45 protein-coding genes and 1 pseudogene (2 of these 46 only partly in view) are annotated in these 57,671 nt (G+C 57.9%); 18 read left to right on the top strand and 28 right to left on the bottom strand.

All coding sequences use genetic code 11. The features are described from left to right. The 6 genes from LJU29_RS15375 to LJU29_RS15350 all read right to left on the bottom strand — a co-directional run. Positions 1-1,480: the 5' portion of a mannitol dehydrogenase family protein gene (locus tag LJU29_RS15375; protein ID WP_054994950.1), read on the bottom strand. Its footprint begins 2 nt before the window's first position; only the first 1,480 of its 1,482 coding nucleotides appear in the window; its start codon is at positions 1,478-1,480; only part of the stop codon is in view: it crosses the left edge, with 1 base visible at position 1. A 17-nt stretch (positions 1,481-1,497) separates the two neighbouring features. Then, on the bottom strand, positions 1,498-2,604 hold the full coding sequence (locus LJU29_RS15370) for an ABC transporter ATP-binding protein (protein ID WP_219171544.1): 1,107 nt from the start codon (positions 2,602-2,604) through the stop codon (positions 1,498-1,500). A 30-nt stretch (positions 2,605-2,634) separates the two neighbouring features. Then, a complete protein-coding gene (locus LJU29_RS15365; RefSeq protein ID WP_002553633.1) occupies positions 2,635-3,468 on the bottom strand; it encodes a carbohydrate ABC transporter permease in 834 nt (277 codons plus the stop codon). Between the two features lie 10 nt (positions 3,469-3,478). Next, the gene (locus LJU29_RS15360; protein WP_002553634.1) at positions 3,479-4,411 is read right to left on the bottom strand and encodes a carbohydrate ABC transporter permease; all 933 of its coding nucleotides are present in this window, start codon (positions 4,409-4,411) and stop codon (positions 3,479-3,481) included. 87 nt (positions 4,412-4,498) lie between these two features. After that, positions 4,499-5,830: an ABC transporter substrate-binding protein gene (locus LJU29_RS15355; protein WP_257110891.1), complete on the bottom strand. Its 1,332-nt coding sequence runs from the start codon at positions 5,828-5,830 to the stop codon at positions 4,499-4,501. Positions 5,831-6,070: 240 nt separating this feature from the next. Continuing rightward, positions 6,071-6,976, bottom strand: coding sequence for an AraC family transcriptional regulator (locus LJU29_RS15350; protein ID WP_002553636.1), 906 nt, complete (start codon positions 6,974-6,976; stop codon positions 6,071-6,073). A gap of 129 nt (positions 6,977-7,105) precedes the next feature. On the opposite strand from LJU29_RS15350, the gene cobF reads away from it, so the two are divergent. Then, positions 7,106-7,864: a precorrin-6A synthase (deacetylating) gene (gene cobF, locus LJU29_RS15345; RefSeq protein ID WP_257110890.1), complete on the top strand. Its 759-nt coding sequence runs from the start codon at positions 7,106-7,108 to the stop codon at positions 7,862-7,864. Here the strand turns inward: cobF and LJU29_RS15340 are convergent. Together LJU29_RS15340 and LJU29_RS15335 are read right to left on the bottom strand one after the other, a co-directional pair. Continuing rightward, positions 7,861-9,195: a glycosyltransferase gene (locus LJU29_RS15340; protein WP_257110889.1), complete on the bottom strand. Its 1,335-nt coding sequence runs from the start codon at positions 9,193-9,195 to the stop codon at positions 7,861-7,863. The genes cobF and LJU29_RS15340 overlap by 4 nt on opposite strands. Next, the gene (locus LJU29_RS15335; protein WP_002553639.1) at positions 9,188-9,547 is read right to left on the bottom strand and encodes a response regulator; all 360 of its coding nucleotides are present in this window, start codon (positions 9,545-9,547) and stop codon (positions 9,188-9,190) included. The genes LJU29_RS15340 and LJU29_RS15335 overlap by 8 nt, the downstream gene beginning before the upstream one ends. A 333-nt stretch (positions 9,548-9,880) precedes the next feature. On the opposite strand from LJU29_RS15335, the gene LJU29_RS15330 reads away from it, so the two are divergent. From LJU29_RS15330 to LJU29_RS15310, 5 genes are all read left to right on the top strand, one after another. Continuing rightward, a complete protein-coding gene (locus tag LJU29_RS15330; RefSeq protein ID WP_010202746.1) occupies positions 9,881-13,393 on the top strand; it encodes a response regulator in 3,513 nt (1,170 codons plus the stop codon). Between the two features lie 49 nt (positions 13,394-13,442). Next, positions 13,443-14,264 carry a CheR family methyltransferase gene (locus LJU29_RS15325; protein WP_005730077.1) on the top strand — a complete coding sequence of 274 codons (822 nt, stop codon included), beginning with the start codon at positions 13,443-13,445 and terminating at the stop codon, positions 14,262-14,264. Then, a complete protein-coding gene (locus tag LJU29_RS15320) occupies positions 14,261-14,875 on the top strand; it encodes a chemotaxis protein CheB (protein ID WP_257110888.1) in 615 nt (204 codons plus the stop codon). The genes LJU29_RS15325 and LJU29_RS15320 overlap by 4 nt, the downstream gene beginning before the upstream one ends. Then, positions 14,869-16,050, top strand: coding sequence for a hybrid sensor histidine kinase/response regulator (locus tag LJU29_RS15315; protein WP_002553643.1), 1,182 nt, complete (start codon positions 14,869-14,871; stop codon positions 16,048-16,050). Before LJU29_RS15320 ends, LJU29_RS15315 begins: the two co-directional genes overlap by 7 nt. Positions 16,051-16,194: 144 nt before the next feature. Further along, the gene (locus LJU29_RS15310) at positions 16,195-16,572 is read left to right on the top strand and encodes a response regulator (protein WP_002553644.1); all 378 of its coding nucleotides are present in this window, start codon (positions 16,195-16,197) and stop codon (positions 16,570-16,572) included. 69 nt (positions 16,573-16,641) lie between these two features. Here LJU29_RS15310 and LJU29_RS15305 read toward each other — a convergent pair whose 3' ends face one another. Continuing rightward, the gene (locus LJU29_RS15305) at positions 16,642-18,672 is read right to left on the bottom strand and encodes a hybrid sensor histidine kinase/response regulator (RefSeq protein WP_004665050.1); all 2,031 of its coding nucleotides are present in this window, start codon (positions 18,670-18,672) and stop codon (positions 16,642-16,644) included. Continuing rightward, on the bottom strand, positions 18,669-20,153 hold the full coding sequence (locus tag LJU29_RS15300; protein ID WP_257110887.1) for an ATPase domain-containing protein: 1,485 nt from the start codon (positions 20,151-20,153) through the stop codon (positions 18,669-18,671). Before LJU29_RS15300 ends, LJU29_RS15305 begins: the two co-directional genes overlap by 4 nt. A 220-nt stretch (positions 20,154-20,373) precedes the next feature. On the opposite strand from LJU29_RS15300, the gene LJU29_RS15295 reads away from it, so the two are divergent. Both LJU29_RS15295 and nudC read left to right on the top strand, forming a co-directional pair. Next, positions 20,374-21,186, top strand: coding sequence for a crotonase/enoyl-CoA hydratase family protein (locus LJU29_RS15295; RefSeq protein ID WP_005757255.1), 813 nt, complete (start codon positions 20,374-20,376; stop codon positions 21,184-21,186). Positions 21,187-21,225: 39 nt separating this feature from the next. After that, on the top strand, positions 21,226-22,062 hold the full coding sequence (gene nudC, locus LJU29_RS15290) for an NAD(+) diphosphatase (protein ID WP_002553648.1): 837 nt from the start codon (positions 21,226-21,228) through the stop codon (positions 22,060-22,062). Here the strand turns inward: nudC and LJU29_RS15285 are convergent. The 6 genes from LJU29_RS15285 to LJU29_RS15260 form a co-directional block, all read right to left on the bottom strand. After that, positions 22,030-22,809: a TSUP family transporter gene (locus LJU29_RS15285; protein ID WP_005757257.1), complete on the bottom strand. Its 780-nt coding sequence runs from the start codon at positions 22,807-22,809 to the stop codon at positions 22,030-22,032. The two genes, nudC and LJU29_RS15285, sit on opposite strands and share 33 nt — an antisense overlap. Positions 22,810-22,901: 92 nt before the next feature. Continuing rightward, positions 22,902-24,050, bottom strand: coding sequence for a Gfo/Idh/MocA family protein (locus tag LJU29_RS15280; protein WP_257110886.1), 1,149 nt, complete (start codon positions 24,048-24,050; stop codon positions 22,902-22,904). Positions 24,051-24,152: 102 nt separating this feature from the next. Beyond that, a complete protein-coding gene (locus LJU29_RS15275) occupies positions 24,153-24,920 on the bottom strand; it encodes an SDR family oxidoreductase (protein WP_057423716.1) in 768 nt (255 codons plus the stop codon). A 27-nt stretch (positions 24,921-24,947) separates the two neighbouring features. After that, complete coding sequence (locus LJU29_RS15270; RefSeq protein ID WP_054995431.1) at positions 24,948-26,015, bottom strand: phosphotransferase family protein; 1,068 nt, start codon at positions 26,013-26,015, stop codon at positions 24,948-24,950. A 213-nt stretch (positions 26,016-26,228) separates the two neighbouring features. Continuing rightward, on the bottom strand, positions 26,229-26,546 hold the full coding sequence (locus LJU29_RS15265) for an SCP2 sterol-binding domain-containing protein (RefSeq protein ID WP_002553652.1): 318 nt from the start codon (positions 26,544-26,546) through the stop codon (positions 26,229-26,231). Positions 26,547-26,601: 55 nt separating this feature from the next. Next, positions 26,602-27,312 carry a histidine phosphatase family protein gene (locus tag LJU29_RS15260; protein ID WP_005757263.1) on the bottom strand — a complete coding sequence of 237 codons (711 nt, stop codon included), beginning with the start codon at positions 27,310-27,312 and terminating at the stop codon, positions 26,602-26,604. Between the two features lie 205 nt (positions 27,313-27,517). On the opposite strand from LJU29_RS15260, the gene sohB reads away from it, so the two are divergent. Further along, the gene (gene sohB, locus LJU29_RS15255; RefSeq protein WP_005757264.1) at positions 27,518-28,540 is read left to right on the top strand and encodes a protease SohB; all 1,023 of its coding nucleotides are present in this window, start codon (positions 27,518-27,520) and stop codon (positions 28,538-28,540) included. A 312-nt stretch (positions 28,541-28,852) separates the two neighbouring features. On the opposite strand, the gene LJU29_RS15250 is transcribed toward sohB, so the two are convergent. Continuing rightward, complete coding sequence (locus tag LJU29_RS15250) at positions 28,853-29,347, bottom strand: DUF934 domain-containing protein (RefSeq protein ID WP_002553657.1); 495 nt, start codon at positions 29,345-29,347, stop codon at positions 28,853-28,855. Further along, on the bottom strand, positions 29,331-30,989 hold the full coding sequence (locus tag LJU29_RS15245; RefSeq protein ID WP_257112752.1) for a nitrite/sulfite reductase: 1,659 nt from the start codon (positions 30,987-30,989) through the stop codon (positions 29,331-29,333). The genes LJU29_RS15250 and LJU29_RS15245 overlap by 17 nt, the downstream gene beginning before the upstream one ends. Before the next feature lie 555 nt (positions 30,990-31,544). On the opposite strand from LJU29_RS15245, the gene LJU29_RS15240 reads away from it, so the two are divergent. Then, entirely contained in the window at positions 31,545-32,645 is a 1,101-nt protein-coding gene (locus tag LJU29_RS15240) for an ABC transporter substrate-binding protein (RefSeq protein WP_057424122.1), read from the top strand. A 12-nt stretch (positions 32,646-32,657) separates the two neighbouring features. Here the strand turns inward: LJU29_RS15240 and metH are convergent, their stop codons facing one another. Beyond that, the gene (gene metH, locus LJU29_RS15235; RefSeq protein ID WP_257110885.1) at positions 32,658-36,377 is read right to left on the bottom strand and encodes a methionine synthase; all 3,720 of its coding nucleotides are present in this window, start codon (positions 36,375-36,377) and stop codon (positions 32,658-32,660) included. Positions 36,378-36,709: 332 nt separating this feature from the next. Here metH and LJU29_RS15230 point away from each other — a divergent pair, with 332 nt between their 5' ends. The 3 genes from LJU29_RS15230 to nfuA all read left to right on the top strand — a co-directional run bounded on the left by LJU29_RS15230 (position 36,710) and on the right by nfuA (position 40,710). Further along, positions 36,710-38,842: a fatty acid cis/trans isomerase gene (locus tag LJU29_RS15230; protein WP_257112751.1), complete on the top strand. Its 2,133-nt coding sequence runs from the start codon at positions 36,710-36,712 to the stop codon at positions 38,840-38,842. Positions 38,843-39,023: 181 nt separating this feature from the next. Beyond that, positions 39,024-40,046: an acyltransferase family protein gene (locus tag LJU29_RS15225; protein WP_005757277.1), complete on the top strand. Its 1,023-nt coding sequence runs from the start codon at positions 39,024-39,026 to the stop codon at positions 40,044-40,046. Between the two features lie 70 nt (positions 40,047-40,116). Further along, positions 40,117-40,710, top strand: coding sequence for a Fe-S biogenesis protein NfuA (gene nfuA / locus LJU29_RS15220; protein WP_002553665.1), 594 nt, complete (start codon positions 40,117-40,119; stop codon positions 40,708-40,710). A 67-nt stretch (positions 40,711-40,777) separates the two neighbouring features. Here the strand turns inward: nfuA and LJU29_RS15215 are convergent, their stop codons facing one another. From LJU29_RS15215 to LJU29_RS15200, 4 genes are read right to left on the bottom strand one after another with little or no spacing between them, the layout of a single operon-like run. Then, positions 40,778-42,727: an acetyl/propionyl/methylcrotonyl-CoA carboxylase subunit alpha gene (locus tag LJU29_RS15215; RefSeq protein WP_257110884.1), complete on the bottom strand. Its 1,950-nt coding sequence runs from the start codon at positions 42,725-42,727 to the stop codon at positions 40,778-40,780. Next, on the bottom strand, positions 42,724-43,584 hold the full coding sequence (locus LJU29_RS15210; protein ID WP_054996285.1) for a gamma-carboxygeranoyl-CoA hydratase: 861 nt from the start codon (positions 43,582-43,584) through the stop codon (positions 42,724-42,726). The genes LJU29_RS15215 and LJU29_RS15210 overlap by 4 nt, the downstream gene beginning before the upstream one ends. Before the next feature lie 14 nt (positions 43,585-43,598). After that, positions 43,599-45,206, bottom strand: coding sequence for a carboxyl transferase domain-containing protein (locus tag LJU29_RS15205; RefSeq protein WP_257110883.1), 1,608 nt, complete (start codon positions 45,204-45,206; stop codon positions 43,599-43,601). Positions 45,207-45,219: 13 nt separating this feature from the next. Then, positions 45,220-46,383: an isovaleryl-CoA dehydrogenase gene (locus LJU29_RS15200; RefSeq protein WP_005757286.1), complete on the bottom strand. Its 1,164-nt coding sequence runs from the start codon at positions 46,381-46,383 to the stop codon at positions 45,220-45,222. Positions 46,384-46,565: 182 nt separating this feature from the next. Between LJU29_RS15200 and LJU29_RS15195 the strand changes: the two are divergent. After that, positions 46,566-46,823 (top strand): annotated as a pseudogene (locus LJU29_RS15195) (hypothetical protein). Positions 46,824-47,106: 283 nt separating this feature from the next. Here LJU29_RS15195 and LJU29_RS15190 read toward each other — a convergent pair. The 3 genes from LJU29_RS15190 to LJU29_RS15180 form a co-directional block, all read right to left on the bottom strand. Next, positions 47,107-48,006, bottom strand: a complete 900-nt coding sequence (locus LJU29_RS15190) for a hydroxymethylglutaryl-CoA lyase (protein ID WP_005777544.1) — start codon at positions 48,004-48,006, stop codon at positions 47,107-47,109. Positions 48,007-48,024: 18 nt separating this feature from the next. Continuing rightward, positions 48,025-48,417, bottom strand: a complete 393-nt coding sequence (locus tag LJU29_RS15185) for a MerR family transcriptional regulator (RefSeq protein WP_005743596.1) — start codon at positions 48,415-48,417, stop codon at positions 48,025-48,027. A 165-nt stretch (positions 48,418-48,582) separates the two neighbouring features. Further along, a complete protein-coding gene (locus LJU29_RS15180) occupies positions 48,583-49,512 on the bottom strand; it encodes a LysR family transcriptional regulator (protein WP_257110882.1) in 930 nt (309 codons plus the stop codon). A 183-nt stretch (positions 49,513-49,695) separates the two neighbouring features. Between LJU29_RS15180 and LJU29_RS15175 the strand changes: the two genes are divergently transcribed. Then, complete coding sequence (locus LJU29_RS15175) at positions 49,696-50,925, top strand: acyl-CoA dehydrogenase (protein ID WP_011168689.1); 1,230 nt, start codon at positions 49,696-49,698, stop codon at positions 50,923-50,925. Between the two features lie 26 nt (positions 50,926-50,951). Here the strand turns inward: LJU29_RS15175 and LJU29_RS15170 are convergent, their stop codons facing one another. Both LJU29_RS15170 and xthA read right to left on the bottom strand, forming a co-directional pair. Next, complete coding sequence (locus LJU29_RS15170) at positions 50,952-52,277, bottom strand: substrate-binding domain-containing protein (protein ID WP_257110881.1); 1,326 nt, start codon at positions 52,275-52,277, stop codon at positions 50,952-50,954. 132 nt (positions 52,278-52,409) lie between these two features. Beyond that, entirely contained in the window at positions 52,410-53,222 is an 813-nt protein-coding gene (gene xthA / locus LJU29_RS15165) for an exodeoxyribonuclease III (RefSeq protein ID WP_004658827.1), read from the bottom strand. 191 nt (positions 53,223-53,413) lie between these two features. Here xthA and LJU29_RS15160 point away from each other — a divergent pair, with 191 nt between their 5' ends. The 3 genes in view from LJU29_RS15160 to LJU29_RS15150 are tightly spaced (at most 59 nt apart) and all read left to right on the top strand, a layout consistent with a single transcriptional unit that may run on beyond the window. Then, entirely contained in the window at positions 53,414-54,085 is a 672-nt protein-coding gene (locus tag LJU29_RS15160; protein WP_002553676.1) for a GNAT family N-acetyltransferase, read from the top strand. Positions 54,086-54,144: 59 nt separating this feature from the next. Next, complete coding sequence (locus tag LJU29_RS15155) at positions 54,145-55,869, top strand: autotransporter assembly complex protein TamA (protein ID WP_257110880.1); 1,725 nt, start codon at positions 54,145-54,147, stop codon at positions 55,867-55,869. A 5-nt stretch (positions 55,870-55,874) separates the two neighbouring features. After that, positions 55,875-57,671: the 5' portion of a translocation/assembly module TamB domain-containing protein gene (locus tag LJU29_RS15150; RefSeq protein ID WP_257110879.1), read on the top strand. 1,884 nt of this gene lie beyond the right edge of the window; only the first 1,797 of its 3,681 coding nucleotides appear in the window; the start codon lies at positions 55,875-55,877; the stop codon falls past the right edge of the window.

Raw genomic sequence — 57,671 nt, 5'->3', positions numbered from 1 at the left:
AAAGGCGGTTGGCCAGAAGTTTTTTCAGCGTGCCACTGACGCCCAGCGTGCGCAGGTCATTGAGGTTCTGCTCGAACGCTGCGACAAACTCGGCTGATTTCGGAATGGCAACGCCAAATATTTCCTCAACCTGCAACAGCCGCTGGGTAATCAGCTCGTCGTCGGCCACCAGTGCCTGACAGAACTCGGCGCGCGGGTCGGGAATTTTGTAGGTCGTGCCGTTCTCGTCGACACCCTTCAGATACAGCGCCCACGCGGCAACGACCAGCGAGGCGCGCTCGAAATTGCCCTGATCGACGATCAGACGATTGATCGTCGGAATGGTGAATTTGGGGAATTTGGACGAACCGTCCGAACAAACCCGCTCCAGCTGATCGGCGATTGCCTGGTTGGAAAAGCGCTCGATCAGCGTGTCTTTATAGCCTTCTAGGTCGATGCCCGGCACCGACGCCAGCTGCGGCGTGACGTCCAGGTCCATGTAAGCACGGATGTAGCGCACGAACAGCGGGTCATTCATGGTTTCGTGGACAAAACGATAACCCTTGAGGAAGCCCAGATAGGTCAGGGCAAGGTGGCTGCCGTTGAGCAGCTTGATCTTCATTTCCTCATAGGGCGTTACATCATCGGTGAACTGCACGCCGACCTTTTCCCAGGCTGGGCGACCGTTGACGAACTTGTCTTCCAGCACCCATTGCACGAACGGTTCGCAGACCACCGGCCAGGCGTCGTCGATGTGCTTCTCGTCCGCCAGCTTCAGCCGGTGAGCAGCGCTGGTCATGGGGGTGATGCGGTCGACCATCGCGTTGGGGAAGCGGACGTTGTCTTTGATCCAGTCGTGCAGGTCGGCATCGCGCAAAGTGGCAAATGCCAGCAGCGCCTTGCGAGTGACTGCGCCATTGTGCGGCAGGTTATCGCAGGACATCAGGGTAAAGGCTGGCGTACCTTCGGAACGGCGGCGCGCCAGTGCAGCGCAGAGGAAACCGAATACCGTCTTTGGCTGGTCCGGGTTTGCCAGATCATGCTGGATCTGTGGCAGATGCGCCATGAACTGGCCATTGCTGTCGTCGATGCAATAGCCGCCTTCGGTGATGGTCAGCGAGACGATGCGGATGTCCGGGCTGGACAGCTTGTCGATCAACGCCTGAGTGCTGTCTTCGGCCAGCAGCATGCCGCTGATCGAGGCAATGACGCGGGTTTCGGTATCTGGCGTGTCGCCCAGTTCGTAGAGCGTGTACAGATAGTCCTGCTGCGCCAGTGCGTCACGTACGGCTTTGTCTTCAGGGCGCAGACCGACGCCGCATATACTCCATTCAGAGCCTTCGCCGCTGTTCATCAGTGCATCGGTGTAAAACGCCTGATGCGCCCGATGGAAGCCGCCAACGCCGATATGGGCAATGCCCTGGCGAGTGCTGTCGACGGTGTAGGCGGGCAGGGCAATGTCGGTGTCCAGTCGGGACAGATTGTTTTTGGTCAGTTTCATGAAGGGCTCTCCGGAACTCAGGCGGCGACAGTCTGCAAGGCTTTGGCAATCACCAGACCTTGAGCGTCGAACAGGTGGCATTGGGCACTGTCCAGGTGCAGGTTCAGCGTCTCGCCGTACTGGCTGGCCAGGTCGCCACGAATACGCATGGTCAGCGCCTCGCCCGAGCGGGTGCGCACATGGCAATAGGTATCGCTGCCGAGGCGTTCGCTGACATCGGCGATAACCTGCAACTGGCAATCGCTGTTCTGGGCAAGATTCAGGTGTTCCGGGCGAATGCCCAGCGTTACCGGTGCTCCGACACTCAACCCTGCGCCGTTGACCGGCAGGCTGATGCGGGTTCCGGCATCCAGTTCGACTTCACAGCTGGCGTTGTCCACTCGACTGATCTTGCCCTTGAGGAAGCCCATTTTCGGCGTGCCGAGAAAGCCTGCGACAAACAGATTGGCAGGGTGGTGATAAAGCTCCAGCGGCGAGCCGACCTGCTCGACCTTGCCGCCGTTGAGCACGACCACCTTGTCGGCCAGGGTCATTGCCTCAACCTGGTCGTGGGTCACATAGATCATCGTGGCTTGCAGCTCTTTGTGCAGGCGCGACAGCTCCAGGCGGGTTTGCACGCGCAACGCGGCGTCGAGGTTGGACAATGGTTCATCGAAGAGAAAAATCTTCGGATTGCGCACGATGGCCCGGCCAATCGCAACACGCTGTCGTTGTCCACCGGACAACTGCTTGGGTTTGCGTTCCAGCAACGGCCCGAGCTCCAGAATACGCGCGGCTTCATCGACCTTCTTCTTGATCTCGGCCTTGTCGCCACCCGCCAGGTCCAGCGCGAATGACAGGTTCTTGCCTACCGTCATGTGCGGGTAAAGCGCGTAGGTCTGGAACACCATCGCCAGATCGCGTTTGGCCGGCGTGACTTGGGTAATGTCGCGGCCATCGAGTTCGATGGTCCCCGAGGTGACTTCCTCAAGCCCGGCGATGAGCCGCAGCAGGGTGGATTTGCCACAGCCCGAAGGCCCGACAAAGACCACGAACTCGCGGTCATTCACGTCCAGATCGATACCCTTGATGATTTGATGACCATCAAAGCCTTTTTGCAGGTTGCGGATGCTCAGGTTAGCCATGTTGGATTCCTTCTTGTTCTTTGAGGCGGGCTATTTGACAGCGCCGAACGACAGGCCGCGAACCAGCTGTTTCTGACTGATCCAGCCGAAAATCAGGATGGGCGCACATGCCAGGGTCGAGACCGCCGACAGCTTGGCCCAGAACAGCCCTTCGGGGCTGGAGTAGGAGGCGATCAGTGCCGTCAACGGTGCCGCTGCGGACGAGGTCAGGTTCAGTGACCAGAACGCTTCGTTCCAGCACAGGATCAGCGATAGCAGTGCTGTAGAGGCCAGCCCGCCCTTGCAGATCGGCATCAGCACGCGAAAGATCTCCTGGCGGGTGCTGGCTCCGTCCAGCCGTGAGGCCTCAAGGATCTCACCGGGAATATCCTTGAAATAGGTGTAGATCATCCAGACCACGATCGGCAGGTTGATCAGCGTGTAGATGATGATCAGCGCCAGCCTGGAATCCAGCAGGCCAAAGGTCTTGGCCAGCAGGTAGATCGGCATCAGCACGCCCACTGGCGGCAGCATCTTGGTCGAGAGCATCCACAGCAGGGTGCTTTTGGTGCGTTTGGTTTCGAAGAACGCCATGGAATACGCCGCAGGAATGGCGATCAGCATGGCCAGGGCGGTGGCGCTGAAGGAAATCAGCACCGAGTTCCAGGCAAAGTGGAAGTAATCGCTGCGCTCCTGAATGTGCAGGTAGTTTTCCAGCGTTGGGGTAAAGAACAATTGCGGCGGCGTCGCAAATGCGTCGATCTCGGTCTTGAAGCTGGTCAGCACCATCCAGAAGATCGGGAAGAACACCAGCGCAGCGATCAGCCAGGACAGGCTCCCGAGTAGCAGGCTTTGCAGGCGGCGTGATTGTTTGAGGGTCATCATGGCAAGGTCCTCATGACTTGTCGGTGAGGTTTTTGCCGATCATCCGGATCAGGATGATCGCCGCGATGTTGGCGATTACTACGGCGATCAGTCCGCCCGCCGAGGCCATACCGACGTCGAACTGCAGCAGCGCCTGGATGTAGATCAGGTATGCCAGGTTGGTCGAGGCAAAACCGGGGCCGCCATTGGTGGTGGTGAATATTTCAGCGAACACCGAGAGCAGGAAGATCGTCTCGATCATGACCACCACGGCAATCGGACGTGCCAGGTGCGGCAGGGTCAGGTGCCAGAAGATCGCGATGGGGCCGGCTCCATCCAGACGCGCCGCCTCTTTCTGTTCCTGGTCCAGCGACTGCATGGCGGTCATCAGGATCAGAATCGCGAACGGCAGCCATTGCCAGGACACGATGATGATGATTGACAGCATCGGGTAATGGGCAAACCAGTCGATGGGCTGCGCACCGAAGAACTTCCACACCGCCGCGAGTACGCCGGACACCGGATGGAAGATCAGGTTTTTCCAGATCAGCGCGCTGACCGTGGGCATGATGAAGAAGGGCGAGATCAGCAGAACGCGGACGATGCCGCGGCCGAAAAACTCACTGGCTTCGAGCAGCGCCGAAATCAGCACGCCGAGGATTACACTGATCGCCAGCACGCTGCCGACCAGCAGCAAGGTGTTACCGGCACCGGGCAGAAAGCCGCTGTCGGTGACGAAATACTGGAAGTTCTCCAGCCCGACGAACTCGTTTTCGCCAGGTGACAGCAGGTTGTAGCGGATCAGCGAGAAATAAATGGTCATGCCCAGCGGCACGATCATCCACACCAGCAGAAGCGCCACTGAAGGACTGACCAGAAACCAGCCCGGCTTGAATCGACGGCTTTTGAGCGGTTGCTGTTCGCCGGACAGGTCCGTGCGTTCAGGGGAGGCTGAGGTATTCATGGGGAGCTCCGAACCGGATTGCACCAGAGTTGTTGCGCAGGTGAGCGGCAGGGTGAAAGCGTACGCCTTCACCCTGGTACAGTACGGTTACTCTTTCTTATCTTTCAGGTAACCCGCTCGTTTCATGTCACGTACAGTCGCTGTTTGCGCATTCTGCAAGGCTTGATCCACAGTGGACTGGCCTATGAGTGCTGCGGAGAACTGCTGACCGACGCTGGTCCCGATGGCCTGAAACTCAGGAATGGTGACCAGTTGAATACCTACGTAAGGCACTGTTTTGAGCGATGGCGATTTGGGATCGGCCTTCTTCAGCGACTCAAGCGTGATGTTGGCGAATGGTGCGGCTTTCTTGTACTCATCGGTGTAGGTCGAGGCACGGGTGCCTGGCGGCACGTTGGACACACCGTCGGTATCGGCAACCAGTTTGGCGTACTCTTTCGAGGTGGCCCACTGGGTGAACTCGGTAGCATCCTTGGTGTTCTTGGCGCTGGTCGGGATCGCAAGCGACCACGAATACAGCCACGACGAGCCCTTGTCGGTTACTTCATGCGGGGCGTAGGTGAAGCCGACGCTGTCGGCCACTTTGCTCTGCTTCTTGTCGGTCACGAACGAACCGGCAACGCTGGCGTCGACCCAGATGGCGCACTTGCCGCTATTGAACAGCGCAAGGTTTTCGTTGAAGCCATTGCTGGAGGCGCCCGGAGGGCCGGACTGCTTCATGGTGTTGACGTAGAAATTCAGCGCATTCTTCCACTCTGGCTGATCGAACTGTGGCGTCCACTGCTCATCGAACCAGCTTGCACCATAAGCGTTGGCCAGCGTGGTGATCAGCGCCATGTTTTCGCCCCAGCCAGCCTTGCCACGCAAGCAGATGCCGTACTGTTCCTTGGACTTGTCAGTCAGTTTGCCAGCGAATTCGGCAATCTGCGTCCAGGTAGGGCGCTCGGGCATGGTCAGGCCAGCGGCCTTGAACAGGTCGGTGCGGTAGTAAGTGATCGAAGCTTCAGCATAGAACGGCAGGGCGAACAGTTTGCCGTCCACCGAAAGGCCGTCACGCACGGAAGGGAACACATCGTCCAGCTCGTAACTGGCAGGCAGGTCTTTCATTTCCTGCAACCAGCCTTTCTGACCCCAGAGTGAGGCTTCGTACATGCCGATGGTCAGCACATCGAACTGGCCGCCCTTGGTGGCGATGTCGGTGGTCAGTCGTTGGCGCAGGACGTTCTCTTCCAGCACGACCCAGTTGAGCTTGATGTCGGGGTGCTTTTCTTCGAAGGTCTTGGAGAGGCGCTGCATGCGAATCATGTCACTGTTGTTGACCGTGGCGATGGTCACGGTCCCCGCTGTGGCACTGCCACTGAACACGAAACAGGTACTGAGGACGGAACTGGCGAGCAGAAGTTTTGCTGAGTTCTTCATTGATCACTCCTCTTCCACGCCCAGTGAGCAGTAGAAGGATGGTTATTGTTTTTTTCTCTTCCGGAGGTGAGGAAGATGTGGATTGATTACACCGGCGTTCGGTCGGAAAGACAAATCCTGCGCCGCACTCTGACTGATACTTTTTTGCACTGATGCACGAAAGGCCGATAGAGCCGAATCGCCCATAGGCTGGCTTCGCCGCAACTGCAGCGTAGACGATAGGCGCAAGGGCAGGGTGAATCAGTACAGGTTTTGTTCGGTCAGGCGCTGCACGGCCAGGCGGCGATAATGCGAGGGCGTCATGCCCTTGAGTTGCTGGAAGCGCCGATTGAAATTGGAGATATTGTTGAACCCGGATTCAAAGCACACATCAGTGACCGGTTTGTCGCCATCAGCCAGCAATTCGCACGACTTGCTGATGCGCAGTCGATTGACGAACTCTACAAAGCATCGCCCCGTGGCCTGCTTGAACACTCTGGAAAAATAGGTTGGCTTCATGCCCAGATACTCGGCCACTTCCTCCAGCGGCAGCTCCCGGCCATAGTGGGCAAAGATGTAATCCACCGCCCGGTTGGTGCGATCGACGCTGTGCTCGTCAGCCGTATGGGCGACCGCAGTGCCAGAGAGCAACTGATAGTCGTCGCTGGCCGCCAGCAACTCGAGAAGAATGAAGAAATGACCCAGGCGGGTGATGCCACGTGAGTCGGCAATCTTCTGCATCAGCTTCATGGCCTGACGAATCGTACGTTTGCAGCGAAATTCGATGCCGTAGCGGGCGCGTTCCAGTAATGGCGTCAGGGTTTTTAGTTCGGCAAACACCTGATTGCCACTTTCCAGCAGTTCATCGGTGAAGTTGACCAGCATGTCGCGTTTGGCCACAACTTCACCCTCATCGATCTGGCTGATCCAGTTATGCGGCAGGTTGGGGCCGGTCAGAAACAGGCTGGCAGGGTTGAAATTGCCGATGTAATCGCCGACAAATACCTTGCCTGAGCTGGCCACAATCAAATGCAGCTCGTATTCCTTGTGAAAGTGCCAGCGCACTAGCGGACAGGGGAATCCGTGCTCGCGATAAATGATCGACAGCCCGTTGTGGTCGTCCATCAATTCGTAGGAAGGGTCGGCGATTCTTGTTGTTTTACTCATGGCTATGTCGTGTTCAGCAGTTGCCAGAACGATAATGTGCCTGATTTTGAGCTTCAATGCCCGGTCGCTGACAAAAATCACCTACGATCAGGCGTCTCACATGATTTGCCACAGTGGAGTGGTTATCCGATGAAACAGATCCTGCTGATTGGCATGGGGGCCGGTGATCCCGAGCAGATTACCTTGCAGGCCATTGCTGCGTTGAACCGTGCCGACGTGATCTTCATCCTCGACAAGGGCTATGTCGACGATGAGCTGCTGCGCCTGCGCAAAGCGCTTTGCCAGCGGCATATCACTCATCAGGACTATCGTCTGGTACAGGTTCAGGACCCTCGGCGCGAAGGCGACCCTGATGCCTACGAGCGGGGTATCGAAAGTTGGCACGAGCAGCGCGCTGCATTGTTCGAACGGCTGTTGACCGATGAGCTTGGCGCAGATCAGGTTGGTGCATTTCTGGTCTGGGGCGATCCGTCACTGTACGACAGCACCATGCGCATCCTTGACCGCGTATTGGCGCGCGGCAGGGAAACATTCGAATATCAGGTGATTCCCGGCATCACCAGTATCCAGAGCCTGGTGGCGCAACACCGGATACCGCTCAATCGTATTGGTGAGTCGATTCACATCACCACAGGGCGACGCCTGGCGGCGGCAGCGCTTGAGCAACACAGCAATGTCGTGGTGATGCTGGATGCACAGTGCACATTCGAGCGTTACGTCGGGCAGGGGCTGGATATCTATTGGGGCGCTTATCTGGGCACCGCGGACGAGATACTGGTGTCTGGCAGGCTCGATGACGTGTGTGAGCAGATCAAGCTGTTGCGCGCCGAAGCGCGCGACCGCAGGGGGTGGATCATGGATACTTATCTGTTGCGCAAACCAGCTTAGACCGTATCTTCAGCCTTGTTACGGTTCTTGGCTTCGATCCACTGCGCCATGTACTTGGTGCTCTTGTGGTGATGATGGCGAAGCATGGCGCCGGTGAAGTTCGCCAGACGATGCTCGGGCAACTGTTTACGAAGGGTCTGAATGCGCTCGATCAGGCTCGCACAGTGTTGCCGATGCTGGTAACGCGCCTGCAGCAACGCCAGCCCGGCGTTCTGCGCCTCTAGCCAGCGGGTCTGGTCTTGATAGAGTCTGACCGCAGCATCAGCGATGTCTTTCGGGTTATCGGCGATGACGCCAGGCCACGGCAGCCCGCCGCTCATGGCTTCTGCACCGATCACAGTGGTGATTGACGGAGTGCCGCAGAGCATGGCATCCATCAATTTGCCCTTGATGCCGGCACCGAAACGCAACGGCGCAAGACAAATGCGTGCTGATGACATGACCTGCAACGCATCTTCAGCCCAGTGCTTCACATGAAACCCTTGAGCGGCATTGTGCAGCGCTGTTGCCTTGGGTGGCGTGTAGGCACCGTAAATATGCAGCTGCGCTTCAGGCAATTGCTGACGGATCAGCGGCCAGATTGCGGTTTTCATCCATAGCACCGCATCCCAGTTGGGGGCGTGACGGAAATTACCGATGCTGAGGAAGTGCGCGCGCTCTGCAAAAGGCCGAACGCTGTCGGGAACGCCGTCAATCATTAGCGGACACCAGTGCAGCAGCGAGGCGGGCAGCCCAAAGGAACCGGTCAGTAATGCCATTTCAACGTCGGATGTCATCAGGTTCAGGTCGCAGCGATACAACGATGCGACCTCGCGCTGCGCCAGCTCGCTGGAGGCGATCTGCTTGAAAAGCCCCGGCGTTGAAGTGTCGCAAATATCGCTCGGATCACCCGCGGAATCGCTGTTCAGCAAGTCCTTCAACATCTGATGGCGTGCATGGCGCAGGCTTTGAAAATCCGACGTTTCCAGAATGCGCAGGGCGTCGGGGCATTGTTGCTCGACGCGCCAGCCGAACTGCTCTTCGATCATGAACTGATCAAAAACAACGATATCGGGCTGCAATTTGCTGACAAACAGGTCAAAACTGCTGTCATTGAGCGCGATTCGTACTTCCTCGATGCCCAGGCTGACCAGATCGGCCCTATGTTCACCTTCAGTGGCAGGGCTGGCAAAGGTAATCTGCCAGTTCTGTTCGAGAAAGCATTGGATCAGTTGCATCATGTGCCCGCTGGCAGCCGAAGAGCGTGGCTCGGGCCATACGTAGCCGATGATCAATACACGTGTACTGGCGTGCGTGTCGGTGTGACTGAAAGCAGCTTTGATGTCAGTCAAGGATGCTTTTTACCTTGTCGCGCAACTGGTCGATCGAAAAAGGCTTGCCGATCGAATGCATGCCTGGCGGCACATCGATGTTCTCGGAGTAACCGCTGGCGAACAGTACCGGCAATTGAGGCCGCAGTTCGATGACCTTTTTAGCCAACGCGGTGCCCTTCATGTCGGGCAACCCCTGATCAGTCATCAGCAGGTCGATGTGCCTGGTATCGTCGACAACGAAAGTCAGGGCTGAAGTGGCGTCCTCGGCTTCCAGTACCTTGTATTCCAGCTCTTCGAGCACGTCGACAATCAGCATGCGCACAATGGCGTCGTCTTCGACCACGAGAATGGTGCGGGCTGTGTCCGGCATTGTTGACTCCTTAAACCTGAAAAATGGTGATAGCGCAGACAGCATGGAATGCCATGCTTCCTTTTCCGGCAGCTCAGCGTAACCGAGCGCGGTCCTGTCCACTGTTGATACTGTCCCTGTATCAGTAAATAAAAACCGGGTGGAAGTTCAATCGGCGCACAAATACGGTGAATTGTGAGGGTGATTGATGGCTTTACGTCATGAACGCGATATGTGCGTGAGCTTATCACCGATTTATGTGTGAAATTTCAATCCTCTATGTCAGAAATAAGAGTGTTTTTCGTGGGTTTACGGCAAACTCTACGGTTTTGATCCACTCGTCAGGGATATTTCATGAATCGGACGTCTGTTGTCGATGAGCAACGCTTTCGAAAACTGCTGGGGCGTAACGTCGGCTTGCCATTGGGTGTGGGGGTACTGAGCGCCGTTTTCTTCATTTTGCTGATCAGTTATCTGCTCACGGCCATACAGTGGGTCGAGCACACTGACCGGGTGATCAATAACACCAACCGTTCGATGAAACTGTCGATAGACATGGAAACCGGCATGCGCGGTTTTCTGCTGACCGGCGATCAACACTTTCTCGACCCCTATGAAATCGCCAAACCGTTGCTGGTTGCCGAGCTGGAGGGACTCAAGAGTCTGGTCGAAGACAACCCGACGCAACAGGACCGGTTCAGGCGTCTGTCCACGATGCAGCAGGAGTGGAATGCGTTTGCTCAGGAGATGATCAATCTGCGGCGCAACAACGGCGACTATCAAACTGCTGTGCTGGCCGGACGTGGCAAGCGAATTACTGATCAGATCCGCACCGAGTACGATCAGGCTGTCGAAATGGAACAGCAACTTCGGTTGACCCGCAACGCAGAGGTCACGCGCAGTACCATTCTTTCCGTCTGCCTTTATCTGATATTCGTGGTGATTGTCAGCGCTATCCTGGCGTATATCGGACGACGTGATTTGCTGTCGCTTTCGGCCACCTACAGCGAAAACCTCAGGCTGCAGGAAATCAATGCCGAGCGTCTGCAAAAAGTCGCCTGGTTGCGCAACGGTCAGAGCGAACTGGCCGAACAGGTACTGGGTCAGTTGACACTCAATATGCTGGGTCGAAACATCCTTCAGTTTCTGACTCAGTATCTGGGCGCGTCGGTGGCGGCGGTCTACATTCGCCAGGATCACGGCGGCTTGACGCGTGCTGCTTCCTACGGTTTTTCTCGCGAACAGGAGCAGCAGGAGCAGACCATTCATAGCGATGAAGGCATTGTGGGGCAGGCCGCACAACAGGACCGGATCATCACGCTGGATGAACTGCCCGAAAATTACTTCAAAGTGGCTTCCGGTTTGGGTGAAGGCTCGCCGCGCAGCATAGTGGCACTGCCTACCAGCAATGACGATCAGGTCAACGGGGTGATCGAGTTGGGCTTTCTGCGCCCGCTTACCGAGCAGGATCTAGAGTTTCTTGAGCTGATCGCGGACAACATTGGCACTTCGATTGAAGCGGCCCGTTATCGCCAGCGTCTGCAAGAGGTGCTGGCCGAGACCCAGCAACTCAACGAAGAATTGCAGGTGCAGCAGGAAGAATTACGCACGGCCAACGAAGAGCTGGAAGAGCAGTCGCGTATTCTCAAGGAGTCTCAGGCACACCTGGAAACTCAGCAGGCCGAGCTGGAACAGACCAACGAGCAGCTGGCCGATCAGAGTCAGGCACTGGCCGATCAGCGTGATGCGCTGGACCGCAACAACGAGGAACTGAGCATCGCTCAGGCCGAGTTGCAGGCGCGTGCGGACGAGCTGCAGCGCGCCAGCAAGTACAAGTCCGAGTTCCTTGCCAACATGTCCCATGAGCTGCGCACGCCGCTCAACAGTTCGTTGATCCTGGCCAAGCTGCTGGCCGAAAATCCGGGCGAAAATCTGACCGCCGAACAGGTCAAGTTTGCCGAGTCGATCTATTCGGCGGGTAATGACCTGTTGAACCTGATCAACGACATTCTGGATATTTCCAAGGTTGAAGCCGGCAAGCTCGAAATGCGCCCGGAAAACAGCAGCGTATCTCGTCTTGTCGAAGGCCTGCGCAGCATGTTCCAGCCGCTTGCCGCCGAGAAAAAGCTGGCGTTCACGGTCGACATACAGGCAGGCGCGCCGACCATGCTGTTCACGGACCGCCAGCGTCTTGAACAGATCCTCAAGAACCTGCTGTCCAACGCGATCAAATTCACCGAAGCGGGCGCCGTCAGCATGGTCGTTTCGCGCCAGCCGGGTGCAGGCATCGTGTTTATCGTGCGCGACTCGGGCATCGGCATCGCCGAGGAGCATCAGCAGGGTATATTCGAGGCATTCCGTCAGGCAGATGGCACCACCAACCGGCGTTATGGCGGTACCGGGCTGGGGTTGTCGATCTCCCGCGATCTGGCGGCATTGCTGGGCGGCTCCATCAGTGTGACCAGCGCGCCAGGGCAGGGCAGTATTTTCAGCCTGGTGTTGCCGGAAAGCTATGTCGAGCAAGGCCCTCAAGAGCCAGGCAATGAGTCTGCGGTCATGCTTGCGCCTCCCGCGCCATCGTTGCCGGTTCCTGCCGCGCCGGTCATCCAGCAGTCGGCCCCGGTGCCGGTGGAAACACCTGTAGCCGTGTTTGCCGATGATCGTGACAAGGCACCGTTTCAGCGGCGCTGCATTCTGGTCATCGAAGATGAAGTGCGCTTCGCTCAGATCCTCTTCGATCTGGCCCATGAGCTGGGCTATGACTGTCTGGTCGCGCATGCTGCGGATGAAGGGTTCAACCTGGCGTCACGCTACACGCCGGACGCGATCCTGCTGGACATGCGCCTGCCGGATCACTCGGGCCTGACCGTGCTCCAGCGTCTCAAGGAGCTGGCACCTACCCGACACATTCCGGTGCATGTAATTTCGGTCGAGGATCGCCAGGAAGCTGCGCTGCACATGGGCGCCATTGGCTACGCCGTCAAGCCGACCACCCGCGAAGAGCTCAAGGATGTATTCGCCAAGCTGGAGGCCAAACTGACCCAGAAGGTCAAACGCATCCTGCTGGTCGAAGACGATGCGCTGCAACGTGACAGCATTGCTCGCCTTATCGGCGACGATGATATTGAAATCACTGCGGTGGGTTTTGCCCAGGAGGCATTGGACCTGCTGCGCGAGAATGTCTACGACTGCATGATCATCGACTTGAAACTGCCGGACATGCTCGGCAATGAGCTGCTCAAGCGCATGTCCACGGAAGACATCTGCGCCTTTCCGCCGGTGATTGTCTATACCGGGCGCAACATGACCCGTGATGAAGAAGCCGAGCTGATGAAATATTCGCGCTCTATCATCATCAAGGGCGCACGCTCGCCTGAACGCCTGCTGGACGAGGTCACGCTGTTCCTGCACAAGGTCGAGTCGCAACTGTCCAACGAGCGACAAAAGATGCTCAAGACCGCGCGCAGCCGTGACAAGGTCTTTGAAGCGCGCAAGATCCTTGTGGTCGATGACGACGTGCGTAACATCTTCGCCCTGACCAGCGCCCTGGAGCACAAGGGGGCAGTGGTGGAAATTGCCCGCAATGGTCTTGAAGCGATTGCAAAGCTCAATGAGGTCGAAGACATCGATCTGGTCCTGATGGACGTGATGATGCCTGAAATGGACGGTTACGAAGCGACCATCGAGATCCGCAAAGACCCGCGCTGGCGCAAGCTGCCGATCATCGCCGTTACTGCCAAGGCCATGAAAGATGATCAGGAGCGTTGTCTGCAGGCAGGTTCCAACGATTACCTGGCCAAGCCCATTGACCTGGATCGACTGTTTTCACTGATTCGCGTCTGGCTGCCGAAGATGGAGCGCATTTGAATGAGGGCTCAGTGGCCGTGCTTTCCGGGGCGCAAAAACGGATGGCATCATGCACCTTGATCGAAGCATAGAGATCGAGCTGCGCCTGCTGATAGAGGCTATCTACCTCCAGTACAGCTACGATTTCCGCGACTATTCCGGTGCGTCGATCAAGCGCCGCGTGATCCATGCGTTGCGTCAGTTCGATTGCGCGACCATCTCGGCCCTGCAGGAGCGTGTGCTTCATGACCCGGCAGCATTCATGCAGCTGTTGCAGATTCTCACCATCCCGGTGAGTGAGATGTTCCGTGACCCCTCGCACTTTCTGGCGATCCGCAACGAGGTCGTGCCGGTGCTACGCACTTATCCGTCGATCAAGGTGTGGATTGCCGGTTGCAGTACGGGTGAGGAGGTTTATTCAACGGCTATTCTATTGCGCGAAGAGGGGCTGCTGGAGCGGACCATCATTTATGCGACCGATATCAATCCCAGCTCTTTGGAGAAGGCCAAGCAGGGCATCTTTTCCATGGATAACCTGCGCACCTATACGGAGAACTACCGTAACTCGGGAGGGCAGCGCAATTTCGCCGATTACTACACGTCTGCCTACGATTACGCGATCTTCGACAAGACACTGTGCGAGAACGTCACTTTTGCCGATCACAGTCTGGCCACAGATAGTGTATTCTCCGAAACGCAATTTATTTCCTGTCGTAACGTACTGATTTACTTCAACAAAAAACTTCAGGATCGAGCTTTCGGGTTATTTCATGACTCGCTGTGTCATCGCGGCTTTCTGGCGCTGGGCAGTAAGGAAACCCTGGATTTCTCTGCCTACGGCGGGGCGTTCGAGACGCTGGTGAAACCCGAGCGGATCTACCGGAAATTATGAGAACCACCTTTGACGATGACCTGTCCTGCGGCCCGTTGCCCGTGGTCGATGCTATTGTCGTAGGCGCGTCAGCGGGTGGTGTAGAGGCCCTGCTGAAAATATTCAGAAATCTGCTGCCGGGTTTCAGTCTGCCTATATTGATGGTGTTGCATTTGCCGGATGACCGGCGCAGCCAGTTGGCCCATGTATTTCAGAATCGCTTGGCGATCCCGGTCAAAGAAGCCGATGACAAGGAAGATATCGTGCCGGGCACTTTGTACGTTGCGCCAGCGGGTTACCACGTCTCGGTGGAGTCTGACTTTTCACTGTCATTGAGTCAGGAAGACAGGGTGTTTTACTCAAGGCCCAGTATCGACATTTTGTTCGGTTCGGCCGCGGATGCCTACGGCCCGCGACTGGCTGGCGTATTGCTGACTGGTGCCAATAATGACGGCGCACAAGGTTTGCTGCAGATCAAGAAGTATGGTGGTTTCACGGTGATTCAAGACCCCTCGCAGGCCCAGGCGTCGACCATGCCCGAGGCGGGCCTGGCGTTGCACTCGCCGGATTACCTTCTTTCCCTGAACGATATTGGCCGCTTGCTGGTCGAGTTGGAACGAACCGCATGTTAAGTGAAATTCAGGCAAAACTGCTCATCGTTGATGATTTGCCGGAAAACCTGCTGGCCCTCGAGGCGCTGATCAAGCGCGGTGATCGACTCGTCTACAAGGCACTCTCGGCGGACGAAGCGTTGTCACTGCTGTTGCAGCACGAGTTCGCGCTGGCCATCCTCGACGTCCAGATGCCTGGAATGAACGGGTTCGAGCTGGCCGAGATGATGCGCAGCACCGAGAAGACCAAGAGCATACCGATCGTTTTCGTCAGCGCTGCCGGCCGCGAGCTCAATTATGCCTTCAAGGGCTATGAAAGTGGTGCCGTGGACTTCCTGCACAAGCCGCTGGATATCCATGCGGTAAAGAGCAAGGTCAATGTTTTCGTTGATCTGTATCGGCAGCGCAAGGCCATGAAACTGCAGGTCGAAGAGCTGGAGCGCAGTCGCCAGGAGCAGGAAGCCTTGCTCAAGCGTCTGCAGTCGACCCAGGGCGAACTGGAACACGCGATCCGTATGCGTGATGACTTCATGTCCATCGTTTCCCACGAGGTGCGTACGCCGCTCAACGGTCTGATTCTGGAGACCCAGCTGCGCAAACTTCACCTGGCCAAAGACAACGCTTCAGCGTTCACCATGGAAAAGCTGCGGGCAATGGTCGACCGCGACGAGCGGCAGATTCAGAGCCTTATCCGCCTGATAGAAGACATGCTTGATGTCTCCAGAATTCGTACCGGCAAGCTGTCGATCAGGCCGAGCCCGTTTGACTTGAGCGAACTGGTCTGTCAGTTGCTGGAAAGCTTTGCCGCACAGATTGCCGCCGCCGATTCGACGGTCACCCGGTTTGCCGAAGAGCCGGTGATCGGCGTCTGGGACGAGTTCCGTATCGAGCAAGTGGTTGCCAACCTGTTGACCAATGCGCTGCGCTACGGTGCGCGCAAACCGATTGAAGTGCATGTGTACAGCAGGGAGGGCGAAGCCTTCATTGAGGTTCGGGATCAAGGCATCGGTATTACTGCTGAAAACCAGAAGCGCATCTTTCAGCAATTCGAGCGAGTATCGAGCAATCACGCTGTTGCCGGGCTTGGCCTGGGGTTGTTCATTTCCGATCAGATCGTCATGGCTCACGGCGGTCGTATCGAGGTGGAGAGCGAAGAAGGCAAGGGTTCGGTCTTTCGTATCTGCCTGCCTTTATAGATGACAGCTGCTGTCGATACAGGTGACAGCCGTTGGCGATGTAGGTGATAGCCACTGGCAATCAAGTTTAATCACACATCGGCGCAACCTCCCATGCATGCCGTGGTCGTATTGGCAGCTATTTATAAGATCAAAGGCAGTTCAATGAGCGCTGATGCAGAAAACGTCGTATTAATCGTCGAAGACGAACCCCTGATCCTGATGCTCCTGGCCGATTATCTGTCTGGTGAGGGGTATCGAGTCCTGAAAGCCGAGAATGGTGAGCAGGCTTTCGAGATTCTGGCGACCAAACCCCACCTTGACCTGATGATCACCGATTATCGATTGCCGGGTGGTGTCTCGGGTGTACAGATTGCCGAGCCTGCGGTGATGCTTCGACCGGAGTTGAAAGTGATCTTCATCAGCGGCTATCCGGCGGAAATACTCGATTCGGGCAGCCCCATTGCGCTGAAGGCACCCATTCTCGCCAAACCGTTCACCATGGAAACGCTGCATTCGCGTATTCAGGAACTGCTGGCCTGACAACGCGCTTTAACCGTCGAGTGAGCAGGCCGCCTTTCAGGCAGGAGTCATGTACAGCCTGAGCGTTTCTCAGGCTTCTATCATTTCCCGCACTTTCGAGGTCAGGTGATCGAACGCAAAGGGTTTGGTGATCAGTTGCATACCGGTGTCCAGAAAACCTCCGCGAACCGCGGCATGTTCTGCATAACCTGTGATGAACAACACTTTGAGTCCCGGTCGCAGCTGCCTTGCGATTTCTGCAAGCTGTCGGCCATTCATGCCCGGCAGCCCTACGTCGCTGATCAGAAGATCAATACGCTGGCCTGATTCCAGTATCGGCACGGCATCCAGTGCTTCGCCGGCCTCGATGAAGGTGTAACCCAATTCGCTGAGTACCTCACTGACCAGCGTCCGAACGGCTGGGTCGTCTTCGACAATCAGCACGGTTTCGCCATTTTCGGCGTAAACGGCATTGCTCTGGAAACTCTGCTCGGCTTCATCTGCAAGCCCCTTAAAGCGCGGCAGGAACAGCTGTACGGTGGTGCCTCGGCCTACTTCACTCTTGATTGAAACATGACCATGCGACTGTTTGCTGAAACCGTAGATCATTGAAAGACCCAAGCCGGTGCCCTGACCGATAGGCTTTGTGGTAAAGAACGGGTCAAACGCACGGCTGATCACTGTTTCCGGCATGCCGCAGCCATTGTCACTGACGCTCAGCACCACGTAATCACCGGGCAGCAGGTTCTCATGGGCATTGGTAAACGATCTGTCCAGCTGCTGATTGAAGGTTTCTACCACCAGCGTGCCGCCGTCGGGCATTGCATCGCGGGCATTGAGCACCAGGTTGAGCAGGGCGCTCTCCAGCTGGTTAGGGTCCGCTTCTGCAGTCCACAGATCGCTGGCCATGCGCAATTGCAAATGAATGCTCTCGTTGACACTGCGCTGCAACAGTTCGTCCATGGCATTGACCAGATGGTTCATCTCCACCGGCTTTGAGTCCAGTGACTGGCGCCGCGAGAATGCCAGCAAGCGATGGGTAAGTGCTGCGGCGCGATTCGCCGAGGTCACACCCAGGTCGATCAGGCTGTTGAGGTCCTCTATATTGCCGCGCGCCAGGCGTCTTCTTATCAATTCCAGGCTGCCGATGATCCCGGTCAGCATGTTGTTGAAGTCATGGGCAATACCGCCGGTCAATTGGCCGACTGCTTCCATTTTCTGTGACTGACGAAGAATGTCTTCCTTGTGGCGCAACTGCGAGGTGCGCTCTTCGACCTGTTGCTCCAATGTTTCATTCAGACGCCGCAATTGCGACTCGGCTTGCTTGCGTTCGGTGATGTCAGAGGTCACGCCTGCCAGAGAACTGACCAGACCGTTCTTGCCGCAAATGGCGCGGGCGCGCACATCCACCCAACTGAGTGAGCCATCCGGCCAGACGTTGCGGTATTCGATGATCAGATCAACACCGGTGTCCAGGCTGCGCTGAAGCGCCGACTGCATTCTGGGCTGATCTTCGAAATACACAGCGGCGAGCCAGTCGTCGTAATTGAACGTGTCCTGTTCGTTGCGGCCATAGTGACTTTTAGTAATATCCGAACAAGTCAGCTTGAGGTATTCCGCTTCCAGCAACCAGGAGCCCAGCCTGCCGGCCTTGAGCGCATTCTGCAGACGGCCTTCACTTTCGTGCAGGTCCTCCATGCGCGCCCGTGCTTCATACTGACGTCTGCGCCCGCGCACGGCCGTGACGACCAGGCTGACCAGAGTCGCAGGATGGAAGGGGCGTTCGAGAAAGGTCACATTGCCCAGTAGATTACCCATCCGTGCAGACGGATTGTGATCCGGACCGCCATGATGAGTCATCAGGACGATCGGCAGATCCGACCACGCTGGCTGGCGACTGATGAGGTCCAGCAGCGGTTTAATGTCACTATTGCGCAACGCCTCATCGGCGATGATTGCCAGGCCAGCGCCCGAGCTCAACTCTTTGACCAGTTCGAACAAGTCATGGGCCACCGTTGCCAGGTAGCCGGCTTCATCGAGGATCCGCATAGCGATCTGACTGTCTCGACCTCTGGGCGCCAGAATGATTGCGCGCTCCGACAACAGTCCTGGAATACTCACAGGTCGTCATCCTCAAGCAGCGGTTTCTTGTCGCCAAAGTATGACGGCACCCCGCGTAGTACGCCTTGGAAGGCTTCAAGCGGCTTACCGATCTTCAGACCGTTGGCACTGATGCGGTATTCACGAATAGTGGACTCGTGAGTGCCCGTGCGCTTCTTGATGATGGATATCGCGCGACGCACCTGACCCAAAGCTTCGAAATAACGCAACAGAATAACGCTGTCGGCAAGGTAGGTAATGTCGACCGGTGAGCGCATGTCACCGACCAGCCCGTGTTGTGCAACGGTCATGAAGGTCGATGCGCCCTGGCGATTGAGGTAGAGCAGAAGCTCATGAATGTGCAAAACCAGTGCGCTCTCTTCCGGCATTGCCGCCTGATAACCGTTGATGCTGTCGATGATCACGGTCTTTATCTGCTTGCGGTCCACTGCGCGCCTTACGCGGTGCGCAAATTCGCCAGGAGAAAGCTCAGCCGCGTCGATCTGCTCGACCACCAGATTGCCGGTCTCCTGAAGCGCCCGCAGGTCAATCCCGAGCTTGAGCATCCGCTCGAACAGCAGGCCCATTTCTTCATCGAATATGAACAGCCCCACACGCTCGCCACGTGCCACTGCCTGCGCCGCGAAAACCAGTGAAATAAGCGATTTACCGGTCCCGGCAGGGCCCAGAATCAGCGTGCTGGAGCCGCTTTCTATGCCGCCGCCCAGCAGGTCGTCCAGTTCTGTGATGCCGCTGCTGACCTGAGTGCGGGCGTAATTGGAGCGGTGTTCGGCCGCTACAAGACGTGGGAATACATGGATGCCGTTCTCGGCGATGGTGAAGTCGTGGAAACCGCCGCGGTATTTCTGGCCGCGGTATTTGACGATCTTCAATCGTCTGCGCTCGGCACCATAGGTGGGTGTCAGCGCTTCAAGACGGATAACCCCGTGGGCCACACTGTGTACGGTTTTATCCAGCGCTTCGGTGGTCAGGTCATCGAGCAGCAATACCGTCGCGTTATAACGCGTGAAGTAATGTTTGATGGCCAGAATCTGGCGTCTGTAGCGCAATGAACTTTGCGCCAGAAGACGAATTTCCGAGAGGCTGTCGATCACCACGCGAGAGGGTTTGACCCGCTCCACCACCTCGAATATCTGCCGCGTCGCTTCGCCCAGCTCCAGATCCGAGGAGTACAGCAGGCTTTGATGATGATCCGCATCAAGCAAGCTTTCAGGCGGCGTCAGCTCGAAAATATTGATCTGCTCGTCAAGCTCCCAGCCGTGTGAGGCAGCACCCGAGCGTAGCTCGCTTTCAGTCTCGGAAAGGGTGATGTACAGCGATATTTCACCTGCTGCTGCGCCTGCCTTCAGGAACTGCAGTGCCACGGTTGTCTTGCCGGTTCCGGGTTCTCCTTCAAGGAGAAAAACATGACTGCGTGAAAGACCACCCGCAAGGATGTCATCCAGACCTTCAATCCCGGTTGCCGCTTTTGACGTATTCAAGTATCGCCCTCTAATAACCCATATAGGTTTTGCTATCACTGATTACTGGACCTCCCGGCATTCTGACCGTTCACACTATTTAACGGTAGCGGGTACAGCGAATATATAAACGCGGCTGGCGGTCGGTCCGGCAAATGTCACTTAAGCCCGGTTACGATGATTGCGTCGCTGTTGTTATAGTCCAGCGCCTGAATACTCAACATGCCCTGAGGATCACGTCGTGACCGATTATCAAAGTTTCCGGGTCGAGCTGGCTGACAGCATTGCTCACGTACAGATCAACCGGCCTGAAAAGCTCAACGCAATGAACGAGGCTTTCTGGACTGAAATAATCGGCATATTCGACTGGATTGAGCGCAATGACGAAGTGCGGGCAGTAATACTCAGCGGAGCGGGTAAACATTTTTCGTCGGGTATCGATCTGGCATTGCTGGCTTCTGTTGCCAACCAGATGGGCAAGGATCCAGGCCGTAATGCCCGGCTGTTGAGGCGCGAGATCCGTGACATGCAGGCTTCGTTCACTGCAGTGGCAAATTGCCGAAAGCCGGTTCTGGCTGCTATTCAGGGCTATTGCCTGGGTGGTGCCATAGACCTGATTTCGGCCTGTGACATGCGTTACGCCGCCGCCGACGCCCAGTTTGCCATTCGCGAGATCGACATGGGCATGGCAGCGGATGTAGGAACCCTGCAACGTCTGCCGCGAATCATCGGCGATGGCGTGCTGCGTGAGCTGGCTTATACCGGGCGTACCGTGGGAGCTGAAGAGGCGCAGAGGATCGGGCTGGTCAATCGCACCTTCGATGACCTGGAAGGTCTGTTGCAGGGCGTCTTCGCGGTGGCCCGGGAGATAGCCGGCAAATCACCCATTGCCATCGAAGGCACCAAGCAAATGATCAGCTACATGCGCGATCACCGAGTGGAGGACGGTCTGGAACACGTTGCCATCTGGAACGCAGCCATGCTGCAATCACCTGACCTGAAGCTGGCGATGGTTGCGCAGATGAACAAGCACAAGCCGGTCTTCGATAATTGATTCATGATAGAGCTCGAATCTGAGCAAAGGAGTTTTTCCATGGCGCACCCGGAGCGTTGGACAACTGCAGTTCTGGATGTCGAGGCCGATGGTGGTTTGGCTGTGGTCCAGAGTGATCAGGGGTTTTTGCTGGATACCAATGGGGCAATGTTCCCCAGAGGCTGGCTGGCGGGGCTGGATTTGCCAGTGCAGAGCGAGCACGGCATCGGCTATTTTGAGGGTGAGCCTGTCTACCTGCTGGTGCTTGAGCGCTCGGTTGCGGTCGAGGGCTGTTCGTGGCAAGGCTTGCGTCAGTTCATGCTGGAAGGCGATTTTGCGGTCTTCCAGATGCTCGGCTACGCCGCGCAAGTCAGTACGTGGGCCAGAGAACATCGCTTTTGCGGAGCCTGCGGTCGTGCGACGGTGCAGATCCGTGGAGAGCGGGCGATGTTCTGCGAGCACGACAACCTGCGTCTGTACCCGCGTATTTCCCCGAGCATGATCGTGCTGGTCACGCGGGGCGATGAAATACTGCTGGCCCGCTCACCACGGTTTGTCACCGGCATGTACAGCGCGCTGGCAGGGTTCGTAGAGCCGGGCGAGTCTGCCGAAGACTGCGTGCACCGCGAAGTGATGGAAGAAGTGCAGGTGCGCATCAAGAACCTGAAATACATGGGCAGCCAGTGCTGGCCGTTTCCGCACTCGATGATGCTTGGCTTCCATGCCGAATATGATAGCGGCGACATAGTGCCCCAGGCGGAAGAAATCGAGGACGCACGCTGGTTTCATGTTGATGACTTGCCGCCGTTACCGGCCAACCGTTCTATCGCCCGCTATCTTATCGAGGCGTATCTGGCCGAGCGCTCAGGCGCCCCCGAACCAGTGCTGCCAGGCTAGGCGCACGGTCAGGCCCAATACCACGGTGATGAACACAGGGCGGATGAATTTGGCACCGCCCTTGATTGCAGTGCCTGCGCCGAAGTAGGCACCCAGCATTACCGCAAGGCCCATGCTCAGGCCGATGATATAGTCCACCTGGCCGGAAAATATGAATACCGAAAGCGCCACGGCATTGCTGACGAAATTCATGCTGCGCGCCACGCCGCTGGCCTTGACCAGATCCACCGGGTAGAGCAGCAGCGTGCTGACCGTCCAGAAGGCGCCGGTACCGGGCCCGGCAACACCGTCATAGAAGCCCAGCCCCAGCCCTTGTGGCAGTTGCCATTTCTTTTTGATCGGAGCATTGCTATCCAGTGGTGCCTTGGGCGTGCCGCCAAACAGCAAGTACAGCCCGCAACCGAACACAATGACCGGCAACATCTGGTTCAGCCATTCGGCTGGCAGGTAATGAGCAATGACTGCGCCGGCTGCGGCACCCACCGCAGTGCCGACCACTGCGTGTATCCACTGTCTGGGGTGAAACAGTTTGCGGCGATAGAACGTAAAACCGGCGGTTGCCGAACCGAACGTCGAACTGAGCTTGTTGGTGCCCAGCACCAGATGCGGTGGCAGACCGGCTGTCATCAGGGCGGGTGTAGTAAGCAGTCCGCCACCACCGGCGATGGCGTCTATAAAACCCGCGATGAACGCAACGACAGCAAGAATGGCGAGGGTGGTCAGGTCGACGCTGAGTTCAAAAGGCATGGTGGCAAGCGTGCTTATAGGGGAGGCGGGAGGGGGCAGAATGGCTGCCTGAATGTGGCGCATTCTACCCCCTTGCCAAGCGTTGCAGGAAGTCAGATATCGCTGAGCGCGACCCAGCGTTGCTCGGCGGCGGCGAGGCGAATGGCAGTCGCCAGACGCTCGATTTGCCAGGCTTCTTCGAAGTCCGGACCACGGCTGCCCTTGCCGCATACCGCAAGAATGAGTGCCTGTACCTCAAGTGCCTTGAGTTCGTTGTAACCCAGCTGATGGCCCGGTGCCGGGCAGAATGCCGCGTAACCGGGTTGCGCAGGGCCTGCCAGAAGACGTTGAAAACCATCGCGCCCAGCTGCGCCAGTGCGGTAAATGCGCAGTTCGTTAAGGCGCTCCTGATCGAATGCCAGTGTGCCTTTGGTGCCGCTGATTTCGAAACTCAGGTGGTTTTTGTAGCCGTGTTTCAGCCAACTGCTACTGAAGGTTCCGCGCGCACCATTGGCAAAACGCAGCAGTGCGTGGGTCTGGTCATCCACTGCGATGCTGCGCATTTCCTGGCTTCCGTTACTCGCAGGGCGTTGGCGGTGTACGGTGCTGGAGTCTGCGCAGACCGCTTCTACATCGCCCAGCAAATGGCGAGCCATCGCCAGCAAGTGGCTGCCCAGATCAGCCAGCGCGCCGCCCGCATGCGCCGCTTCGCAACGCCACGACCAAGGGGACGACGGGTTGCCCATGAAGTCCTCGCTGAACTCACCCTGAAAACTGACGATATCGCCCAGTTCGCCCGCGTCGATCATTTCCCTGGCAAGGCCGATCATAGGGTTGTGCTGGTAGTTGTAGCCAACCTGAGTAACAACCCCGGCGGCCTTGGCGCTACGGCGCATGTCGTCGGCCTGGGCGAGGCTCACCGCCAGCGGTTTTTCGCAATACACTGCCTTGCCTGCGGCGATGGCGGCCATGGCCATGGGGAAATGCAGATGATTGGGCGTTGTGATCGCCACGATCTGCACCTGCGGATCACTGATCAGGTGCTGCCAGTCAGCGTGGCTGTGATCGAAGCCCCAGGCGCTAGCGCACTGCTCGGCCCTGACGCTGTCCGCATCCGCCAGGGCGGTCAGTCGAATGCGTGCCGGCAGATCAAGGGCGGCATTGGCATTGCCGAAGGCCAGGGCGTGGGCACGGCCCATGAAACCGGTGCCGATCAGCCCGATGCCCAGTTGCGACAGCGACGTAGAAGGGTTTTCCCGCATGACATTCTCCAGAGAGGATTGTTGTTACGCGGAAAATATATTCCATAAATATAAAATATGGAAAATTAATTCATTTTTCAGCGTGGCAGTCAGTTCCAGACATCAGGATAAAAATCCGCCGTCGACATTAAGCGCAACGCCGGTGGTGTAACTGGACGCTGCGCTCGCCAGATACAAGACCGCGCCAGCCATTTCGCTGGGCGCTGCGACGCGTTTGAGCGGAATCTGTGCCAGGGCCATATTGAGAATCGCATCGTTCTTGACCAGCGCCGATGCAAATCGGGTATCTGTGAGGCCGGGCAGCAAAGCGTTGCAGCGAATTCCGAACTCGGCGCATTCTTTGGCGAACACCTTGGTCATGTTGACCACCGCCGCTTTGGTCATTGAATAGACACCTTGATAGGCACCCGGCGACACCGCATTGATGGATGCAACATTGATAATGCTGCCACCGCCGCCTTTGCGCATCAGCTTGCCGGCTTCCACCGACATGAAGAAATAGCCGCGAATGTTAACGTCGATGGTCTTTTGAAACGCGCTGAGGTCGGTGTCCAGCACATTGCAGAACTGCGGGTTGGTGGCTGCGTTGTTGACCAGTATATCCAGGCGCCCGAATTGCTCGCGAATCTGGGCGAAAACGCTGGTTATCTGCTCCATCTCGCCAATATGACAGGCAATGGCTGTGGCCTTGCCGCCCTCGCTGATGATGGCGTCGGCAACCGCCTGACACCCGTCGAGCTTGCGGCTCGACACAACAACGTGCGCGCCCTGTTGAGCGAGCAGCCTGGCAATGGCTTCACCGATTCCCCGGCTCGCACCTGAAACAAAAGCAACCTTGCCATCAAGGTCGAAAAGCTGGGTTCTGGACATGTCGTTTCCTTGTCTTGGCGTTGGCGGTCAAAGGCTGGATTTGGTGATTACATTCAGGCTCATCTGCTCCAGCAGCCTGTTCATGTCAATGAACCGGGCAAAGCGTTTGTCCTGAGTCTGTCCATGGAAAAAACGGTAGTAAATCTGTTGCACGATACCGGCCAGACGAAACAGGCCGTAGGTGTAGTAGAAGTCGAAATTGTCGATACGGATGCCCGAACGTTCGGCGTAATAGTCGACGAACGCCTGGCGCGTCAGCATGCCGGGGGCATTGCTCGGCTGGCGACGTGTCAACTGAACCGGCAGCGGGTCGTCAGCCTGGACCCAGTAGGCGAGGGTATTGCCCAGGTCCATCAGCGGATCACCGAGCGTGGTCAGTTCCCAGTCCAGCACGCCGATGATGTTCATCGGGTTATCCGGATCGAGGATCACATTGTCGAAGCGGTAGTCGTTATGCACGATGCTGGAGGTGGGCGAGTCGGCGGGCATTTTGTCTGCCAGCCACGCCTGGACCTGCTCCCATGCCGGAGCGTCCGGGGTTCGCGCTTTTTCATAACGCTCCGACCAGCCCGAAATCTGCCGTTGCACGTAACCCTGGGGTTTGCCCAGATCACCCAGGCCGCACGCCTGGTAATCAACGCGGTGCAAGTCCACCAGTTTGTTGATGAAGCTCTTGCACAGGTCTTCAGTCTGTCGTGCATCCAGCGCCAATTCGGGCGGCAGGTCAGAGCGCAGGATGATCCCCCTGACGCGCTGCATCACGTAAAACTCCGAGCCGATCACCGATTCATCCGTGCAGTGCAGGTACGCTTGCGGGCAATAGGGGAAGGCATTCCTGAGCTGATTGAGAATGCGGTATTCACGACCCATGTCATGTGCCGATCGCGCCTTGTGTCCGAACGGCGGGCGCCGCAGCACCAACTCGCGCTCGGGGTACTGAATCAGATAAGTCAGGTTCGATGCGCCACCGGGGAACTGACTGATCGCCGGGGTGCCATGCAGATCCGTCAGATGCGCCTTCAGGTACGGATCTATCAGGGAGGCGTCAAGTTCTTCGCCGCTGCGAATCCCGGTGGACTGGTCAGTCAGTGCCATACGTATACCTTGTGTTTATTATGTTCAGCTCAAACTATTGACTAATCTAATGATCGTCTGAACCACGAGCAAGCTCGCGGCAGCGTTATAGACTAGCGTGTTGCCGGGCAATCAGCGGCTCTGATTGCTGCTTTGTAAAGAACGGCACAGACAAAAAAACCGAAGCCGGCGGGGCTTCGGTTATTTGGGTGCAGCTTGCAAAGCGTCAGGTGTTTAAACCGGGAACAGTTCGCTGAGCTTCATGGCCAGCATCATGTCGCCTTCGGCGCGCAGCTTGCCGCCCATGAATGCCTGCATGCCATCGGTCTCGCCGCTGACAATGCCCTTGAGGGTTTCGCTGTCCATGACCAGGGTCACGTTGGCGTCCGGGTTTTCGCCTTCCTGCAATTCGCAGGTGCTGTCCTTGACGATCAGGGCGTAGTGTTTGTCTTCGTCGGTAATATGGAAACCGAAGACCAGGTCCAGACCGGCAGCAGCAGCCGGGTTGAACTTGTTCTTCATGGTTTGTACGGCGTCTGCTACTGAGGTCATGTCTTGATCCTTTTGTGGTGAGTACTTGCGTCCGCAAGGACGCGATTGGCCGGGCTCAGCGATAGGTAATGAGCGCCGGCGTCTTCAGCAGTTGCAAGTGTGTGTAACCGTTGAAGGAAGCCAGGGTAACGTCGCTGCCTTTGAATTTGAGCTGATGCAGCGAAGTGTTGACGATATGCCAGTGCAGCTCCAGTGCCTTTGCTGCAGGCATTCCTGTAACGAGGTGGAGCAGGGCAGTAATGGTGCCGCCGGAGGTGAATACGGCAATACGCTCATGCGGACCTGCGTCCTGAAGAATTCTGTCCAGGCCTGCCTTGACGCGGTCTACGAAACCTTGCCAGCTTTGCAGCCCCGGTGTGTCGTGCTCGCCACTCAGCCAGCGTTTGGTAATCAGGTTGAACAACCGATGAAACCCTGCGGGGTTGCCAGCGACGTCGCGCAGAATATCCAGTGCTTGCGGTTCATCGACAAGCATCGCCGGTATCAGCGCCCTGATCACGCCTTCAGCGTCGAATTCATCGAAGGCGCTGTCGAACTGTACGGGAGGCGTTTCAATACCTGCTTCTGTGTACTGGCCCAGCACATGCTGTGCCGTGTCTTTCTGGCGCAGGAGCTCACCCGATACACACCGGTCAAAGGTCATGCCCGACTGCGCGAGGTGAGCACCCAGCACTTGTGACTGACGAATGCCCGTGGGCGACAGGACGTCGTAATTGTCTGCACCAAATGAGGCCTGGCCATGTCGTATCAGATAGATGCTGCCCACGTCCGTGTTGTCTCGGTACGTTGAAGGTGGGTCGAGGTTATGAGGGATGCCGGGCGACTGTCAATGAAAAAACATACGCTCGTTTGAAATCATCGTTTTAATGGTTTGTAACGGCTCGATAGCTGGTGCGTCGCACAGGGCGTCGGTATGCTGCATTTATTGCGGCCCTTGATTGGTAAGGGCCTGACGCAAATGAGGGATATTCGTGGATTTCGTTGTCGATTACGCAAGTTTTCTGGCCAAAACCGTGACGCTGGTGATCGCCATCGTGGTGGTGCTGGTTGCCATTGCGTCCATGCGTGGCAAGGGGCGTCGCAAAACGGCCGGGCAACTGCAGGTCACCCGGCTCAATGATTTCTATAAAGGCCTGCGTGAGCGGCTCGAGCAATCCTTGCTCGACAAAGAGCGCCTCAAGACGCTGCGCAAGGAGCAGGGCAAGGCCCTGAAAAAAGAAAAAAAGCAGGCCGAGCCAAAATCCCGTGTCTACGTGCTAGATTTCGACGGTGACATCAAGGCCTCGGCTACTGAAAGCATGCGTCATGAAATTACCGCTCTGCTGACGCTGGCCACCGACAAGGACGAAGTGGTCCTGCGTCTGGAAAGCGGTGGCGGCATGGTGCACAGCTATGGTCTGGCGTCCTCGCAACTGGCACGCATTCGGCAGGCCGGTATTCCACTGACCGTATGCATCGACAAGGTTGCGGCCAGTGGCGGCTACATGATGGCCTGCATCGGCAACAAGATCATCAGCGCACCCTTCGCCATCCTCGGGTCAATTGGTGTGGTGGCACAACTGCCCAACGTCAATCGCCTGTTGAAGAAGCACGACATCGATTTCGAAGTGCTGACCGCGGGTGAATACAAGCGCACCCTGACCGTGTTTGGCGAAAACACCGAGAAGGGCCGCGAGAAATTCCAGCAGGACCTGGACATCACCCACGACCTGTTCAAGAACTTCGTTGCCAGCTACCGCCCGCAACTGTCCATCGACGAAGTAGCAACGGGCGAGGTATGGCTGGGCATGGCAGCCGTCGACAAACTGCTGGTCGATGAACTCAAGACCAGCGACGAGTACCTGGCCGAGCGCGCCAAGGATGCAGACGTGTTCCACCTGCACTACGTGCAACGCAAGAGCCTGCAAGAGCGCATGGGTATGGCTGCAGCCACCTCGGCGGATCAACTGGCCACCAAGTGGTGGGGACGTTTGACTCAGCAGCGGTTCTGGTAGGCATTGTTTAGGGGGTAACGACTTGCGCCAATGCTCCGCTGCGAGCGATAACCTCAACTATCGTGCGGCGCTCTGCGTCGCACATCAAGATCGGACGCAGAGCGTCCAGAGCCGCGTTCACACGCTGGAGCGTGCGGAACGATAATCTCGACGCTCCGCGTCGTCATGCTGTCTCGCGGAGCGTGGGAACGATAATCTGAGCCGAACGCCAATCACCTGACACCACAGAACTACGAACTGCATGCCTACGCGGAGCGCAGGCACGATAGTCATCTCAAGTGAGCAAAGGGACGATGGAGCAGGTCGCCTGAATCAGCGGCGCCGGAACAGCGGTAGCGGCTCGTCGGTTGCAGCCTGATAGGTCACCGAAAAGTCCTTCAGGCCTTCCAGCGCCTCGTACGGGTCCTTGTCGGCACGCACTGCAAAGGCGTCGAAGCCACAGCGGCGCATGTAGAACAACTGATCGCGCAACACGTCGCCGATGGCACGCAATTCGCCCTTGTAGCCAAAGCGATCACGCAACAGGCGCGCGTTCGAGAAGCTACGACCGTCAGTGAAAGCCGGAAAGTTCAGGGCGATGACCTGAAACTGGTCCACATCTGCGCCAATCTCTTCGGCTTCTTCATCACTGTCCAGCCATACGCCCAAACCGCCATCGCGTGCCTTCAATGCATGCGCGTGTTCGCGCCACAGTGCCAGCGGCACGATCAGGTCGTCGCAGTTCGACAGGCTGTCAAAGGTGGTTTCTTTCGGCAACAAGTGCCAGGTTTCATCAATGACTTCGTTGTTCTTAATGATTCGCTGCATAGACGCGCTCCTTGAAAGGGTCAATGCCAATACGTTGGTAGGTGTCGATAAAGCGCTCGTCTTCGGTACGTTTTTCAACGTAGACGTCGATCAGCTTCTCGATCACGTCCGGCATCGCCTCCTGCGCAAAGGAAGGGCCGAGGATCTTGCCGAGGCTCGCATCACGGCTGGCACTGCCGCCGAGTGAGACCTGATAGAACTCTTCACCTTTCTTGTCCACGCCCAGCACGCCGATATGGCCGACGTGGTGGTGGCCGCAAGCATTCATGCAGCCGGAAATATTCAGGTCCAGCTCGCCGATATCGAACAGGTAGTCCAGATCGTCGAAGCGGCGCTGGATGGATTCTGCAATCGGAATCGACTTGGCGTTGGCCAGCGAGCAGAAATCACCGCCAGGGCAGCAGATGATGTCGGTCAGAAGACCAATGTTCGGTGTGGCAAAACCATTGTCGCGCAGCTCGTTCCACAGGGTGAACAGCTCGGCCTGCTCGACGTCGGCTAGGATGATGTTCTGCTCGTGGGAAGTGCGCAGTTGACCAAAGCTGTAGCGATCAGCCAGATCGGCGATGGCGTCCAGCTGCTTGTCGGTCACGTCGCCCGGCGCAACGCCGGTGGGCTTGAGCGACAGGGTCACAGCAATGTAGCCAGGCTTTTTGTGGGCCAGCACATTGCGTTGACGCCAGCGAGCGAAACCTGGGTGTTGAGCGTCCAGTGCTGCCAGTTCGGCGTGCTGGTCGCTGAGAGCCTTGTATTGCGGGTCGACGAAGTGCCGGGAAACGCGCTGCACTTCGGCTTCGGTCAGGGTGGTCTGGCCACCACGCAAGTGCGCCATTTCGGCGTCGACCTTGGCGGCGAACACCTCAGCCGTCAGTGCCTTGACCAGAATCTTGATCCGCGCCTTGTACTTGTTATCGCGACGGCCATAACGGTTGTAGACCCGCAGGATGGCGTCGAGGTAACTCAGCAGGTCCTGCCACGGCAGGAACTCGTTGATGAAGGCACCTACAACCGGCGTACGGCCAAGGCCGCCACCCACCAGGACACGAAAGCCCAGCTCGCCGGCTTCGTTGCGCAACGGTTCAAGACCGATGTCATGTACTTCGATGGCGGCGCGATCACTGGTCGAACCGTTGATTGCGATCTTGAACTTGCGCGGCAGGTAGGCGAACTCCGGGTGGAACGTGGTCCACTGGCGGACGATTTCGCACCATGGGCGTGGGTCCACCAGCTCGTCTGCAGCAACACCGGCAAACTGGTCGGTGGTCACGTTGCGCAGGCAGTTGCCGCTGGTCTGGATCGCGTGCATTTGCACGGTCGCCAGTTCAGCGAGAATATCCGGTACATCTTCAAGCGCAGGCCAGTTGAACTGTACGTTCTGGCGAGTACTGATGTGCGCGTAGCCCTTGTCGTAGTCACGGGCAATTTTGGCCATCATGCGCGCCTGACGCGAGGTCAGCTGGCCGTATGGAACTGCCACACGCAACATCGGCGCAAAGCGCTGCACATAAAGACCGTTTTGCAGGCGCAACGGTCGAAACTCTTCTTCGCTCAGTTCCCCGGCCAGGTAGCGTCGGGTCTGATCCCGGAACTGCTTGACGCGGTCCTCGATGATCTTCTGATCGTAATCGTCGTATACGTACATATAGGTCCTGTTCTCAGGCTTCGTCATGAAGCAGGGCAGTTGCGTCAGTCCGGGCACACGCCCGTCGCTCGCGGTAGCCTGCTTCATCTGGTCAATTCTGCGCGCACGGCCGCGCACTCCGTCGGGAGCGAAGGCGACGATAGCAGTTTGCAGATATCGATAAAAGTGATGTTTATATATATGCAAATCACCAAAAGCGATAAGCAAAAAGGCGTTCGGTGATATCCCTGCTTGCCGTGTGGGCAAGACTCGACTTAACTGTGAATTGACCGATGCCGAATGAGTGTCGCAACCCTTCCTTTCATATGCAATCACCCATAAGACCGACAAGAGGCGATGCGATGAGCAAGCACCCGAAAGTAACCAAGCCGGGCAGATCCGTGGACACCTGGGCCATTCTATTCATTGTCGTACTGGCCGTGGGCGCCGCGATGTTCTGGGCCAGCAGCCAGTGACAGGCTGAACAAAGAATTTGCCGGAGTCTCCAGAACCTTGCTGTAGCAGCCGATAACTCGCGTGTAGCGATAAATTCCTGCTACCTCAAGGTTCGTTGATATGAAGGCGCTATTTGTTGGCTGGCTAATGCTATTCGGCTTTTGGTGGGCCGGATCCGCATGTGCCGCCTCGGTGGTATTTCTGAGTCCAGGTACAGAAACCGATGGCTATTGGCAGAGCCATGCCCGGGTGATGCAGACGGCCGCCGATACCACCGGTATGTCACTCAAAATTCTCTATACCGATCGCGACACCCGCAAGTTGCTGGCCATGGCGCGCGATACGCTGCAAGGGTATGTGCGTCCGGACTACCTGATGTTTTCCAATGAGCTGAATGTCGCCCCTGAAATCCTGCGTATGTCTTCAGGCAGCGGGGTCAAGCTGTTCGCCGTCAACAATACACTGACGGCGGATCAGATTCGTATTCTGGGTGATCTGCCGTCGCGCTATCCGGATTTCATTGGCAGCCTGGTCGGCAACGACGAGCAGGGTGGTTACCTGACGGCGAAAAGGCTTATCAGCCTTGCGCACCCGGTCATGGACGGGCAGGAGGTTGAAATGCTCGCGTTCTCGGGCACCAACACCACGCCTGTGTCCCTGTTGCGTGAAAAAGGCATGCTGCGCGCCTTGTCAGAGCACCCGGAGGTGCATTTGCGGCAAATTGCGCTGGGAGGATGGCGTCGGGATCGCGCACTCGAGCAGGCGCGCGTGTTGTTCAAACGCTACCCGCAGACACGCCTGGTATGGGCTGCCAATGAGCAAATGGCGTTCGGTGCGATGGATGCATTGCGGGAAAAAGGCGGTAAACCGGGTGAAGATGTGTTGTTCAGTGCCATTAATGGCACCTCGCTTTCATTGCAGGCCCAGCTCAATGGCAACCTGAGCGTGGTTGCTACCGGGCATTTCACCCTTGGCGGATGGGCAATCATCCTGTTGCACCGCTATGACACTGCCCAGCGGCAAGCCCGGCAACAGGTCGGCGCGCGCACTATCGATGTACTGCACCTGGTCGAGCCGAAGGACACGCAGCGCTTTCTGAACGCAACCCGTGAGGAGCGCTACCGGCTTGATATTCAGGCATTCAACGTGGGGGCTTTTGGCGAGGACTCACCGTTTTCCCTGAAAAACATGTTGCCGCCTGATCGCCCAGGCGGCAAGTAGCCGGGTCAGTGCTTACTCGTCATAACCCAGGTTCGGTGCCAGCCAGCGCTCGGTGACGCTCAGGTCCTGGCCTTTGCGGGCGGTGTAGCTTTCGACCTGATCCTTATCCACCTTGCCTACCGCAAAGTACTGCGCCTGAGGATGGGCAAAATACCAGCCGCTGACGGCCGCGGCCGGGAACATTGCGTAGTGCTCGGTCAGGAACACGCCGCTTTTGCCGGGCGTATGTTCGGGTGTGCCTTCCGGCAGTGGATCGAGCAGGGCGAACAGGGTGCCTTTTTCGGTGTGATCCGGGCAGGCCGGGTAGCCGGGAGCCGGACGAATGCCCATGTATTGCTCCTTGATCAACGCCTCGTTGTCCAGCGCCTCGTCTTTCGCGTAACCCCAGTATTCCTTGCGCACCTGCTGGTGCAGCCATTCGGCACAGGCCTCGGCCAGACGGTCGGCGAGCGCCTTGACCATGATCGAGTTGTAGTCGTCGCCCTTGTCCTGATACGCCTTGGCAACTTCTTCGGCACCAATGCCGGCTGTAGTGATGAAGCCACCGATGTAGTCGGTCAGGCCACTGTCTTTCGGCGCGACGAAGTCGGCCAGCGAGAAATTCGGCTTGCCGTCAGGCTTTATGGTCTGTTGGCGCAGGTGATGCAGCTTCGCCAGCGGCTTGCCGTCGTCGCCATAGACTTCCAGATCATCATCGTTGACCTGATTGGCTGGCCAGAAGCCGAATACTGCACGGGCGCTGATCAGTTTCTCGTCGATCAGCTTGCGCAGCATCTGAGTGGCGTCCGCATACAGCGCGGTGGCCGCTTCACCGACCACTTCGTCAGTCAGGATGCGCGGGTATTTACCGGCCAGATCCCAAGAGATGAAGAACGGTGTCCAGTCGATGTATTCGGCCAGCACGTTCAGGTCGATATCCTGCAGAACCCGGGTGCCGGTGAAGGTCGGTTGGGCAGGGGTGTAGTTTTCCCAGTCGAACTGCGGCTTCTTCGCCACCGCCGCGCCATAGCTCAAGCGCTCGGTGCGCGCACTGCGTGCCGAGGTACGCTCACGTACTTCGACGTATTCCAGGCGGGTCTTTTCGATGAAGGCCGGTTTCAGTTCTTTCGACAGTAACTGGGTCGCCACGCCCACCGCACGTGAAGCGTCGGTGACGTAGATGACTGCATCATTGCTGTATTTAGGCTCGATCTTGACCGCAGTGTGGGCTTTGGAGGTGGTCGCGCCACCGATCATCAAGGGCAGATGGAAGTCCTGGCGCTGCATTTCCCGGGCAACATGGACCATTTCGTCCAGCGACGGCGTGATCAGGCCTGACAGACCAATGATGTCGCACTTTTCATCGCGCGCCACCTGAAGGATTTTCTCGGCAGGCACCATCACCCCGAGATCGACGATGTCGTAGCCGTTACAGCCCAGCACCACGCCAACGATGTTCTTGCCAATGTCATGGACGTCGCCCTTGACCGTGGCCATGAGGATCTTGCCCTTGGCTTCGGGCTTGTCGCCTTTTTCCAGCTCGATGAACGGGATCAGGTGCGCAACTGCCTGTTTCATGACCCGTGCGGACTTCACCACCTGAGGCAGGAACATCTTGCCTGCGCCAAACAGGTCACCGACCACGTTCATGCCCGCCATCAATGGGCCTTCAATCACTTCGATGGGGCGGGTGAATGCCAGACGCGACTCTTCGGTGTCCTGCACGATATGAGTGGTGATGCCCTTGACCAGCGCATGCTCCAGCCGTTGATTGACCGGCCAGCTGCGCCATTCCTCGGTTTCCGCTTCCTTGACGCTGCCATCACCCTTGAATTTGTCGGCAATTGCCAGCAGTGCGTCGGTGCCTTCGGCGTTACGGTTGAGCACCACGTCTTCGACGCAGTCACGCAGTTCAGCAGGGATCTGGTCGTAGATTTCCAGCTGGCCGGCGTTGACGATGCCCATGCTCAGGCCGTTGCGGATCGCATGCAGCAGGAACACCGAGTGAATCGCCTCGCGCACCGGGTTGTTGCCGCGGAACGAGAACGACACGTTGGACACGCCACCCGAGGTCAACGCATACGGCAGCTCGTCACGGATGTAGGCGCAGGCGTTGATGAAGTCCACGGCATAGTTGTTGTGCTCTTCAATACCGGTAGCGATGGCGAAGATGTTCGGGTCGAAGATAATGTCTTCCGGCGGGAAGCCCACTTCGTTGACCAGAATGTCGTAGGAGCGCTTGCAGATTTCCTTCTTGCGCGCCTCGGTGTCGGCCTGCCCCTGTTCATCGAAGGCCATGACCACCACGGCTGCACCATAGCGCTTGCACAGGCGGGCGTGATGAATGAACTGCTCGACGCCTTCCTTCATGCTGATGGAGTTGACGATGCCCTTGCCCTGGATGCATTTGAGGCCGGCCTCGATCACTTCCCACTTGGACGAGTCGATCATGATCGGTACGCGGGAAATGTCCGGCTCGCCTGCGATCAGGTTGAGGAAGGTCACCATGGCCTTCTTCGAGTCGAGCATCCCTTCGTCCATGTTGATATCGATCACCTGGGCACCGGCCTCGACCTGCTGCAGGGCGACCTCCAGCGCTTCGGTGTAATTGTCTTCACGGATCAGGCGGGCGAAGCGGGCAGAGCCGGTGATGTTGGTACGCTCGCCGACGTTGACGAACAGCGACTGGCGATCGATGGTGAAAGGCTCAAGGCCCGACAGACGGCAGGCCTTTGGATTGTCCGGAATTTCGCGTGGCGCGTAGCCCCAGACTGCCTCGGCAATCGCCTTGATGTGCGCCGGGGTGGTGCCGCAGCAGCCGCCGACAATGTTCAGGAAACCGCTCTGGGCGAACTCTTCGATGATCTTCGCCGTCTGGCTCGGCAGTTCGTCGTATTCGCCAAAGGCGTTGGGCAGACCGGCGTTGGGGTGCGCAGATACATGGGTGTTGGCCTTGTTGGCCAGCTCTTGCAGGTAAGGGCGCAGCTCGCTGGCACCCAGCGCGCAGTTCAGACCGACCGAGATCGGTTTGGCGTGGCTGATCGAGTTCCAGAAGGCTTCTGTAGTCTGTCCCGACAGGGTACGTCCCGAAGCGTCGGTGATGGTCCCGGAAATCATGATCGGCAGTTCAAAACCCACTTCTTCGAACACGCCCTGCACGGCAAAGATCGCCGCCTTGGCGTTAAGTGTGTCGAAAATGGTTTCGATCAGGATCAGGTCGGCACCGCCCTCGATCAGCCCCTTGGTGGCTTCGCTGTAGTTCTCGACCAACTCGTCGAACGTGACGTTGCGATAGCCAGGGTTGTTGACGTCCGGCGACAGCGAGCAGGTGCGGCTGGTAGGGCCCAGCACGCCCGCCACGAAGCGCGGCTTGTCCGGCGTTTCAAGGGTTTTGGCGTCTGCGACCTTGCGTGCCAGGCGCGCGCCTTCCAGGTTCAGCTCGTAGACGATCGACTCCATGCCATAGTCGGCCTGGGAGACCTGAGTGGCGTTGAAGGTATTGGTTTCGAGAATGTCGGCACCGGCATCCAGATAAGCCTTCTCAATGGCGCCGATCACGTCAGGCCGGGTCAGGATCAACAGGTCGTTGTTGCCCTTGACATCGCTTGGCCAATCGGCGAAACGCTTGCCCCGATAGTCCTGCTCTTCAAGCCTGTAGCTCTGAATCATGGTGCCCATGCCGCCATCGAGGATCAGAATCCTCTGTTTCAGAGCAGTGAGAAAGGCTTGATGGCGGGCGCTGCGGTCAGACATGGGGGCTACCTTGAGAAGGTCGATACTTTAAAGGACGGGATGATAGCAAACCGGAACGGTTTTGGTGGTGCTGCGGCTTTTGCATGAAAATCATTCATGTTGGAGGCAATGACGGCCTAGTAGAATTGTGCCATTTTTAATGACAGAGCCTACGGGATATGCCGCACCGTTTGTTGGCAAGCATCGCCTTGCTTTTTATCTGCTGTGCTGCACAGGCCCAGACACCCTCAGCCACACCCGCAAGCCCGGCTATTTCCTACGTAAAGGATATTCAGCCGATCCTTACCGAGAAATGCGTTGCCTGCCATGCCTGCAACGACGCTCCCTGCCAGTTGAACCTGGGCAGCGGGGAAGGCGTGATCCGTGGTGCCAGCAAGATCCCGGTTTACCAGGGCGAGCGCAGTGAGGCGGTAGCGCCGACCCGACTGTTTTATGATGCGCTTGATACCGAGGCGTGGCGCGGCAAGGGTTTTTACTCTGTGCTGGAGGCCCAGGGCAGTCAGGCAGCCCTGATGGCGCGCATGCTCGATCTGGGGCGCAGCGCGCCTTTGCCAGCCAACAGCAAAATTCCGGACGAGATCGCACTGGGCATCAATCGCGAAAATGTCTGCCCGCTGCCCGGCGAATTCAACGCCTATGCCGCAGCTCATGCGCAACAAGGCATGCCACTGGCGGTGGCTGGCCTGACCGACGCCGAATACCAGACGCTGCAGCGCTGGCTGGCTGCCGGTTCGCCGGTGGAGCAGCAGACCATTACCCCGAGTGTCACGGAAACGGCGCAGATCAATGCCTGGGAGGCGCAGCTCAACGAGCCTGGCGCGAATCAGGCGCTGGTCGGTCGCTGGCTGTTTGAGCACCTGTTTCTGGCACATATCTATTTCGAGGGCGGCGAAGCCGGGCACTTCTTTCAGTGGGTGCGCTCGCGAACCCCAAGCGGCAAGCCTGTGGACCTGATCGCTACTCGTCGCCCCGACGATGATCCGGGCAGTGACTTCTATTATCGATTGATTCCTGTGCAGGGCGTGATCGTTCACAAGACCCACATTACCTATGCCATGAGCCCGCAGAAACTGACGCGGGTCAGGCAGTTGTTCTATGGTAACGACTGGAAGGTCAACGCACTGCCTGGCTATGGCCCTGGCCATCGGGCCAATCCGTTTCTGACCTTTGAAGCCATCCCGGCAGCGTCGCGCTATCAGTTCATGCTCGACAATGCCGAGTATTTCGTCCGCACCTTCATTCGCGGACCGGTCTGTCGCGGGCAAATCGCGACCGATGTGATTCGCGATCAGTTCTGGGTGCTGTTCCAGGACCCGGCGCACGATCGCTACATCACCGATGCGACTTATCGCGGGGAGGCCACGCCATTGCTGGCCATGCCGGGGCAGAACGATGACGTGGGCAGCGTGCTGAGCCTGTGGCTGTCCTACCGCGACCGGCGCAATGAGTATGAAGACCTGCGCCGCGACAGTTACACGAAAATGCCGGCACCGGGGTGGAGCACGCTGTGGGCAGGCAATGACAATGCCTTGCTGACCGTTTTCCGTCATTTCGACAGCGCTTCGGTCAATAAAGGCCTGATTGGCGACGTGCCGCACTCCATGTGGTTGTTCGACTTCCCGTTGCTGGAGCGTACCTATTACCAGTTGGCGGTGAACTTCGATGTCTATGGCAACGTTTCACATCAGGCACAGACCCGGCTGTATTTCGATTTGATCCGCAACGGTGCCGAGATCAACTTCCTGCGCCTTATGCCCGCCGATCGCCGGGAAGACATACTCAGCGATCTTTATCAGGATGGCGGCAAGATCAAGATGTGGCTGGATTACCAGAAGATCGATGACGATACGCCAACCGGTATCAAACTCGATGAAAAGGCCCCGCAGCGTGACTTTGCGTTCAAGCTGATCGAGCGTTCCGGCAGCCTGAATGCCGCGCCTGATCCAATCAACCGCTGTAGCGGGGCGTATTGTTCTCGGCCGAACCTCGACAGCAGTTTTGCCCAGGCGGAACAGGCACTGAGCCGTTTGACCTCACGCCCGGCGGCGGGCCTGAAAGTCATCGATCAATTGCCGGAAGCAAGCATGCTGCGCATCGAGGGCAGGGACGGCAAACGCATGATCTACAGCATGCTGCGCAACCGTGCGCACAGTAACGTCGCGTTTCTGCTGGGCGAGTCTTATCGCTATATACCGGGGCTGGACACACTGACCGTCTACCCGGGCGTGCTCAGCAGTTATCCGAATTTCATCTTCAATATTCCGGTCGAACAGGTGCCGGCCTTTGTCGATGCCATGCAGCAGAGCAAGGATCAGGCGAGTTTCGAACAAATCGTCCAGCGTTGGGGCATCCGTCGTACTCATCCACTGTTCTGGAGTTACTTCCACGATCTGAATCGCTACGTTCAGGAAACTGAACCACACGAAGCGGGTGTGCTGGACATGAATCGCTACGAGAACCTCTGAAAAAACCGGGGCTTCACGCCGCAGGCCCTTGTGCAACATGGCCTGCGGCCATCTTTACTTCCTGAACGAAATGTATCTCGCGCGATCTTTTTTCCAAAAAGGTGGTCCGAAATGGTGCGCGTCATAGGCCGGTTTATCCAACGACCCATGATTGAAAGTCAGGCAGTAGAGGTTTTTTGTGATGTTGATTTCAGTTCAGGCGCTACGGGCGTTCGCAGCGTGGGTCGTGGTGTGTCATCACTTCATGCAGATTTTTTTCGATTTCAAGGCCAGCGGCCCGGTGGGACAGTTCTTTGTGTCGAAGGGCGCGGTCGGCGTTGATATCTTCTTTGTCATCAGTGGTCTGGTTATCTTTTTGTCGACGCAGAACAGCGATATGCCTGCACGGCGCTTCATTCTGCATCGTCTGATTCGAATTGTTCCGGCCTATTGGCTGTATACCGCCGCCATGGCGTTGTTGTTGCTGATTGCAGCACCGATGCTCCCGCATCAGGTCATCGGCTGGCAGAACTTCCTCTTGTCACTGGTATTCATTCCTTCCGAAAACCCCGGTGGTTATGGCCTTTACCCGACGCTTAACGTCGGCTGGACGCTCAACTATGAGATGTTTTTCTATCTGCTGTTCTCGGTGGTATTCCTCTTTCAGCAGCGTCACCGGCCGCTGATCATTGCCGCAGCGCTGTTTGCGGTCAGTGAGGTTCTGGCCCGCACCGGGCTGATCAGCCGCTTCTATGGCAACGACATTATTTACGAATTCCTGCTGGGTATCGGCATCGGCATCCTCTATCGCCGTGGCTGGATCAAACAGGCGCTATGGCTGCCGCTAGCGGGTATTGCGGTAGGGCTGTATGCGATCAATCACCTGACCAATGAGCAGCGTCTGCTCAACTGGGGCCTGCCGAGTGCCTTGATCGTGCTGTCGTGCATCTCGCTGGAACCTTATTTCCAGGGCAACAGGTTGCTCAAGGTACTGGGCGATTGCTCGTACTCGGTCTACCTGCTGCATGTCTTGGTGCTGTACGGCGGGTTGCTGATGGCGCAGCGCTTTGGCCTCAGTCCTTATGTGGTGTTCGCGTTCTGCGTGCCGATTATCGCCATCGGTGCCTGGGTCAGTTATGAATGGATCGAGAAGGGCCTTTACCGAAGGATGAGGAGCTGGCTGGACGGACGCCGAGCGGTCAGCCGGGCGCAGGCATTAACCTGACAAAAATACTAGGACTTTGTGTGACGGTGCCGATTGGCGTAAACTGCTGGCACGTCTGCGAGGAATTTTCATGACCGCTATCACTATTACCGATGCCGCCCACGATTATCTGGCCGATCTGCTGGAAAAGCAGAACACCCCGGGCATTGGCATCCGCGTATTTATTACTCAGCCCGGCACTCAGTACGCCGAAACCTGCATTGCCTACTGCAAGCCGGGTGAAGAAAAGCCGGAAGACAAGGCTATCGGCCTGAAGAGCTTCACCGCCTGGATCGATGGTTTCAGCGAAGCCTTTCTGGATGATGCCGTAGTTGATTACGCCACTGATCGCATGGGCGGCCAGTTGACCATCAAGGCACCAAACGCCAAGGTGCCAATGGTCAATGCCGACAGCCCGATCAACGAGCGCATCAATTATTATCTGCAAACCGAGATCAATCCGGGCCTTGCCAGTCACGGCGGTCAGGTCACGCTGATCGATGTGGTTGAAGAAGAGGCAAAAAATATTGCTGTCCTGCAATTCGGTGGCGGTTGCCAGGGTTGCGGTCAGGCTGATGTCACGTTGAAGGAAGGTATCGAGCGTACGTTGCTTGAGCGCATTCCCGAGCTGTCGGGCGTTCGCGATGTGACCGACCATACGCAGAAAGAAAACGCTTACTACTAAGCCTTTCTCTGCTGCGCAAAACGCCCTGACTGTTCAGGGCGTTTTCGTGTGCGGCCGTCGCTGGTGGTCAGGTCAGTTCCACCAGTACTGCGCCTTCGTTGACCATCTCTCCCTCATGGCAGTAAAGCGCTGTAACGACGCCTGTACTGGCAGCGCGGATGCTGTGTTCCATCTTCATGGCCTCCAGCACCACCAGTTGCGCCCCGCACTCGACCGCCTGACCCACTTCAACCAGCACGCGCACGATGCTGCCATTCATGGGGGCGGTCAGGCCGCCATGCTGGCTATCGCTGAGGTCGGCCTGCGCGATGGGGTCCAGTCGGTTGATGGTTTGCAGGTCGCCTTGCCATTTGAGGTAAAGCGTACCGCCACGGCGTATCGCCAGATTCGAGCGGCGCACGCCGTTGTGTTCGACAGTCAGATGCTCGTCGCTGAGTTTAAATGGTGAGTCGCTGCTGTTGCGCAGGTAGACGGTTCGGGTTTGACCATTGCAGCTCAGCCGCAGATCCGTCTCCGCAGGCAGGCCTGCACGAAAGCCTGTCGTGACCTCCCAGGGCGAGTGCAGGTCGTCTTGATCGACACGTGCCGGTTCGCTCTGGCTGAAGGCCTCGGCGGCGGCCTGCCAGAGTTCCTCACACAGTTCACCCGTTTGCGGCAGCAATTTATCCTGATAGCGGGGGATGAAGCCTGTGTCCAGTTCCGCGGCGGCAAACGCTGGATGGGCGATGATTCTGCGCAAAAATGCGAGGTTGGTTCTGACACCGCCCACTGCAAACTCATCCAGCATAGCGAGCAGGCGCAAACGGGCCTGCTCACGGTTTTCGCCCCAGGCAATCAGTTTGCCGAGCATGGGGTCATAGAAGGGTGAAATGTTGTCACCCTCGCTAACGCCACTGTCCACACGCTTGCCGGGGCCGGACGCGGATTCTCTGTAGAGTTCCAGCGTGCCGGTCGCAGGCAGAAAATCGTTGGCCGGGTCTTCGGCGTATAACCGGACCTCAATGGCGTGACCGATCAGTGGCACTTGTTCCTGAGTAATAGGCAGCGGTTCGCCTCTGGCCACCCGAATCTGCCATTCCACCAGATCCAGGCCCGTGATGTACTCGGTCACCGGGTGCTCGACTTGCAGGCGGGTATTCATCTCCATGAAGAAAAACTCGCCGCGCGCGTCCAGCAGGAATTCCACCGTGCCTGCACCCACGTAGCCGATTGCCTGTGCGGCCTTGACCGCCGCTTCACCCATGGCTTTGCGCAGTTCGGGTGTCAGGCCGGGCGCAGGTGCTTCTTCGACGACCTTCTGGTGTCGGCGCTGAATGGAGCAGTCGCGCTCATTGAGGTAGAGGCAGTGACCATGGCGGTCGGCAAACACCTGAATCTCGACGTGGCGTGGGGTGAGGACGTATTTCTCCACCAGCATTCGCGCGTCGCCGAACGATGAGAGCGCCTCGCGTTGCGCAGAGGCCAGCGCTTCGGTCAGTTCGCCGCTGTGCTCCACCACCTTCATGCCTTTGCCGCCACCGCCTGCCGTGGCTTTCAACAGCACGGGGTAACCGATGCGTTCAGCGGCGCTGCGGAACGTCTCGATGTTCTGTGCGTCGCCGTGATAGCCAGGTACCAACGGCACGCCAGCCTGCTCCATCAGCGACTTGGCGGCAGATTTGCTGCCCATGGCGTCGATGGCCGAGGCGGGTGGGCCGAGGAAAATCAGCCCTGCCTCTTCAATGGCACGGGCAAAGTCGGCATTTTCGGACAAAAAACCGTAGCCGGGGTGAATCGCTTGTGCACCGCTTGCCTTGGCTGCATCGATAAGCTTGTCGATCGCCAGGTAGCTTTCTGCTGCCTTGCTGCCTCCAAGGTCCACACGGATATCAGCCTCACGGCTATGCCGTGCGTCACGGTCAATGGCACTGTGCACGGCGACTGTGGTGAGCCCCATGGTTTTCGCGGTACGCATGATACGACAGGCAATTTCACCACGGTTGGCGATCAACAGCGTGGTCAGCTCGGGGGTGCTCATGATTGCGAGTCCTTCTGTGATTCTTGCCGGGCTGCAAGCGCTGCTGGCGTTTGATCGCCGTGTGGCTGCCAGCCGGGTGTACGTTTTTGCAGGAAGGCGCGCAGGCCTTCCTGGCCTTCGGCGCTGGTGCGGATGCGCGCGATGGCGCTTTCACAGTAGCGGCGCAATGCAGGTGTGAGTTCGCCGCTGCCGACTTCGCGTAGCAACTCCTTGCTGACCCGCATGGCCTGCGGGCTATTGAGCAGCAGGTTGTCGACCCACTCCTGCGTGCGGGCTTGCAGGTCGGCAGCCGGGTAGCACTCAGCTATCAGCCCCATCTGCTGCGCTCGCTGGCCATCGAAACGCTCGGCGGTCAGTGCGTAGCGCCGCGCGGCGCGTTCGCCGATGGCCTGTACCACAAACGGACTGATAACCGCTGGAGCCAGACCTATGCGTACTTCTGACAGGCAGAACTGCGCATCTGCCGTCGCAATGGCCATGTCGCAGCAACTGATCAGGCCCAGCGCGCCACCGAACGCTGCACCTTGCACCACCGCAAGCGTCGGTATTTTCAATTTGGCGAGGCTGTACATCAGCTCTGCCAGTTCACGGGCATCATCCAGATTGGTGTTGTAGTCCAGCTCTGCGGCCTGCTGCATCCAGGCCAGATCGGCACCGGCGCTGAAATGCCTGCCACGCCCGCGCACCAGCAGAAAGCGCTGGCCGGCATCACTTTGCACCTGGTCCAGCGCGAGGATCAACTCGCGAATCATCTGCGCATTGAAGGCATTGTTCTTGTCCGGTCTATTTAGCCACAGCGTGGCGAAACCACGTGGGTCGGTGATCAACTCTATGGTCGCGAACGAGGTCGAAGTCATGGTCATTTCCCGCCTCACATCCGGAACAGGCCGAAGGTGGTAGGTTCGATGGGCGCATTGAGCGAGGCGGACAGGGCCAGCGCAAGAATTTCGCGGGTTTGTGCCGGGTCGATGACTCCGTCGTCCCACAGTCGGGCGCTGGAGTAATAAGGATGCCCTTGATGCTCGTACTGATCGAGAATCGGCTGCTTCAGTTCGGCCTGCTGCTCGGCGCTGAAGGCCTGGCCGGCACGTTCCGCCTGCTCGCACTTGACCTGCACCAGCACGCCCGCTGCCTGCTCGCCGCCCATCACGCCGATTCTCGCGTTGGGCCACATCCACAGAAATCGCGGGTCGTAGGCGCGGCCGCACATGCCGTAATTTCCTGCGCCGAAACTGCCGCCGATGATGACCGTGAATTTCGGCACCTTCGCGCAGGCCACGGCGGTCACCAGCTTGGCACCATGTTTGGCGATGCCCCCGGCTTCATACTTCTGACCGACCATGAAACCGGTGATGTTCTGCAGAAACAGCAGGGGAATTCCCCTTTGGCAGGCCAGTTCGATAAAGTGCGCGCCTTTTTGCGCAGCTTCTGCGAACAGAATCCCATTGTTGGCTAGCATCGCGATCGGGTAGCCATGCAGGCGAGCGAAGCCGCAGACCAGCGTGGTGCCAAACAACGCCTTGAATTCATCCAGTACCGAGCCATCCACCAACCGCGCGATGACTTCGCGTACGTCAAACGGCTGTTTTGTGTCGGCCGGGATAATGCCGTACAGGTCATCGCTTGCGTACAACGGCGCAATCGGTGTGACAGTGTTCAGTTGACCCTGCTTGCGCCAGTTCAGATTGGCGATGCTGCGTCGCGCCAATGCCAGCGCGTGCTCGTCGCTGTCGGCATAGTGATCGGCCACCCCGGAGGTGCGGCAATGCACATCGGCACCGCCCATTTCTTCAGCGCTGACTATTTCTCCGGTGGCAGCTTTTACCAGTGGCGGGCCTGCGAGGAAGATGGTGGCTTGCTGACGCACCATGATCGCTTCGTCGGCCATGGCCGGAACATAGGCCCCGCCTGCGGTACAGGAACCCATGACCACGGCAATCTGGGGAATGCCTTGTGCGCTCATGTTGGCTTGATTGAAGAAGATTCGCCCGAAGTGTTCGCGGTCCGGAAACACTTCGTCCTGGCGCGGCAGGTTGGCACCACCGGAGTCCACCAGGTAGATGCACGGCAGGCGGTTTTGCTGGGCGATGGTCTGCGCGCGCAGGTGCTTTTTGACGGTCAGCGGGTAATAGGAGCCACCTTTGACCGTCGCGTCGTTGGCGATGATCATGCACTCGACGCCCTCGACCCGGGCAATACCGGCAATTACTCCGGCGGCTGGAACCTCTTCGCCATACACCTGATGGGCGGCGAGTTGGCCGATTTCCAGAAACGGCGAGCCGCTGTCCAGTAGACGGTTGATACGTTCGCGCGGCAGCAGCTTGCCGCGTGACGTATGACGTTCCTGTGCCTTGGGCCCGCCGCCTTGGCGAACGATGCTCAGCAACATACGGAGCTCTTCGACCTGCTTGAGCAGCGTGGTGCGATTAAGGGCAAATTCCGGCGAGCGGGCGTTGATGCGAGTCTGCAGAATGGTCATGGTAGCTCCGCAATCAACGGGTTTCGTTGAACAGTTCGCGACCGATGAGCATGCGCCGGATCTCGCTGGTGCCTGCACCGATCTCGTAGAGTTTGGCGTCGCGCAACAGTCGACCGGCCGGGAATTCGTTGATGTAGCCATTGCCGCCCAGAATCTGGATGGCATCCAGCGCCATCTGCGTGGCGCGTTCGGCGCTGTAGAGGATCACGCCCGCTGCGTCCTTGCGCGTGGTCTCGCCACGATCACAGGCTTGGGCGACGGCGTACAGGTAGGCCCGGCTGGCGTTAAGCTGGGTGTACATGTCTGCGACCTTGCCCTGAATCAGCTGGAACTCGCCGATGCTCTGGCCGAACTGCTTGCGGTCGTGAATGTAGGGCACCACCACGTCCATGCAGGCCTGCATGATTCCGGTCGGCCCGCCAGAGAGCACGACGCGTTCATAATCGAGGCCGCTCATCAGGACTCTGACACCACCATCAAGCGCGCCCAGCAGGTTCTCTTCGGGCACCTCGACATCGTCGAAAAACAGCTCGCAGGTATTGGAACCGCGCATGCCCAGCTTGTCGAACTTGCTGCCGCGCGAGAAGCCCTTCCAGTCGCGTTCGACGATAAACGCGCTGATGCCATGGGCTGCCTTCTCCAGGTCGGTCTTGGCGTAGATCACATAGGTGTTGGCATCCGGACCGTTGGTGATCCAGGTCTTGCTGCCATTTAACACATAGCGATCACCACGCTTGTCGGCGCGCAGCTTCATCGATACCACGTCCGAGCCTGCATTGGGTTCGCTCATGGCCAGCGCGCCAATGTGCTCGCCGCTGATCAGCTTGGGCAGGTATCGGGCTTTCTGCGCCGGGCTGCCATTGCGGTTGATCTGATTCACGCACAGGTTGGAATGTGCGCCGTAGGAAAGTGCCACCGATGCCGAGCCACGGCTGATTTCTTCCATCGCCACGACATGCGCCAGATAACCCAGGCCTGCACCACCGTATTCCTCGCTGACCGTGATGCCGAGCACGCCCATCTCACCGAATTTGCGCCACATGTCGACTGGGAACAGGTTGTCCTTGTCGATCTGCGCGGCGCGCGGGGCAAGCTCTGCGGCGACGAAGGATTGCAATTGGTCGCGCAGCATGTCGATGGTTTCGCCCAAGGCGAAGTTCAGGCTGGGGTAACTCATGGGTAGCGTTCCTGTTTTATTCTTGGAGATGATTCTATGCGGATTGGCTATGACCTTTACGTTAACGTAAACCTGCGGATGTGTGCTGTCAATCAGGCTTGTGCGCAGAGGGTGGGGGTGAGTCGGGAGGCAAAAGCAAACGCTGGAAAGCACGAAGGGGAGCCTGGGCTCCCCTTCAAGGTATGTCTCTATGCTCTTTTTTGTTTTTCGGGTGGCCTGTTGTTGTTTTTGGCGACCTGGCCCTTTACTGCTTTTTTGAGCGGTCCGCATGCGGGACCAAGAGCAAACGTATTTTTTTGAGCGCTGATCAAGCTTTCATCATGTGATCCAACCAGTTCGGGAGCTGCCTCAGGGCAGTTTTGTTATTCTCTGTCTGGCTGCAGAACGACTTGCAAGGCAAGCAGTTCAGAAAAGCTGTCCACTTCAAAAAAATCTGTTAGCTACGTCTCTGTCCGTGTTGTTCTTGTTGTGTCAGAGCCGGTACGTGTTGTTTTTATTGGGTTGCTGCGTGTTTTTATTTTTGTTGTACAAAGGATATAGCAGGACCCGTGCCAGTTTTTTAAAAGCCCCGTAATACCGGGAGCTGAACGTCTTTTTCGGGCATCGGGCCATCTGATTCAGTTGCCGAGTGTTTCTGTGTTACCCGTTTGTCTCGACTTAACGCGGGGCAGGGTAACACTGTGTGACAAGTTGTCGCACCCTGTTACCGACAGGTGACAGTCGTTACGCAGACAGCCGGGCCCTGGCCACGCGCGAGCCATTGCTGCGTTGCAGTACGTCGCAGATGCGCTGGCCTGCGGCGATGACCTGGTCCAGATCTACCCCGGTTTCAATGCCCATGCCCTGCAACATGTACTGCACGTCCTCAGTGGCAACATTGCCGCTGGCACCCTTGGCGTACGGGCAGCCGCCCAGGCCTGCCACGGAACTGTCGAAGACCTGGATACCTTCCTCCAGGCTGGCGTAGATATTCACCAGCGCCTGACCGTAAGTGTCGTGGAAGTGCCCGGCAAGCTTGCCTCGCGGGATCTGCGCAGAGACGGCGTTGAACAGCGCTCGCGTGGCCCCCGGCGTGCCGGTGCCGATGGTGTCGCCCAACGAAACTTCATAGCAACCCATCGCGTAGAGTTCGTTGGCGACGGCTGCGACCTGCTGCGGCGAGACACTGCCCTCATAAGGGCAGCCCAACACGCACGACACATAACCCCGAACCTGCACACCATGCATCTGCGCCGCCGCCATGATGGGCGCAAAGCGCTCCAGGCTTTCGCTGATCGAGCAATTGAGGTTACGCCGGGAGAACCCTTCGGTTGCCGCTGCAAACACCGCGACCTCTCTGACGCCGGCCGCCAACGCATCTTCGAACCCGCGCAGGTTGGGTGCCAGGGCAGAGTAGATAACGCCTTCACGCCGCTGGATATTTTCGAACACCTGGGCGGAGCCAGCCATCTGCGGCACCCATTTGGCCGAGACAAAACTGCCGACTTCAATGTGGCTCAGTCCGGCTGCCGTCAGGTCATCCACCAAGCGCACCTTGTCGTCGATACTGATCGGTTGTGCTTCATTCTGCAGGCCGTCACGCGGGCCGACTTCAACGATATTTACCTTTTGTGGAAGAGACATGGCAGTGCCTTTTGGTGGTCAGTGTGAAGTGGCAGCAGTTTTATCGAGCGCAGCCCGGCAACGCTCTTCGGCAGTGTCCAGCTCCAGTTGCATTTGCCGGATGTCCAGCAATTGTTGTTCGAGCTGTTCACGGCGCTCGGCGATCTTGCCGAGCATGGTCTGCAACTGCTTCTGGTTGTCACCGGCAGGGTCGTACAGCGAGATCAGTTCCTTGCATTCAGCCAGCGAAAAACCAATGCGTTTGCCGCGCAGGATCAGTTTCAGGGTGACTTTGTCACGGGCCGTGTAGATGCGCTCCAGTCCCTTGCGTTCAGGGCTGAGCATGCCTTGCTCTTCGTAAAAGCGGATCGCGCGGGTGGTGATATCCAGCTCACGGGCGAGCTCGGAAATGCTGTAAGTCTGACTGCTCATGGTGTCGCTCAATGAGATATTCAGCACTCAACCTACGGCGTGCTTTACGTAAGCGTCAAGCAGAAGTCGTGTTGTCAAGGCGCGCCAAGCCGCGCTTGCCAAATTAGAAACGACTTTAACAAATTCAAATATTTAATTAAAAAAAAATGGCTTGGTGTTTTTATCTCATGCTTTCTCGAGGCTTTGTTCCTGCGCCACGACCCGCTGTGAAAGCTCGATGATCTGTTCGCGCATCCAGCGGTTGGCTGGGTCCTGATCAGTGCTTTCATGCCAGTACAGATGGGTTTCGACCGAAGGCACATCGTTGACCGGTAAGTGGACATAGTGCAAATCGTTACGGCGGGCGAAGCGTTCAGGTATGGTCATGACCATATCAGTCTGCTGCAGGACCTGTGTCGCCATCAGGTAATGCTGCGAGCGCAACGCAATCCTGCGCTGAATGCCCATCTTGCCCAACGCCAGGTCCACGTGCCCCAGTCCGCTACGCCGACTGGAAATATGGATGTGTGCCTGGCTCATGTAATCATCCAGCGTCAACGTGGCCTTGTTTGCCAGCGCATGCGCCTTGCGCATGCCGCACACATAGCGGTCTTCCATCAACTTGACGCGGCGAACTTGCGGGTCGGTATTGAGCGGTGCATCCACGGCGAAGTCGAGGCGCCCGGCAGCCAGCTCCTTGGTGGTTTCCCGACGCTTGGACAGAAAGCTTTCGATGGTCACTGCAGGCGCAAGGCGTCGCAGCCGCTGGAACAGCGTCGGCAGGATCACGGCCTCGGTCAGGTCGGTCATGCTGATGCGGTAATTCTTGTTGGCCTGCAACGGGTTGAATATACGGCTTTCCTGCACCGAGACCCTGAGCAATGAGAGTGCACTGCGCACCGGGCCGATGATGTTTTGTGCCATCGGTGTCGGCACCATGCCTTGAGCTGTTCGCACAAACAGCGGGTCGTTGAAGGTCTCTCGCAGCCGCGCCAGGGCGTTGGACACCGCAGGCTGGGTAATGCCGACGATCTGCCCGGCCCGGGTCAGATTGGCTTCGGTGTAGATGGCGTCGAAGACAATGAAAAGATTGAGATCGACCTTGCTCAGGTTCATTGATGAGCGCCTCGTGCTGTTATTTTGATTCGCTGTTCGGCAGGCTGGGGACGCCGCAGCGGTGATGGATCATATATCGGTTATGAATGTTTATACACGCCGAGAATAGATTAGATAAATGTATGGCGTTTCTCTAGCATCAGGATCATGCATTCGACACCCTGATCGAGAAGGTAGTGGCCCATGGATTTCGCGTATTCCCCGAAGGTGCAGGCATTGCGTGAGCGCGTCACCGCGTTCATGGATGCATACGTTTATCCGGCCGAGCCGGTTTTCGAACAGCAAGTGGCCGAAGGCGACCGCTGGCAGCCCACCGCGATCATGGAAGAACTGAAAGCCCGTGCAAGGGCTGAGGGGTTGTGGAACCTGTTTTTGCCGGAGTCTGCGCTCGGTGCCGGCCTGAGCAATCTGGAATACGCGCCGCTGGCGGAAATCATGGGGCGTTCGATGCTGGGGCCCGAGCCGTTCAATTGCTCTGCGCCTGACACCGGCAACATGGAGGTGCTGGTTCGCTATGCCAGCGAGGAGCAGAAAGCCCGCTGGCTGGAACCCTTGCTGCGTGGCGAGATTCGTTCTGCTTTTGCCATGACCGAACCCGATGTAGCGTCATCGGATGCCACCAATATGGCCGCGCGCGCCGAGCGCGATGGCGACGAATGGGTGATCAACGGCCGCAAGTGGTGGACTTCCGGTGCCTGCGACCCGCGCTGCAAAATCCTGATTTTCATGGGCCTGAGCAATCCTGACGGACCGCGCCATCAGCAACACTCGATGATTCTGGTCCCGGTCGACACGCCGGGCGTGAAGATTGTCAGGCCGCTGCCTGTGTTCGGCTACGACGACGCGCCCCACGGGCATGCCGAAGTGGTGTTCGATAACGTCAGGGTGCCGTTTGAAAACGTCTTGCTGGGTGAGGGGCGCGGCTTTGAAATCGCTCAAGGCCGGTTGGGACCAGGCCGCATTCACCACTGCATGCGCTCCATCGGTATGGCTGAACGGGCACTTGAGCTGATGTGCAGGCGCTCCGTAGACCGGGTTGCCTTCGGCAAACCACTGGCCAGGCTGGGGGGCAATATCGACAGGATTGCCGATTCGCGCATGGAGATCGATATGGCCCGCCTGCTGACCCTGAAGGCTGCCTACATGATGGATACAGCAGGCAACAAGGTCGCCAGAAGCGAAATCGCGCAGATCAAGGTGGTAGCGCCGAACGTGGCGCTGAAGGTCATCGATCGGGCGATCCAGATGCACGGCGGTGCGGGTGTTTCCAATGATTTCCCCTTGGCCTACATGTATGCCATGCAGCGCACACTGCGTCTGGCAGATGGCCCGGATGAAGTACATCGCGCCGCTGTCGGCAAGTATGAACTGGGCAAATACCTGCCGGCAGACAGGGAGCGCAGCCAGTCCTGAGCTGGTAGCCGATAACTGCGCCCAGGCTACTGCACCCAGACTTCGACCCGACGGTTCTTGATCCGGCCGTCATCGATCTCATTGGTGGCTACCGGCATCTCATCTCCCAGGCCAACGATGTCGCGAAATGTCACGCCGCTTTTCAGCAGCTCGCGGCGCACTGCCATGGCGCGCAGCCTTGAGAGCAGGGCTGCGCGAGCCGGGTCGCTTTTGGCATCACCAAAGCCGACCAGCGTGACATGTTGATTGAGCTTATCGCTGGTTTTCAGGTACTCCGCTACCCGCTTGAGGTCCTGCTGCGCCTTGTTGTCCAGCCTCGCGCTGCCCTGGGCAAAGCGAAAGTTGACCGACAGGCGTTCGGCCTTGCGCGCCAGCGCCTGATAGTCCGCAGGCATCTGCGCAGTAGGCTGCACCTTGAGTGCCTGCACGGTCTGCGCGACGATCGCCTGACCCTCGGCGCTCTGCGCGAAACGGACCAACGCCTGCGCCCAGCGTTGATGAGTTGAGGTGGGCACATAAAAGTAGAGCCGTCGCGACAGAGGATAATCCTCGGTGGCAATCAGACTGACAGTCGGGAGCATCGGTCTGGAGTCACCATCGGCAATGGCCACCGCTTTGGCCCGCCTGATGGATGGTAGCCCGATAAAACCGATGCCATTGATGTCCTTGCTGACGTCGTCGGAGAGCTGTTCGCTGGATTCAAAGCGCGCGGCTGTGCCGGACAGGTTCTTGCCGTATTTTACAAGTATCAGGTCCTTGAATGTTTCATAGGTGCCGGACTTCTCATCGCGAACATAAAGATGAATGGCTCCCGCATTTCCACCCACTTCGGCCCAGTCCCTGACTTCCCCGCTGAAAATGCGCGCCAGCTGCAGCGTATCCAGCTGTCTGACCGGATTGCCTGGATGCAGAATCACAGCAACGCCATCGATGGCAATGGTTTGCTCGCTAGCTGCGCTTTTCAGGTCGCCCAGGCCAGCCAGGTCCTTGGCTTCCTGATCCTTGATAGGTCGGGAAGAGGCGGCGATATCGGCGTTACCTGCTTTGAGCGCAGTAAAACCGGTGCCTGAACCATGTGCGGCGATTTCGATACTGACCGTCTGCCCTGCGGCGGTAGTGCCGACGACGCGCTGTTCATTCATGACATTGCCGGCAACAGTCTGCACTGATTGCAGGCCTTGCTGGCGCATCAACCCTTCAGCCAGTGCGGGGCCCAATTGGGCATTGATGGTATTTGAGCCTTGAATGCGCAAGGCCGGTACTTCACCCGCGGGCAGCGGCAGTGCCGCCAGCGCAAGGGCGGGCAGGGTGGCGCTCGACAGAGTCAGCGCCGTTAGCAAAGCGCGCAACATCGGCGTCACCATGAGTCACGGGAGGGTGCCGGGAGAATAAGACAGAAAGATTTCCGGAATATGACGATTGCTCGACCACTGCGCGCGCGACCCGTTTATGCATAAAGCCGGATCGCACGATAGGGCGCTTTTTCAGTTCAGTTCCAGCCAGATCGGCGCATGGTCCGACGGCTTTTCCATGCCGCGCAAATCGTAGTCCACCCCGGCGGCCTTGATGCGTGGCTGCAGGCCGGTGGAGGTCATGATCAGGTCGATGCGCAGGCCGCGCTTGGGTTCGTCTTCAAAGCCGCGGCTGCGATAGTCAAACCAGCTGAATCGGTCGACGACTTCAGGGTACAGATGACGGAAGCTGTCCACCAGGCCCCAGTTTTTCAAGCGTTCCATCCACTCGCGCTCTTCGGGGAGAAAGCTGCACTTGCCGGTCTTCAGCCAGCGCTTGGCGTTGTCGGCACCGATGCCGATGTCGCAGTCCTGCGGAGAAATGTTTACGTCACCCATCACGATAAGCGGCTGCTCGTTGCTGAAATGGCTCTCCAGCAAGGTCTGCAGATTCTCGTAAAAACGCTGTTTGGCTGGAAATTTGGTCGGGTGATCACGGCTCTCGCCCTGCGGAAAGTAGCCATTCATGATGGTGACCGGCTGCCCATTGCTGTCGGCATAAGTGCCCCAGATGAAGCGCTTCTGCGATTCTTCGTCGTCGCCTTCAAAACCCTTGTGCAGGGCCAGCGGAGGATTGCGTGATAGCAGGGCAACACCGTAATGGCCTTTCTGGCCGTGGAAATGCACGTGATAGCCCAGCGCTTCGACTTCCGCGTGGGGGAACTGCTCGTCAGAAACCTTGGTTTCCTGAAGGCCGATTACGTCAGGCTGATGTTTGTCGATCAGCGCCGCCAACTGATGAGGTCGAGCGCGCAGACCATTGATGTTGAACGAGACGATTTTCATAAAACGGCGGTCCTGAGCAAAAACAAACAGCGATGCTAGCTGACCTGTGGTTTCAGGACCAGCACCGTGTAAGGCACCGCGCAAACACAGACCCGGACAAATCGTTGGAACTGTTATCAAGTGCCATCACTCGAAAGCCTGCTTGCCAAAACTGCTGCGCCAGACGCAGTTCCGTTAACACGAGGCCCTTTATGTCCCTACCTGCTGCCATCACGGGTGAAGTTCGTCAACTCGACAGTGGTTATTCCCGTGAAACCCGCTCCTTGCTGTTCAGGGCCTATCGGCACGATCCGACGTTCGCCTATCTGTTCAATGCCGAGCGCGAGGGATATGAGCAACGCGTATTGGCGACCATTCGCCAACTGGTCAAACAACACTTCCTGCAAGACCAGCCTGCACTCGGTCTGTTTTTGCAGGATCGGCTGGTCGGCGTAGCGCTGATCGCGCCACCGCAACGTCGTCTGGGCGTCACTGAAAGCTGGGCTTGGCGTCTGCGCATGGTGATGGACACCGGCCTTGGTTGCACCCAGCGTTATCTGGCTTATTACAACGCGGTGCTGGCCTGTGTTCCGTCCGAAACCGTGCATGTGCTGCCGTTGATAGGCCTGGATCCGGAATTTCAGGGTCAGAAGCTGGGGCAGGATTTGAGCGAACAACTGCTTGGGGCGCTGCACGATTGGTGCGCGGTGGATGAGCACTCTCAGGGCATCGTCGTAGACACGGGTAATCCTCGTTATCTCGAGTTCTATAAGCGTCAAGGCTATGAGGAAATCGGCGAGATTGCGGTAGGACCTGTCCGAGAGCATGTGTTTTTTCACCCCAATCCTCAGGTTTCACTGCCGGTGCCTGACGTAACGGTCTGAATCTCCGACAATTCGTGGGCTTCCAGTGCGGCCCGTCGATCGTGTTAGCATCTACGCCCATGAAGCTTTTCAGACTATTCAGCAGCCTGTTTCTGATGACCATGAGTGCAGCGGCGCTTGCACAGACCCGCCTCGACGTCAGGATCAAGCCCGCCAACCCGGAAGTCAAGGCCAACGTCGAAGGGTATGTGGGGGACCTGGGCGAGCGTGACGTTCAGGCACTGCGTAACTTCAGCCTGGGTGCCGAACAGCAGGCAGAGAAAGCGGCTCAGGCGCTTGGCTATTATCAGGCGCAGATCGACAGCGAGATCAAGGACGCTGACCAGCCGCGTCTGGTGATCAATATCCAGCCGGGCGAGCCGATTCACCTGCGCAATGTGGTAATCCGCGTCGAGGGTCCGGCAGCATCGCTGAAAGCCTTTCGGGTACCCAAAAGCGACGCGCTGAAAACCGGCGCGGTGCTCAATCATGGCAATTATGAGGATGCCAAACGCCTGATCCAGAATCAGGCGTCGCGTTACGGCTTTTTCAGCGGCCACTTTACCAGCCAGCGCCTGGCTATTGACCCGCGAGCCGGGCTTGCCGACATCGAGCTGGTCTATGACAGTGGTCCGCGCTACTCGCTGGGCAAGGTCATGTTCAGTGGCAATGCGCCCTTCGATGAAGATTTGCTCAAGCGCATGGTGCCGTTCAAGGAAAATACTCCTTACGATTCACAACTGATCGCCGAATTGACCCAGGCCATGCAGGGCAGTGGCTATTTTGAAGGCGTGCGGGTCGATGCCGCGCCTACCGCAGCTGACCATCAGGTCATTCCGGTAACCGTTCAGCTTGAAACCCGTAAACCCCGAACCATGGGCCTTGGCCTGGGGTACTCAACCGATGTCGGTCCGCGTGGCAAAGCCAACTGGACACGACACTGGGCCAATCCACAAGGGCACAGCTACGGGTTCGAATCGGAAATATCCGCGCCTCGGCAGAATGTCGGCCTGTGGTACGACGTGCCGCTCGATCCGCCGTTGACCGATAAACTGCGTTATGCCGGTGGCTATCAATACGAAGAGATTGCTGGAACCGACAGCCTCAGCAAGCTGCTGACTGCTGGGCCCGAATGGCACAGCAAACTGCCCAGCGGCTGGGAACGGGTTATCTCACTGAAATGGCAGCGTGAAGAATACCGGCTGGGCGACGATTCGGGTCTGAGCACGCTGCTAATGCCCGGCATCAGTTATTCGTACCTGCGCAGCGATAACAGTATCGATCCCCACCAGGGCTACCGTTTACAGTTCGACACCCAGGTGGCCAAAGAGGGCATGTTGTCGGATGCCAATCTGGTGCATGCCAATGTGCTGCTCAAAGGGCTGACGACAGTCGCTCAGAACCATCGCTTTCTCGGGCGCGTGCAACTGGGCGGCAACCTGACTGACGGTTACACCTCGATACCGCCGTCGCTGCGTTTTTTTGCCGGTGGCGATCAAAGCGTACGAGGGTATGACTACCAGAAACTGTCACCGACCAACTCGGACGGCGACCGCATTGGTGGGCGTTACATGTTTGCCGGGAGCGTCGAGTACCAGTATTCCATTGCCGATAAATGGCGGCTCGCGACTTTCATCGATCAGGGCAACTCATTCAACAGTCTGGACAAGCCAGACCTGAAAACCGGCGTCGGTTTTGGGGTGCGCTGGGTATCTCCGGTGGGTCCATTGCGTCTCGATCTGGCGCACGCGCTGGATGACGACGGTGGCATTCGCCTGCACTTCTCGATGGGGCCGGAACTGTGAACAGGATGAACATCAGGCGTGGTGCAACGATTGCCGGACTGAGCGTGATCGCGTTACTGCTGCTGGTGATCGTCAGCGTCGGGGTGTTGATTGGAACCCAGGCAGGCAGCCGCTGGGCGCTGGCTCGCGTGCCCGGTGTGCAACTGGAAAACTTTCAGGGCCGCCTGGGCGGGCAGTGGAGTGCCGAGCGCCTGGTGTGGCAGCAAGGCGCAGACCGTGTCGAGGTGCATTCTGTCGATTTCGCCTGGACGCCAGCCTGCCTGCTGAAGATGACCTTATGCATTGATCGCCTGCACGCGAGTCAAGTACTGCTGCGCTTTCCTCCAAGCAGTGCGCCGAGCGACGAAGGCCCCATGAATTTGCCAGTCGTCAAGTTGCCGCTCGCCCTGCAACTGGGTGATATACAGCTGGGCAGCCTGCAACTGGATGGCGTCGAACAGCTGCGCGACCTCAAGCTGGCGGCGCACTGGACCGCCGAAGGCTTGCAAATCGACAGCGCGCACCTGCAACGTGATGCGCTGGTGCTGGACCTCAATGGTCTGCTGAAGCCCGAGGGCGACTGGCCATTGAGCGTAAAAGGTCAGCTGCAACTGCCGCCACAGGACGGTCAGCCCTGGACGCTGGCGCTGGATATTCACGGTGACGTGCTCAAGACCCTGCAACTCAAGGCGGACAGCAGCGGCTATCTACCAGGGCAACTGACCGGTGAGCTGCAACCTTTGGCCGAGCATTTGCCAGCACGATTGAAACTGACGGCAGAACATTTCAAACCCAGCGCAGCATTGCCCGATACCCTGCAACTCGACCAACTGCTGTTGACTGCCGAAGGCGATCTCGACTCGGGTTACCAGATCAACGGCACTGCCAGCCTGCCCGCAGAAAAAGGCCCTGTAGCGTTGTCGTTGCAGGGGCGTGCGGATGCCAACGGGGCAACCATTGCAGCGCTTGATCTGGCCGCCAACGATCAACAGCGTCTGGCCATCAACGGCACGTTGAACTGGCAGAGTGGTTTCTCGGCTGATGCGAGCATCGACTGGCTGGATTTCCCTTGGCAGCGTCTGTATCCGCTGGCGTCCGAACCGCAAGTGTCGTTGCACGCCTTCAAAGGTGAGATTTCCTACACCGACGGCAATTATCTTGGCAATTTCAACGCCAGCCTCAAAGGACCTGCTGGCGCGTTCACGCTGATCAGTCCCTTCAGCGGCAATTTGCAGGAAGTCCATCTGCCGCAACTGGAGCTGGTCGCAGGGCAGGGCAAGGCCAGCGGTTTCCTGAACCTGCAATTTGCCAATGGCGTTGGCTGGGACACTGCACTGGACCTGAGCGCGCTGGACCCTTCATTCTGGGTTGCCGAATTGCCCGGCACACTGGCAGGGCCCTTGCGCAGCAAAGGTCAACGGGTCAACGAGAAGCTTGAACTGACTGCCGACCTGGACCTCAAGGGACGTCTGCGTGGCCAGCCTGCGCTGCTGCAAGCCAAGGCTGACGGTCTTGATCAGCAGTGGAATGTCAGCAATGTGAACATTCGATTGGGTGACAACCGGGTTCAGGGTAATGGCAGTTTGCAGGAGCGTCTCAAAGGGCAGCTGGATCTTGACCTGCCGCGTCTGGCTCAGTTGTGGCCACGTTTGCAGGGGCAGGCCAAAGGCAGGCTCGACCTGTCAGGAACGCTTCAGGCACCGCAAGGGCAACTGGCATTGCAGGGCAGTCAGCTCGCCTTGCAGGACAATCGTCTGCAAAGCCTGACTCTCAATGCCCGCCTGGATCAATCGCAGCGCGCGACCATCAACCTAAAGGGCGTT

It is taken from the genome of Pseudomonas ficuserectae, from assembly GCF_024584585.1.
Taxonomy (GTDB): domain Bacteria; phylum Pseudomonadota; class Gammaproteobacteria; order Pseudomonadales; family Pseudomonadaceae; genus Aquipseudomonas; species Aquipseudomonas amygdali.
This window is presented reverse-complemented; position numbering and strand designations above follow the sequence as displayed.

What these genes read in the sequence shown, in the direction of transcription:
- LJU29_RS15175 (WP_011168689.1), top strand. Translation starts at nt 49,696, where the DNA reads ATGGATTTCGCGTATTCCCCGAAGGTGCAGGCATTGCGTGAGCGCGTC.
- LJU29_RS15210 (WP_054996285.1), bottom strand. Translation starts at nt 43,584, where the DNA reads ATGACTTCGACCTCGTTCGCGACCATAGAGTTGATCACCGACCCACGT.
- LJU29_RS15265 (WP_002553652.1), bottom strand. Translation starts at nt 26,546, where the DNA reads ATGACCTCAGTAGCAGACGCCGTACAAACCATGAAGAACAAGTTCAAC.
- LJU29_RS15335 (WP_002553639.1), bottom strand. Translation starts at nt 9,547, where the DNA reads ATGCCGGACACAGCCCGCACCATTCTCGTGGTCGAAGACGACGCCATT.
- LJU29_RS15285 (WP_005757257.1), bottom strand. Translation starts at nt 22,809, where the DNA reads ATGCCTTTTGAACTCAGCGTCGACCTGACCACCCTCGCCATTCTTGCT.
- LJU29_RS15370 (WP_219171544.1), bottom strand. Translation starts at nt 2,604, where the DNA reads ATGGCTAACCTGAGCATCCGCAACCTGCAAAAAGGCTTTGATGGTCAT.
- cobF (WP_257110890.1), top strand. Translation starts at nt 7,106, where the DNA reads ATGAAACAGATCCTGCTGATTGGCATGGGGGCCGGTGATCCCGAGCAG.
- xthA (WP_004658827.1), bottom strand. Translation starts at nt 53,222, where the DNA reads ATGAAAATCGTCTCGTTCAACATCAATGGTCTGCGCGCTCGACCTCAT.
- LJU29_RS15330 (WP_010202746.1), top strand. Translation starts at nt 9,881, where the DNA reads ATGAATCGGACGTCTGTTGTCGATGAGCAACGCTTTCGAAAACTGCTG.
- LJU29_RS15325 (WP_005730077.1), top strand. Translation starts at nt 13,443, where the DNA reads ATGCACCTTGATCGAAGCATAGAGATCGAGCTGCGCCTGCTGATAGAG.
- LJU29_RS15205 (WP_257110883.1), bottom strand. Translation starts at nt 45,206, where the DNA reads ATGACCATTCTGCAGACTCGCATCAACGCCCGCTCGCCGGAATTTGCC.
- LJU29_RS15190 (WP_005777544.1), bottom strand. Translation starts at nt 48,006, where the DNA reads ATGTCTCTTCCACAAAAGGTAAATATCGTTGAAGTCGGCCCGCGTGAC.
- LJU29_RS15200 (WP_005757286.1), bottom strand. Translation starts at nt 46,383, where the DNA reads ATGAGTTACCCCAGCCTGAACTTCGCCTTGGGCGAAACCATCGACATG.
- LJU29_RS15355 (WP_257110891.1), bottom strand. Translation starts at nt 5,830, where the DNA reads ATGAAGAACTCAGCAAAACTTCTGCTCGCCAGTTCCGTCCTCAGTACC.
- nfuA (WP_002553665.1), top strand. Translation starts at nt 40,117, where the DNA reads ATGACCGCTATCACTATTACCGATGCCGCCCACGATTATCTGGCCGAT.
- LJU29_RS15280 (WP_257110886.1), bottom strand. Translation starts at nt 24,050, where the DNA reads ATGCGGGAAAACCCTTCTACGTCGCTGTCGCAACTGGGCATCGGGCTG.
- nudC (WP_002553648.1), top strand. Translation starts at nt 21,226, where the DNA reads ATGGCGCACCCGGAGCGTTGGACAACTGCAGTTCTGGATGTCGAGGCC.
- LJU29_RS15155 (WP_257110880.1), top strand. Translation starts at nt 54,145, where the DNA reads ATGAAGCTTTTCAGACTATTCAGCAGCCTGTTTCTGATGACCATGAGT.
- LJU29_RS15240 (WP_057424122.1), top strand. Translation starts at nt 31,545, where the DNA reads ATGAAGGCGCTATTTGTTGGCTGGCTAATGCTATTCGGCTTTTGGTGG.
- LJU29_RS15320 (WP_257110888.1), top strand. Translation starts at nt 14,261, where the DNA reads ATGAGAACCACCTTTGACGATGACCTGTCCTGCGGCCCGTTGCCCGTG.
- LJU29_RS15225 (WP_005757277.1), top strand. Translation starts at nt 39,024, where the DNA reads ATGTTGATTTCAGTTCAGGCGCTACGGGCGTTCGCAGCGTGGGTCGTG.
- LJU29_RS15275 (WP_057423716.1), bottom strand. Translation starts at nt 24,920, where the DNA reads ATGTCCAGAACCCAGCTTTTCGACCTTGATGGCAAGGTTGCTTTTGTT.
- LJU29_RS15185 (WP_005743596.1), bottom strand. Translation starts at nt 48,417, where the DNA reads ATGAGCAGTCAGACTTACAGCATTTCCGAGCTCGCCCGTGAGCTGGAT.
- LJU29_RS15310 (WP_002553644.1), top strand. Translation starts at nt 16,195, where the DNA reads ATGAGCGCTGATGCAGAAAACGTCGTATTAATCGTCGAAGACGAACCC.
- LJU29_RS15245 (WP_257112752.1), bottom strand. Translation starts at nt 30,989, where the DNA reads ATGTACGTATACGACGATTACGATCAGAAGATCATCGAGGACCGCGTC.
- LJU29_RS15250 (WP_002553657.1), bottom strand. Translation starts at nt 29,347, where the DNA reads ATGCAGCGAATCATTAAGAACAACGAAGTCATTGATGAAACCTGGCAC.
- LJU29_RS15270 (WP_054995431.1), bottom strand. Translation starts at nt 26,015, where the DNA reads ATGGCACTGACTGACCAGTCCACCGGGATTCGCAGCGGCGAAGAACTT.
- LJU29_RS15180 (WP_257110882.1), bottom strand. Translation starts at nt 49,512, where the DNA reads ATGAACCTGAGCAAGGTCGATCTCAATCTTTTCATTGTCTTCGACGCC.
- LJU29_RS15350 (WP_002553636.1), bottom strand. Translation starts at nt 6,976, where the DNA reads ATGAGTAAAACAACAAGAATCGCCGACCCTTCCTACGAATTGATGGAC.
- LJU29_RS15160 (WP_002553676.1), top strand. Translation starts at nt 53,414, where the DNA reads ATGTCCCTACCTGCTGCCATCACGGGTGAAGTTCGTCAACTCGACAGT.
- metH (WP_257110885.1), bottom strand. Translation starts at nt 36,377, where the DNA reads ATGTCTGACCGCAGCGCCCGCCATCAAGCCTTTCTCACTGCTCTGAAA.
- LJU29_RS15215 (WP_257110884.1), bottom strand. Translation starts at nt 42,727, where the DNA reads ATGAGCACCCCCGAGCTGACCACGCTGTTGATCGCCAACCGTGGTGAA.
- LJU29_RS15365 (WP_002553633.1), bottom strand. Translation starts at nt 3,468, where the DNA reads ATGATGACCCTCAAACAATCACGCCGCCTGCAAAGCCTGCTACTCGGG.
- LJU29_RS15360 (WP_002553634.1), bottom strand. Translation starts at nt 4,411, where the DNA reads ATGAATACCTCAGCCTCCCCTGAACGCACGGACCTGTCCGGCGAACAG.
- LJU29_RS15315 (WP_002553643.1), top strand. Translation starts at nt 14,869, where the DNA reads ATGTTAAGTGAAATTCAGGCAAAACTGCTCATCGTTGATGATTTGCCG.
- LJU29_RS15170 (WP_257110881.1), bottom strand. Translation starts at nt 52,277, where the DNA reads ATGTTGCGCGCTTTGCTAACGGCGCTGACTCTGTCGAGCGCCACCCTG.